The sequence below is a fragment of the Variovorax ginsengisoli genome, from assembly GCF_030486595.1.
GTDB lineage: Bacteria > Pseudomonadota > Gammaproteobacteria > Burkholderiales > Burkholderiaceae_C > Variovorax > Variovorax ginsengisoli_B.
In genome coordinates this window covers 1-56,023 of the sequence record NZ_JAUJZH010000018.1, presented here as the reverse complement: position 1 = coordinate 56,023, position 56,023 = coordinate 1, and the positions used below count along the sequence as shown (strand labels likewise).

At 69.7% G+C, this 56,023-nt stretch carries 53 protein-coding genes and 3 pseudogenes (1 of these 56 cut by a window edge); 30 read left to right on the top strand and 26 right to left on the bottom strand.

The window, feature by feature from the left end; all coding sequences use genetic code 11:
* The 11 genes from QZH52_RS23090 to QZH52_RS23040 form a co-directional block, all read right to left on the bottom strand.
* On the bottom strand, positions 1–126 hold the 5' end (the start) of the coding sequence (locus QZH52_RS23090; protein ID WP_286373634.1) for a 2Fe-2S iron-sulfur cluster binding domain-containing protein. 219 nt of this gene lie to the left of the window's left edge; the window shows 126 of its 345 coding nt (coding positions 1–126); its start codon is at positions 124–126; the stop codon falls past the left edge of the window.
* 1 nt (position 127) lies between these two features.
* Positions 128–1,186 (bottom strand): NADH:ubiquinone reductase (Na(+)-transporting) subunit F, encoded by a 1,059-nt coding sequence (locus QZH52_RS23085; protein WP_301812889.1) that lies wholly within the window; start codon positions 1,184–1,186, stop codon positions 128–130.
* A 19-nt stretch (positions 1,187–1,205) separates the two neighbouring features.
* Positions 1,206–1,568, bottom strand: a complete 363-nt coding sequence (locus QZH52_RS23080) for a phenol hydroxylase subunit P4 (protein WP_301812888.1) — start codon at positions 1,566–1,568, stop codon at positions 1,206–1,208.
* A 30-nt stretch (positions 1,569–1,598) separates the two neighbouring features.
* Complete coding sequence (locus QZH52_RS23075; protein ID WP_301812887.1) at positions 1,599–3,185, bottom strand: aromatic/alkene/methane monooxygenase hydroxylase/oxygenase subunit alpha; 1,587 nt, start codon at positions 3,183–3,185, stop codon at positions 1,599–1,601.
* A gap of 43 nt (positions 3,186–3,228) precedes the next feature.
* Positions 3,229–3,525: an MmoB/DmpM family protein gene (locus QZH52_RS23070; RefSeq protein ID WP_301812886.1), complete on the bottom strand. Its 297-nt coding sequence runs from the start codon at positions 3,523–3,525 to the stop codon at positions 3,229–3,231.
* A gap of 20 nt (positions 3,526–3,545) precedes the next feature.
* On the bottom strand, positions 3,546–4,541 hold the full coding sequence (locus QZH52_RS23065) for an aromatic/alkene monooxygenase hydroxylase subunit beta (RefSeq protein ID WP_301812885.1): 996 nt from the start codon (positions 4,539–4,541) through the stop codon (positions 3,546–3,548).
* A gap of 29 nt (positions 4,542–4,570) precedes the next feature.
* Complete coding sequence (locus tag QZH52_RS23060; RefSeq protein ID WP_301812884.1) at positions 4,571–4,852, bottom strand: phenol hydroxylase subunit; 282 nt, start codon at positions 4,850–4,852, stop codon at positions 4,571–4,573.
* A 217-nt stretch (positions 4,853–5,069) separates the two neighbouring features.
* Positions 5,070–6,722, bottom strand: coding sequence for a sigma-54-dependent Fis family transcriptional regulator (locus QZH52_RS23055; protein WP_286536809.1), 1,653 nt, complete (start codon positions 6,720–6,722; stop codon positions 5,070–5,072).
* Between the two features lie 83 nt (positions 6,723–6,805).
* Positions 6,806–8,437, bottom strand: coding sequence for a long-chain fatty acid--CoA ligase (locus QZH52_RS23050; protein WP_301812883.1), 1,632 nt, complete (start codon positions 8,435–8,437; stop codon positions 6,806–6,808).
* A 73-nt stretch (positions 8,438–8,510) separates the two neighbouring features.
* The gene (locus QZH52_RS23045; protein ID WP_301812882.1) at positions 8,511–9,365 is read right to left on the bottom strand and encodes an alpha/beta hydrolase; all 855 of its coding nucleotides are present in this window, start codon (positions 9,363–9,365) and stop codon (positions 8,511–8,513) included.
* 5 nt (positions 9,366–9,370) lie between these two features.
* Positions 9,371–10,078, bottom strand: coding sequence for a TetR/AcrR family transcriptional regulator (locus QZH52_RS23040; protein WP_286373071.1), 708 nt, complete (start codon positions 10,076–10,078; stop codon positions 9,371–9,373).
* 168 nt (positions 10,079–10,246) lie between these two features.
* Between QZH52_RS23040 and QZH52_RS23035 the strand changes: the two genes are divergently transcribed.
* From QZH52_RS23035 to QZH52_RS22955, 17 genes and pseudogenes are all read left to right on the top strand, one after another.
* Positions 10,247–11,113, top strand: coding sequence for a fumarylacetoacetate hydrolase family protein (locus QZH52_RS23035; RefSeq protein ID WP_301812881.1), 867 nt, complete (start codon positions 10,247–10,249; stop codon positions 11,111–11,113).
* Positions 11,114–11,116: 3 nt separating this feature from the next.
* Positions 11,117–11,917, top strand: a complete 801-nt coding sequence (locus tag QZH52_RS23030; protein ID WP_301812880.1) for an alpha/beta fold hydrolase — start codon at positions 11,117–11,119, stop codon at positions 11,915–11,917.
* A 270-nt stretch (positions 11,918–12,187) separates the two neighbouring features.
* On the top strand, positions 12,188–13,480 hold the full coding sequence (locus QZH52_RS23025; protein ID WP_301812879.1) for a metal-dependent hydrolase family protein: 1,293 nt from the start codon (positions 12,188–12,190) through the stop codon (positions 13,478–13,480).
* A 12-nt stretch (positions 13,481–13,492) separates the two neighbouring features.
* Positions 13,493–14,776, top strand: coding sequence for a metal-dependent hydrolase family protein (locus QZH52_RS23020; RefSeq protein WP_286536803.1), 1,284 nt, complete (start codon positions 13,493–13,495; stop codon positions 14,774–14,776).
* Complete coding sequence (locus QZH52_RS23015) at positions 14,773–15,714, top strand: branched-chain amino acid ABC transporter permease (protein ID WP_301812878.1); 942 nt, start codon at positions 14,773–14,775, stop codon at positions 15,712–15,714. The genes QZH52_RS23020 and QZH52_RS23015 overlap by 4 nt, the downstream gene beginning before the upstream one ends.
* Before the next feature lie 23 nt (positions 15,715–15,737).
* Positions 15,738–16,856 (top strand): branched-chain amino acid ABC transporter permease, encoded by a 1,119-nt coding sequence (locus tag QZH52_RS23010; protein ID WP_301812877.1) that lies wholly within the window; start codon positions 15,738–15,740, stop codon positions 16,854–16,856.
* Between the two features lie 16 nt (positions 16,857–16,872).
* Complete coding sequence (locus QZH52_RS23005) at positions 16,873–18,126, top strand: ABC transporter substrate-binding protein (RefSeq protein WP_301812876.1); 1,254 nt, start codon at positions 16,873–16,875, stop codon at positions 18,124–18,126.
* Between the two features lie 6 nt (positions 18,127–18,132).
* Positions 18,133–18,951, top strand: coding sequence for an ABC transporter ATP-binding protein (locus QZH52_RS23000; protein WP_301812875.1), 819 nt, complete (start codon positions 18,133–18,135; stop codon positions 18,949–18,951).
* Positions 18,951–19,448, top strand: a pseudogene (locus QZH52_RS38645) (ABC transporter ATP-binding protein); the annotation flags it as partial. The gene QZH52_RS23000 and the pseudogene QZH52_RS38645, both read left to right, overlap by 1 nt.
* Positions 19,449–19,940: 492 nt before the next feature.
* Entirely contained in the window at positions 19,941–21,188 is a 1,248-nt protein-coding gene (locus tag QZH52_RS22990; RefSeq protein ID WP_301812974.1) for a Tm-1-like ATP-binding domain-containing protein, read from the top strand.
* A gap of 21 nt (positions 21,189–21,209) precedes the next feature.
* Entirely contained in the window at positions 21,210–22,040 is an 831-nt protein-coding gene (locus QZH52_RS22985; protein WP_301812874.1) for a phosphoenolpyruvate hydrolase family protein, read from the top strand.
* Positions 22,041–22,114: 74 nt separating this feature from the next.
* Positions 22,115–23,803: a flotillin family protein gene (locus QZH52_RS22980; protein WP_301812873.1), complete on the top strand. Its 1,689-nt coding sequence runs from the start codon at positions 22,115–22,117 to the stop codon at positions 23,801–23,803.
* 3 nt (positions 23,804–23,806) lie between these two features.
* On the top strand, positions 23,807–24,244 hold the full coding sequence (locus QZH52_RS22975) for an SRPBCC family protein (RefSeq protein ID WP_301812872.1): 438 nt from the start codon (positions 23,807–23,809) through the stop codon (positions 24,242–24,244).
* A gap of 8 nt (positions 24,245–24,252) precedes the next feature.
* Entirely contained in the window at positions 24,253–25,728 is a 1,476-nt protein-coding gene (locus QZH52_RS22970; protein ID WP_301812871.1) for an SRPBCC family protein, read from the top strand.
* Positions 25,729–25,753: 25 nt separating this feature from the next.
* Complete coding sequence (locus tag QZH52_RS22965) at positions 25,754–26,131, top strand: VOC family protein (RefSeq protein WP_301812870.1); 378 nt, start codon at positions 25,754–25,756, stop codon at positions 26,129–26,131.
* A 21-nt stretch (positions 26,132–26,152) separates the two neighbouring features.
* Positions 26,153–26,359, top strand: coding sequence for a hypothetical protein (locus QZH52_RS22960; RefSeq protein WP_301812869.1), 207 nt, complete (start codon positions 26,153–26,155; stop codon positions 26,357–26,359).
* A gap of 96 nt (positions 26,360–26,455) precedes the next feature.
* Positions 26,456–26,965, top strand: coding sequence for a hypothetical protein (locus tag QZH52_RS22955; protein ID WP_301812868.1), 510 nt, complete (start codon positions 26,456–26,458; stop codon positions 26,963–26,965).
* Here QZH52_RS22955 and QZH52_RS22950 read toward each other — a convergent pair.
* The 3 genes from QZH52_RS22950 to QZH52_RS22940 are packed head-to-tail and all read right to left on the bottom strand — an operon-like array spanning position 26,962 to position 29,082.
* On the bottom strand, positions 26,962–27,972 hold the full coding sequence (locus QZH52_RS22950) for a serine hydrolase domain-containing protein (RefSeq protein WP_301812867.1): 1,011 nt from the start codon (positions 27,970–27,972) through the stop codon (positions 26,962–26,964). The genes QZH52_RS22955 and QZH52_RS22950 overlap by 4 nt on opposite strands.
* Positions 27,969–28,130 carry a type II toxin-antitoxin system antitoxin gene (locus QZH52_RS22945; protein ID WP_301812866.1) on the bottom strand — a complete coding sequence of 54 codons (162 nt, stop codon included), beginning with the start codon at positions 28,128–28,130 and terminating at the stop codon, positions 27,969–27,971. The genes QZH52_RS22950 and QZH52_RS22945 overlap by 4 nt, the downstream gene beginning before the upstream one ends.
* Before the next feature lie 52 nt (positions 28,131–28,182).
* A complete protein-coding gene (locus QZH52_RS22940) occupies positions 28,183–29,082 on the bottom strand; it encodes an SPFH domain-containing protein (RefSeq protein WP_301812865.1) in 900 nt (299 codons plus the stop codon).
* 110 nt (positions 29,083–29,192) lie between these two features.
* Between QZH52_RS22940 and QZH52_RS22935 the strand changes: the two genes are divergently transcribed.
* Together QZH52_RS22935 and QZH52_RS22930 are read left to right on the top strand one after the other, a co-directional pair.
* Positions 29,193–29,540 carry a hypothetical protein gene (locus tag QZH52_RS22935; RefSeq protein ID WP_301812864.1) on the top strand — a complete coding sequence of 116 codons (348 nt, stop codon included), beginning with the start codon at positions 29,193–29,195 and terminating at the stop codon, positions 29,538–29,540.
* Between the two features lie 140 nt (positions 29,541–29,680).
* The gene (locus tag QZH52_RS22930) at positions 29,681–30,208 is read left to right on the top strand and encodes an Rrf2 family transcriptional regulator (RefSeq protein WP_301812863.1); all 528 of its coding nucleotides are present in this window, start codon (positions 29,681–29,683) and stop codon (positions 30,206–30,208) included.
* Positions 30,209–30,241: 33 nt separating this feature from the next.
* On the opposite strand, the gene QZH52_RS22925 is transcribed toward QZH52_RS22930, so the two are convergent.
* The gene (locus QZH52_RS22925) at positions 30,242–30,430 is read right to left on the bottom strand and encodes a DUF2970 domain-containing protein (RefSeq protein ID WP_286536780.1); all 189 of its coding nucleotides are present in this window, start codon (positions 30,428–30,430) and stop codon (positions 30,242–30,244) included.
* 296 nt (positions 30,431–30,726) lie between these two features.
* Between QZH52_RS22925 and kdpF the strand changes: the two genes are divergently transcribed.
* The 9 genes from kdpF to QZH52_RS22880 all read left to right on the top strand — a co-directional run bounded on the left by kdpF (position 30,727) and on the right by QZH52_RS22880 (position 41,311).
* On the top strand, positions 30,727–30,825 hold the full coding sequence (kdpF, locus tag QZH52_RS22920; protein ID WP_286508843.1) for a K(+)-transporting ATPase subunit F: 99 nt from the start codon (positions 30,727–30,729) through the stop codon (positions 30,823–30,825).
* Positions 30,825–32,630, top strand: coding sequence for a potassium-transporting ATPase subunit KdpA (gene kdpA / locus QZH52_RS22915; protein WP_301812862.1), 1,806 nt, complete (start codon positions 30,825–30,827; stop codon positions 32,628–32,630). The genes kdpF and kdpA overlap by 1 nt, the downstream gene beginning before the upstream one ends.
* 10 nt (positions 32,631–32,640) lie before the next feature.
* On the top strand, positions 32,641–34,737 hold the full coding sequence (gene kdpB, locus QZH52_RS22910) for a potassium-transporting ATPase subunit KdpB (protein ID WP_301812861.1): 2,097 nt from the start codon (positions 32,641–32,643) through the stop codon (positions 34,735–34,737).
* A gap of 10 nt (positions 34,738–34,747) precedes the next feature.
* Positions 34,748–35,326: a potassium-transporting ATPase subunit KdpC gene (gene kdpC, locus QZH52_RS22905; RefSeq protein ID WP_301812860.1), complete on the top strand. Its 579-nt coding sequence runs from the start codon at positions 34,748–34,750 to the stop codon at positions 35,324–35,326.
* A 49-nt stretch (positions 35,327–35,375) separates the two neighbouring features.
* Positions 35,376–38,117: a DUF4118 domain-containing protein gene (locus QZH52_RS22900; protein ID WP_301812859.1), complete on the top strand. Its 2,742-nt coding sequence runs from the start codon at positions 35,376–35,378 to the stop codon at positions 38,115–38,117.
* A 3-nt stretch (positions 38,118–38,120) separates the two neighbouring features.
* Complete coding sequence (kdpE, locus tag QZH52_RS22895; protein ID WP_301812858.1) at positions 38,121–38,813, top strand: two-component system response regulator KdpE; 693 nt, start codon at positions 38,121–38,123, stop codon at positions 38,811–38,813.
* 119 nt (positions 38,814–38,932) lie between these two features.
* On the top strand, positions 38,933–40,036 hold the full coding sequence (locus QZH52_RS22890) for a site-specific integrase (protein WP_301812857.1): 1,104 nt from the start codon (positions 38,933–38,935) through the stop codon (positions 40,034–40,036).
* Between the two features lie 430 nt (positions 40,037–40,466).
* Positions 40,467–40,748, top strand: coding sequence for a hypothetical protein (locus QZH52_RS22885; RefSeq protein ID WP_301812856.1), 282 nt, complete (start codon positions 40,467–40,469; stop codon positions 40,746–40,748).
* Between the two features lie 92 nt (positions 40,749–40,840).
* Positions 40,841–41,311 (top strand): septal ring lytic transglycosylase RlpA family protein, encoded by a 471-nt coding sequence (locus tag QZH52_RS22880; RefSeq protein ID WP_301812855.1) that lies wholly within the window; start codon positions 40,841–40,843, stop codon positions 41,309–41,311.
* 15 nt (positions 41,312–41,326) lie between these two features.
* Here QZH52_RS22880 and QZH52_RS22875 read toward each other — a convergent pair whose 3' ends face one another.
* From QZH52_RS22875 to QZH52_RS22830, 10 genes and pseudogenes are all read right to left on the bottom strand, one after another.
* Positions 41,327–42,490 carry a CMD domain-containing protein gene (locus tag QZH52_RS22875; protein ID WP_301812854.1) on the bottom strand — a complete coding sequence of 388 codons (1,164 nt, stop codon included), beginning with the start codon at positions 42,488–42,490 and terminating at the stop codon, positions 41,327–41,329.
* Positions 42,487–43,803, bottom strand: a complete 1,317-nt coding sequence (locus tag QZH52_RS22870) for an acyl-CoA thioesterase/bile acid-CoA:amino acid N-acyltransferase family protein (protein WP_301812853.1) — start codon at positions 43,801–43,803, stop codon at positions 42,487–42,489. Before QZH52_RS22870 ends, QZH52_RS22875 begins: the two co-directional genes overlap by 4 nt.
* 10 nt (positions 43,804–43,813) lie before the next feature.
* A complete protein-coding gene (locus QZH52_RS22865; RefSeq protein WP_301812852.1) occupies positions 43,814–45,379 on the bottom strand; it encodes an ABC transporter substrate-binding protein in 1,566 nt (521 codons plus the stop codon).
* Positions 45,380–45,415: 36 nt separating this feature from the next.
* Positions 45,416–46,408, bottom strand: a complete 993-nt coding sequence (locus QZH52_RS22860; RefSeq protein ID WP_301812973.1) for an ABC transporter ATP-binding protein — start codon at positions 46,406–46,408, stop codon at positions 45,416–45,418.
* A gap of 78 nt (positions 46,409–46,486) precedes the next feature.
* Positions 46,487–47,482: pseudogene (locus QZH52_RS22855) on the bottom strand (ABC transporter ATP-binding protein); the annotation flags it as partial.
* The gene (locus QZH52_RS22850; RefSeq protein ID WP_436411623.1) at positions 47,479–48,387 is read right to left on the bottom strand and encodes an ABC transporter permease; all 909 of its coding nucleotides are present in this window, start codon (positions 48,385–48,387) and stop codon (positions 47,479–47,481) included. The pseudogene QZH52_RS22855 and the gene QZH52_RS22850, both read right to left, overlap by 4 nt.
* Entirely contained in the window at positions 48,384–49,358 is a 975-nt protein-coding gene (locus QZH52_RS22845) for an ABC transporter permease (protein WP_286529266.1), read from the bottom strand. The genes QZH52_RS22850 and QZH52_RS22845 overlap by 4 nt, the downstream gene beginning before the upstream one ends.
* Before the next feature lie 82 nt (positions 49,359–49,440).
* The gene (locus tag QZH52_RS22840; RefSeq protein WP_301812851.1) at positions 49,441–50,946 is read right to left on the bottom strand and encodes a flavin-containing monooxygenase; all 1,506 of its coding nucleotides are present in this window, start codon (positions 50,944–50,946) and stop codon (positions 49,441–49,443) included.
* An 11-nt stretch (positions 50,947–50,957) separates the two neighbouring features.
* Positions 50,958–51,947: a LysR family transcriptional regulator gene (locus QZH52_RS22835; protein WP_301812850.1), complete on the bottom strand. Its 990-nt coding sequence runs from the start codon at positions 51,945–51,947 to the stop codon at positions 50,958–50,960.
* A 159-nt stretch (positions 51,948–52,106) separates the two neighbouring features.
* Positions 52,107–53,063, bottom strand: a complete 957-nt coding sequence (locus QZH52_RS22830; protein WP_301812849.1) for a LysR family transcriptional regulator — start codon at positions 53,061–53,063, stop codon at positions 52,107–52,109.
* Positions 53,064–53,168: 105 nt separating this feature from the next.
* Between QZH52_RS22830 and aptA the strand changes: the two genes are divergently transcribed.
* Positions 53,169–54,527: an omega-aminotransferase AptA gene (gene aptA / locus QZH52_RS22825; protein WP_301812848.1), complete on the top strand. Its 1,359-nt coding sequence runs from the start codon at positions 53,169–53,171 to the stop codon at positions 54,525–54,527.
* 21 nt (positions 54,528–54,548) lie between these two features.
* Here aptA and QZH52_RS22820 read toward each other — a convergent pair whose 3' ends face one another.
* Positions 54,549–55,454 (bottom strand): LysR family transcriptional regulator, encoded by a 906-nt coding sequence (locus QZH52_RS22820; protein WP_301812847.1) that lies wholly within the window; start codon positions 55,452–55,454, stop codon positions 54,549–54,551.
* Between the two features lie 133 nt (positions 55,455–55,587).
* Between QZH52_RS22820 and QZH52_RS22815 the strand changes: the two are divergent.
* A pseudogene (locus QZH52_RS22815) lies at positions 55,588–56,023 on the top strand (amidohydrolase family protein); the annotation flags it as partial.

Sequence of the window (56,023 nt, the reverse complement as noted above, 5' to 3'; positions counted from 1 at the left end):
GCAGCCGACCGGTATGCCCTTGCGGCCGAGCTGCTCCATGCCGCCGAGCAGGGTCTGGTCGCCGCGGCAGGCATAGCGTTCGCTCGTGTTGCCGATGGCGATCGAGAAGCACGGTGTCGCGGTCATCTCAGAGCGCCTTGAAAAGCGGGCTGCGCGGCGCGGCGGTGGCGGCATCGGCGGCGGTGAAGAACTTCTCGGTGTAGATGTCGCGCTCGAACAGCCGGCCCTGCATCAGGGTCGCGATGCAGGCCTCGGTCATCGGCGGCGGTCCGCACAGATAGGCCTTGTGGCCGCGGAAGTCGTTCGCGAAGTGCGCCTTCAGCGCCTCGTGGGCGTAGCCGCGTGCGCCGCTCCAATCGGCTTCCGGTGCCAGGTCGGACAGCACCGGCACGTAGCTGAAGTTCGGATGGCGTTCCGCGAGCGCCTCGAAGACTTCGCTGAAGTACAGCTCTTCGCGGTTGCGCGCGCCCTGGATCAGGGTGATCGGGAGTTCGCAGCCCTCGTTCAGGAGGTCGAGCACCATGGCCTTGGGGCTCGACAGGCCCGAGCCGCCGGCCACGAAGATCATCGGCAGGCGCGCCGACTTGCGAACGAAGAAGCGGCCGTTCGGCGCCGTGAAGCGCAGCGTCTGGCCGACCTGCAACTCGTCGTGCAGCCAGCCCGTGGCGCGGCCCTGAGGCACGCGGCGGATGTGCAGCTCGATCAGGTCCTCATGCGGTGCATTGGCGATCGAAAAAGCCCGCTCGCCCTCGACGCCGGGCACATGCAGCATCAGGTACTGGCCGGCTTGGAACGCAGCAGGCTTGGCGGTGCGCAGCCAGAGCCCGCGGATCGTCGGCGTCAGCATGCGGGCCTCGACCAGCTCGGCGTCGAAGTCCTCGAGCGGCAGGAACTGCGCGTCGGGGTCTTCGTCGATCTCGGCCTCGATCACGAGGTCGGCCTGCGCCGTGGCGCAGCAGGCGAGGATCTTGCCTTCGTCGCGTTCGAAATCCATCAGCGCGAAGTTCGAGGCCTCGCCGTGCTCGCATTCGCCTTCGAGCACCTGCACCTTGCAGGTGCCGCAGACGCCGTGGCCGCAGGCGTGCGGCAGCCAGACGCCGGCGCGCAGGCAGGCGTCCAATACCGTCTGGCCGTCGCGGGCGGCGACGCCTTGTCCGAGCGGCTCGATCATGATCTGGAAGCTCATGGCGTTGGTCCTCGCGGCTTCAGCTGTGCGAGCCCTTGATGCCCTTGAGGCCGGGCACCCGGAAGCGGATCACGGACTTGTGGACCAGGCCGTTGTCGGCCAGCGACTTCGCCGGATCGGGCACGAAGGGCTTGCCCGAGTCGAGCCACTGGGCTTGCCCCCAATCGAGCTTCTCGAAGTCGGGATGGCTGCCGTAGACGCCGGGCAGCACCTCGCTCAGGAGCGCGCCGAAGGGCATGGTCGCGGGCAGCGGCAGGCACACGGGCGAGCAGAACAGCAGGTGGTCGTCCCAGCCGATGTAGAGAAGGCGGTTGCCGTGGAAGCGGTCTTCGCTGTCCGCGACGGTGCCGGTGTAGCCGGGGGCGAGTGCAACAACAGACATGGGTTTCTCCTGTGTCGGGTTCGGTGAGCTTCAGGCGACCTTCGGCTGCGCAGGCTGCGCCGACAGGTCCTGGCCGGTCCAGCGCTCCCAGTTCGCCTTGTCCGGCGAGGTGTTGAATTCGCCGTTGTCCGCGCCGTCGTTGATGTGGTAATACTTCAGCACCGCGGCCAGCGGGTCGAAGCCCGGCACCGTCGGGTCGGTGCCCTCGGGGAAGCAGTTGCCCTGGTAGATCTGGTGCACCGGCAGCCAGGCCTGAACGTATTTCTCGGGCTCGTCGTCGAAGATGTCCTTGCAGCCGTCGGAGCAGAAGTGATGCTTCATGCCGTGGTAGCTGCTCTCGCGGTAGCAGATCTTTGTCGGGTCGTCGGGCTCGGTGAAGAACATCGGCACCTGGCAGGTCTGGCACAGCATCGGCAAGGTGTTGTTGAACCAGCGCTTGCCCTGGCGCTCCTGCTCGGCGAGCCACTCGAAGCGCGGGCGATACATCCGGTCGAAGGTCTCGGGGTACTTCTCCGACAGCCAGTCCATTTCTTCGGGCCGCGGCACCCAGACATTGAAGTCGGCAGCGTGGCCGTAGTTGTTGAAGGTGGCCCACGCCTCGTGCGAGAGGCGGCTCTTCTCCTTCGTCGCGACTTCGTGGTACTTGGGCATGCGGATGCCGTAGCGCGCCAGATCCTGGAACAGCGCACCGCCGTTCTTCTCGAAGTACATCTCCCAGGCCTCGGACCAGCTCATCACGCGCTTGGGCAGCATGTAGTCCATCATCATCGCGACCAGGGTCAGCAGGCGGTAGCCGCGCCAGAACCACTTGTCGACCCACTTCTGCACGATGGGGACGTTGTCCGGGTCCTGCTCCAGGATGAACTTCACCACCTCGAGGCCCAGCGTCATGTGGCGCGACTCGTCGCTCTGGGCCGAGAAGCCGAAGGTCACGGTCGCCATGTCGCCGTTGTAGGCGGCGCCGCTCATGAAGGGCATGAACAGCAGGTTGGTCAGCACGTACTCGAACGAGAACGAGATCGCGGTGATGAACTCGAAGGGCCCGGCGCTCATCGCGTCCTCGAAGTAGCTCTTGGGCACCGAGAGGTACCAGACCCGGTCGTGCATGTGCTGCGGATCGTGCAGCCCGTTGAAGTACTTGTTGAAGTGGCTGATGGTGTGGAACTGCGTCTGCGCATGGCGCAGCTCGTCGATCGACTGCATCTGGCAGGCCACGCGGGCGCCGACGCCGCGCAGCGATCGCCCGGCCATCGCATAGCCGCGGTGGGCCGCGTATTCGAGCGGCGAGACGCCGGTCAGGAACAGCTTCAGCGTGTTCAGGTAGCGCGGGTCGCTGATGTTGAACTGGCCGTTGTTCTGCTGGAAGGCGTCGATGATCGCGTAGAGCTTCTTTTCCTTCTCGCCCTGGAACTTCCAGTAGGCGTCCATCGTGAGGCGGAACGGGTCTTCCCACTGGTCCCAGTCGTGGATCTTGATGCCCTCGAACTTGTCGAAGGGAAAGACATCGTCCATCGACTGGTAGGTGGTGTCCCAGCCTAGGCCGCGGGTCATCATCGCGTAGCGTTCCTTCAGGCCGAGCCGGGCGGCGGGGCGCTTGGTGTTGTCTGCGTGGGTCATGGCGTCTTGTCCTTGATTGCGGTGATGCAGTGATGCGGTGCGCTCAGGCGCCCCAATGGAGGATGAATTCGTCGTCGGTCTCTTCGATGCTTCCGGACAGCGAGATCAGGCTCAGGTGGATCTCCTGCAGGTCCCAGCGGCGGCCGACGCGCTCCTCGACCGAGGCCTGGCGGATCACCAGCCGGCCTGGTGCATCGACCTTCACCATTGCCGGGTAGTCGATGGCGGTGGCGCCGGGGTTGTCGGCGAGGATGGCCTCGACGATGGCGCGTGCGGTCTCGCTGGTCTGCAGCGCGATGAAGACCGGCGGGCGGGCGATTTCTGCGGTGGCTGTGGTCATTCGGGTCTCCTGGTTTGTCATCAAGCAGCGATGCCGAGGCGCGCGGCGCGGGCGTCGAGTTCGGCGGCGACGGCCCGCAGCGCATCGGCGCCGCCGGCGCCCAGCGCCAAGGCCGACAGCGGTCCGAGCGCATCGACGATCTGCTCGCGCCAGGTCCGATACCAGGCTGAGAGCTGCGCCTTGTTGGCCGGCGATTCGTCGGCCGCGGTCTTGACCGTGGCGTCGACCCAGCGCAGGTTCTCGTCGAACCAGTCGTTCTGGAACTCGGTCAGCATCGCCAGCGCATTGCCGGTGGCGGCGCTGCGCTCGTTCACGTAGCGCCTGTAGACCAGCGGATACATGAGACCGTCGAACACCAGGTTCTGCGCCACGAAGACCTCGAACCAGTCGCGCGTGACGAACAGGTTTTCCATCAAGCGGCGGACGCCCTGCCAGGCCGGATGCGCGAGCCAGGCTTCCTTGCCGGCGTCCAGCGCGGCGCCCGAGTTGCCGTCGAGTTGCAGGCCGACGCGCGACAGGTACTGCGCGATGCCCAGCCGGTCCATGGCGGCGAAGATGAAGGGCTGCGTCACCGCGGTGCCGTAGCCGTAGCCGCAGCAGTAGCTGTGGTTCATGTTGGCGCCCCATTCGTAGTGGCGCAGCGGCACCAGCACCTGCTGCAGCGACTCGCGGGTGCCGGCGTCGGCCAGGGCCAGCAGCCGGCGCTTGTCGGCGAACTCGAACTGCCGGTCGGCGCCTTCCTGCTGCCGGGCGCGGGTCATCGTGTAGACGCCGTAGTAGAAGTGGCGCGGGTCCTTGAAGCTGTACCAGTCGGCCATCGCGATCGCGGTGCGGCGCTTGTCGTAGAGCTCGTACTCGGGCTGCCACAGCGGCCGGTAGTGGAAGTTGGCGGTCGGCTGCATGTCCAGCGTGGCTTCCTGGTAGCGCGAGGCCGGCTTGTCGCCGAGCCGCCGCGCGACGTGCGAGAAGGTCTGGCGGATCGGCCGGATGTCGGTGGTCTTGATGTCGACTTGCACGGGGTGTCTCCTCGGGTGGGGTTCAGGGTCTAGTGATCGATGCCGGGCGCGCCGTAGCGCCACTTCATGCGCTCGAAGTCGAGCCGGGCGCCTTCCTCGGTCGTCAGGTGGCGCACCTGGTGGCGCTCGCAGAATTCGCGGAACTGATCGAACTGCATGACCAGCTCGACCGCCAGTTCGGGGTCGCCGATGGCGAACTCGAACTCGACGAAGCGCGCCTCCCGGGTGCCCGTGACGCGCACGAAGCACGGCTGTCCGGTCATCGCGCTGGCACTGCCGTTGTGCCGGTCCGGCGGGGTTGAAAGGGTCACGTATTCAATCCATCAAATCCGGGTCGGCAACAGCGCCGCCCCGACCAATAAGGGCAACGCGCGTGCCAGCGCGGCTAAGTGATTGATTTGTATGGACCCGGCCGGTGACCGGGCCGGGTGATCCGGGTTGTCCCGGATGATGGGGTGATCATTTGCTGCGGTGCAGCGTGATCAAATGGTGAAATCCGCGGGCGCAGGCGCGCAGGGGCCCGCGAACTCAGGACGCCGGCAGTCCTTCCTTCTTCAACCGGTAGGCCAGCTGCGGCCGCGTGATGCCCAGCAGCCGCGCCGCCTGCGACAGGTTGCCCTTGGCCCGCTGCATCGCCATCTGCATCAGCCGCTGCTCGAGCGATGCGATGTCGATGCTTTCCTCGAGGACGCGCTCGCACAGGGCGTCCAGCGTGCCGCCTTCGGATTGCGTGATCTGGCCGCCGGCACCGAGTTGGCCCTCGACTGGCGCGCCCGAAGGCGAACTCCACAGGTACGCGGCCTCGATGTCGCCATGGTCGGGCGCCAGCAGCACCGCGCGCTCGATCACATTCTCGAGTTCGCGGATGTTGCCCGGCCACGCGTGCTTCATGACCTCGCGCATCGCCTTGTCGGTCAGGCCGCGCAGCTTCTTGCCGTACAGCGTGCTGTACTTCTCGACGAAGCGCCCGACCAGCGCCGGGATGTCGGCCGTGCGCTCGCGCAGCGGCGGAATGGTGATCGGGAAGGTGTTGAGGCGGTAGAAGAGATCGCTCCTGAACTTGCCGGCCTGCATCGCCCGCGGCAGGTCGACGTTGGTCGCCGCGACGATGCGGACATCGACCCGCGTCGCCTGGTCGGCGCCGAGGCGCTCGATCTCGCCGGTCTGCAGCACGCGCAGCAGCTTCACCTGGGTCGCCGGCGGCAGGTCGCCCGCCTCATCGAGAAACAGGGTGCCGCCGTGGGCGCGCTCGAAGCGGCCCGCGCGCGCATGGTGGGCGCCGGTGTAGGCGCCCTTCTCGACCCCGAACAGCTCGGCCTCGATCAGCTCCGCCGGGATCGCGGCGCAGTTGACCGCGATGAAGGGCTGCTTGGCGCGCGGCCCGTTGTCGTGCAGCCAGCGCGCGAACAGCTCCTTGCCGACCCCGGTCTCGCCGAGCAGCAGCACGGTGATGGCGCTCCGGGCGGCCGTCCGCAGCAGGTCGAAGGCCGCGCGAAAGCCCGGCGAGACGCCGACCAGCTTCTGGTCGTATTCGCGGCGCGGCTGCAGGGCGCGCAGGTGTTCGAGCCCGAGGTTGAACTCGATCAGCCGCTCCGCGACGTGGTGCTGCCGGAAGTAGTCGAGGTAGCGCTCGTCCTGCCACTCCTCTGCGACGTGGCCGACGATGCGGCAGCGGCTGTCGCCCATGCTGGTGCACTCGACCTCCTTGAAGACCACCAGCCGGCCCATGAAGGCGCTGGTGTAGCCCGACGCATAGCCGATCTGCGACCAGCATTGCGGATCGTCGCCGTATCCGAAGTCGGCCACGTGGGCCTCGCACTCCCAGGAGTTCTCCCAGACGAACTCGCCGAAGAACTGCTTGTTCTCCAAGTCCATCTCGAGCTTGATCATCTCGACGCTGACGATGCCTTCGATCGAGTGCAGGCGCGGGCCGAGCATGAAGGCGTCTTCGGTGCGCAGGCCGGCGCGCCGCTCCTTGACCGCCAGCTCGCCGTCGCGCTGGCCCGACGCGAAGCCCATGCGCACCAGCAGGCCGCGAGCGCGCTCGACGCCCAGCGAATCCAGCAACTCCTTGCGCAGTTCGGCAAAGGCACGCGCATGCAGCAGCAGCATGCGCTGCTCGTCCAGCCAGATGTGGCCGGAGCCCGCGTTGAAGCGCAGGAGAGAAAGAAGTTCTCCCACGTTGTCTCTCCTTGTATGAAAACCGGTTGCCGATGCAACGCGATGCTATCAGCAGCATCGGCCGGCAGGCGGCCGCGGGAGACTCAGTCGGGCGACTGCGAGACCCGGTCGCGGTACATCTCGCGCAGCCGCGTCTTCAGGAACTTGCCGGTCCCGGTCTTGGGGATCGCGTCGACCCATTCGAAGTCGTCGGGCAACTGGAAACGCGCCAGCTTCGGGCGCAGGAATTCGCGCAGCGCCGGTGCATCGACCTCGGCGCCGGGACGCCGCACCGCCACCACCAGCGGCCGCTCGCCCCACTTGGGGTGGGCGATCGCGACCACCGAGGCCTCGGCCACCGCGGGATGGCCCATGACCAGGTTCTCGAGCTCGACCGAGCTGATCCACTCGCCGCCCGACTTGATCATGTCCTTGCTGCGGTCGACCAGGTGCATGTAGCCCTCGGGGTCGATGGTGCCGATGTCGCCGGTGCGCAGCCAGCCGTCGGCGGTGAACTTGCCCGGGTCGTCCGGCGTCGCGTGGTAGCCGCCCGTGACCCACGGCCCGCGCACCTGCACTTCGCCCGACGCCTTGCCGTCCCAGGGCTGCAGGCCCGCGGCCTCGTCGACGATGCGCATCTCGACCAGCGGCGTGGCGATGCCCTGCATGGCGCGCAGCGCATGCCGCGCTTCGTCGGGCAGCGCGAGATGCTTGGGCTTGATGACCGGCACGCTGCCGAGCGGCGAGGTCTCGGTCATGCCCCAGCCCTGCACGATGTGCATGTCGCGCGAAGCGAAGTTGGCGATCATCGACGGCGGCACCGCGGCGCCGCCGACCAGCATCCGCATGCCCTTCACGAGCCGGCGCTCGCGGGTCGAATTCTGCATGGCCTGCCAGATCATCATCCAGATGGTCGGCACGCCGAGCGCCATCGTGACCTGGCCTTCTTCCATCAGGTCGAGCAGGTCTTCGCCTCCCAGATGGGGGCCGGGCAGGACCTGGCCGGCGCCGACCATCATGGCCGAGAACGGCACGGCCCAGGCATTGGCATGAAACATGGGCGTGACCATCATCACCTGGTCGCGCGCCGACAGCGCGAACAGGTCGGGGATGCAGCCGGTGATGGCGTGCAGCACCATCGAGCGGTGCGAGTACACCACGCCCTTCGGCCGGCCCGTGGTGCCCGAGGTGTAGCACATGCCGACCGCCTCGTTCTCGTCCTGCTCGGGGTAGCGGTAGCCGGTGGCGTCGCCTTCGATGAAGTCCTCGTAGCTCTGCAGGCCCGCCGGCAAGGCGGCACCGCTGAACGGCACGACGATCACGCGCGGCTGCTGCCTGAGCAGCGGCGACACGCGCTCCCAGACCGGCAGCAGCACGTCGTCGACGATCAGCACGCGGTCGCCGGCATCGTCCATGATGTAGGCGATGTCCTCGGGTGACAGCCGCAGGTTCAGGGTGTGCAGCACCGCGCCCGCGGCCGGGATGCCGAAGTAGCTCTCGAGGTGCCAGGCGTGGTTCCAGCTCATGGTGGCGACCGGGTCGCCGCGGGCGATGCCGGCCTTGTCGCGCAGGGCCTGGGCGAGCTGCCGAGCCCGGCGCCGGATCTCGCGGTAGCTGCGACGGTAGGTCGACTTGTCGGGCAGCCGGCCCAGCACCTCCTGGTCGCCGAAATAGGTGCCGGCGCGGTCGAGGATCTGGTTGGTGCTGAGCTGCACCGGCATCATGGTGGACTTCATCGTCTGTCTCCGTCGAGGGGCGCGAACGAACCGGGGCCGGGCCGGATGATAGGGCTGGGCGAGCCCGGCGCGTTCAAGGGATTCCGAGCAGTTCCAGCGCGAGCGCGTGGGTGCGCGAATGCGGGTGGGCGATCTCATGCAGCACGTCCATGTGGTTGCGCCCCGCCACCGTTTCGGCGGCGACGACCACCGGCCCCCAGGCGCTCGCGATCAGCGCGGACTGGCGCCGGAACTCCTCGCTCTCGTCGCCGCCGACCACGGTCGCCAGCCTGCCGCGGGCCGGCGCGGGCCACAGTGCCGGGCTGAGGCGCCGTGCCGACGCCGCGCTGAGGCCGATGTCGGCGGCCAGGAAGGGCGCATGCCGCAGCGGCTCCAGTTCGTAGAGGCCCGAGATGGCCAGCGCCGACTTGACCAGATCCGCGGGAAGGTCCGCCGCCACCGCCTGCCAGTCGCAGGCCAGCAGCATCGCCGCCAGATGCCCGCCCGCCGAATGGCCGGCCACCACGATGCGCTCGCGGTCGCCGCCGTGGTCGGCCGCGTGCCGCCAGACCCAGGCCAGCGCCTGCGTGAGCTGCATTGCGATGTGCTCGATGCCGACGGCCGGACACAGGGCGTAGTTGAGCTGCGCGACCATCGCGCCCGCGTCGGCGAAAGGCGGCGCCACGAAGGCCTGGTCACGCTTGTCGAGCGCGCGCCAGTAGCCTCCGTGGATGTAGACGAGCACCGGCGCTCCCGCGGCGCCGGCGGCCGGCAGGATGTCGAGCCGTTCGCTGGCGTCATCGCCATAGGCCAGGTCGAGCACCCAGCCCGATCGGGCCAGCGCACGGGCAGAAGCATCGGCCCAATGCCGGAGGATCGCGGGATGCTCCGGGATGCCGGCCCGGGCGTTGTATTGGGCATCGAACCATGCGGGCGACGGGCGCGGCATGGCGTTCAACCGCCCTTGGCGGCCAGCGCCGTCGCCCGGGCGCCATTGGCCTTGGCCGGGCGGCGGCGAGCCGGCTTCTGCTCGGCATCGCGCAGCGCGGCGTCGATCAGCGCGTCGGCCATCCACAGGGCGGTGCGCTCCACCTCGCGGTCGCCGAGGCCCCAGATGTCCTTCAGGATCACGTAGGGCTCGATGCCGTAGACCACCGACAGCGCATGGTGCAGCCGGTTGCGCACGGCCGGGCTCATCAACGGCGCCAGCGGCTCGATCGCATGCTCGAGGATGCGCACGCGATGGCCGCGGCGGTAGGGCTCCTCCTCCAGCAGGCCGGCCCGCTCCAGCCCCCACTGTTCCAGCGAAAGCTGGGCGGCGGCGCGCAGTTGCGCCTCGAACTCCTTGAAGCGCGGGAAGGTTTGCAGGAACAGCTCGTGCACGCGGTCGCGGCCGTTCGGGTTGGCCGATGCCAGCTTGCGCACCGGCCCGAGCGAGCTGTCGATCACCGCAGTGACCAGTGCGCTGCGGCTCGGGAAATAGCGGTAGGCCGTGGCCCGCGACACCTTCGAGCGGGCCGCGGCCTCGGCCACCGAAGGGATGTGGCCGCTCTCCTGGATGATCGTCATGGCGGTGTCGAGCAGCAGCCGGAAAGTGGCCGCCTTGACCCCGCGCTCGGGGGGGAGCGGGGGTTCGCTCAGCTTGTGTTTCAGTCTCGCCATCGGGTTTGTACGGGGCTTTGGAGGGCTCGGAATCTATTGTGAACAGCGGATGCCGGATCGTATGATGCAGCGATCCCGATTTGAGACGCAAGTCTCAAACATGACTTCCGAGACTTCGAGGCCGCGGCGCACGCCGTTGGACCCCGGGGCAATATGGAGACAAAGTCGATGCGCCTGGCAAGCTGGAATTGGGGTGGACGCGACCACGTGGGAACGATCTCGCCCGACGGGCGGGAGGCCACGCCCCTGGGCGTGCGCGACCCTTCGCTCGGGGCCTTGCCGCTGATCCGGGCGCTGGCAGCCGGCGAACCGCTGCCGCTGCCGTCGGGCACGCGACTGCCGGTCGAGGTCATCACGCTTCGCGCTCCGCTGCCGCGCCCCTTGCGCAGCCTGTTCTGCGTCGGCCGCAACTACCGCGCCCATGCGGCCGAACTGGCCGGCTCCGTGTTCCGTGCCGCGATGCCCGAGACCGACCCCTGGCCGATCGTCTTCGGCAAGCTCGGCGAATGCGTGGTCGGGCCGCACGACGCGGTCCGCCTGCCCTCCCCGGCCGCCTCGATCCAGATCGACTACGAATCCGAACTCGCGGTGGTCATCGGCCGTGGCGGGCGCGACATCCTGCCGGCCCATGCGATGGACCACGTGTTCGGCTACACGGTGGTCAACGACGTCACGGCGCGCGACGTCCAGATGCGACACCAGCAGTGGGACCTCGGCAAGAGCTTCGACACCTTCTGCCCGATGGGCCCGTGGATCGTCACCGCCGACGAACTCGACGGCCGTGCCACCCGGGTGCGCGGCTGGGTCAACGGCGCGCTGCGGCAGGACGGCCAGACGCGCGACATGATCTTCGACATCCCGACCCTGATCGAGACCTGCTCGCGCGGCATCACGCTGTACCCCGGCGACGTCATCGCCACCGGCACGCCCTCGGGCGTGGGCATGGGCCTGAAGCCGCCGCAATGGCTGCGCTCCGGCGACGTGGTGCGCATCGAGATCGATGGCCTCGGCGTCATCGAGAACCGGTTCGAGTAGGCCATGGGCTTCCAGCTGATCGACCGCATCGCGGTGGAAGAAGAAGGCGAGGGCCCGGCCATCGTCTGCGTGCACGGGCTCGGCGGCAGCGGCAACACCTACACGCCCCTGATGCCGGCGATGGCGCGGCACCGGGTCATCCGGATCGACCTGCCGGGCAGCGGCCGGTCGCAACGCGCCGAGGGCGCGCTGTCGATCGAGCGCTATGTCGCGACCCTGCTCGATGTCTGCGATCGCCTCAAGGTGGCGCGAGCCCACTGGGTCGGCCATTCGATGGGGACCATCGTCTGCCAGCACATCGCGGCCCTGCATCCGAAGCGGGTCGCGAGCGTGGCGCTGTTCGGACCGCTGATCGCGCCGCCGGACGCTGCGCGCAACGCGATGACCGCACGGGCCGCCAAGGCGCGCGAAGGCGCGACGGGCATGCAGGAGATCACGCAGGCGCTGCTGCAGGGCGCCATCTCCGCCGACACCCGCCAGCGGCTTCCGGTGGCGGTCGCCTACGTGCGCGAGAGCCTGATGCGCCAGGACGGCGAGGCGTATGCCCGAAGCTGCGAGGCGTTGGCCGGCGCCCAGGCCGCCGCGGTCGAGCAGATCGAGGCACCGGTGCTGCTGGTGACCGGCGACGAGGACGGCGTGGCGCCGCCGCAAGCCGTGCGCGCAATGGCCGAACGGCTGCACCGTGCCGCCAGCAAGCGGGTCGTGGTGCTGCCGCGCTGCGGCCACTGGACCCCGATCGAACGGCCCGAGGAATGCCAGCGTGAGCTGCGCGAGTTTCTCGCGGCGCAGGCCAGGAGCTTCTAGGATGACGCCGAGTATTTGCGGGTCGGGGCGGGCTCATTGCGGTTTCGGGCAGGCTCACGCCGACGGTGTGCTCTGCTCCGCTCATGTCCCCCGGCCTTCGGCCTCCTCCTTTACTTCGCTGCGCAGAGCACACCATCGGCGTGAGCCGTCACGGCCGTCGTTCATCGGCTGGAACGACCTCCTGTTGCCCTCGGCACGCGCCCCGGCAACCGCAAGCGCCCCTGCAACAGCGTGCAAAAGAGCAAGCAACAGCCAGGTAGGAGACTGACCATGGCCGACGTCCTTTTCACCAACGTGCGGATCTTCGACGGCGGCGGCGAGGCGCCTTTCAGCGGCGACGTGCTGGTGCAGGGCAACCGCATCGCGCGGGTCGTCAAGACCGGCTACGGCGCGCGCCCGGCGCCGGTGTCCGGTGCGCAGGTGATCGACGGTGCCGGCGCCTTCCTGATGCCCGGCATGGTCGAGGCCCATACGCATTTTTCGTGGAACGACCAGCCCAGCCTCGATGCCATCCAGCGCATGCCGCCGGAGGAGCACATCCTGTGGTGCGCCGAGGTCGCCAAGCGCTACCTCGACATGGGCTGGACCAGCTGCATCGGCGCCGCCACCGCCAAGCCGCGGCTCGACGTCGTGATCCGCAACGCGATCAACGACGGCACCATCGTCGGCCCGCGCTACCTCGCGGCCAGCCAGGAGATCACCGTGCCCGGCGGCCTGGGCGACACCACGCGGCCGCACTTGCCGCAGCCCGAGTTCGCCTTCGGCGCGATCGTCAGCGGCGCCGAGGAGATGCGCCGCTGCGTGCGCATGTTCGCCAAGTACGGCGTCGACTCCGTGAAGATCAACCTCTCGGGCGAGTCGATCACCGGCATGCCGAGCGAGATGAGCCAGTTCACCGAGGAAGAGATCACGGTCTGCGTGCAGGAGGCCAAGGCCTGGGGCAAGCGCGTCGCCGCGCATGCGCGCTCCACCTGGTCGATCAAGCAGTGCGTCAAGCAAGGCATCGAGGTGATCTACCACGCCAGCTTCACCGACACCGAGGCGCTGGACATGCTCGAGGCCCACAAGACAGAGCACTTCATCGCGCCGGGACTGGCCTGGCTCATCAACACCTCCCATCACGCGAGCCAGTGGGGCCTGACACCCGAGGTGACGAAGAAAATGGGCTACCACCGCGAGCTCGAGGCGGCGGTCGAGAGCATGCGCGCGCTGCGCAAGCGCGGCGTGCGCATCCTGCCCGGCGGCGACTACGGCTTCGCCTGGACACCCCACGGCACCAACGCCAAGGACCTCGAATACTTCGTCAAGTACGTCGGCATGAGCACCATGGAGGCCCTGCTGTCGGCCACCGCCTGGGGCGGTCCGATGATGCGAATGGGCAAGGTGCTCGGCTACATCCGCGAAGGCTACCTGGCCGACATCCTGCTGATCGACGGCGATCCGCTGGCCGACATCACGGTGCTGCAGGACAAGGCCCGCATCCTGGCCGTCATGAAGGACGGCGAGTTCCACCGCGCACCGCCGCTGCGCTCGGCGCGCACCACGCGCTGGGCCACGGCCTGACAGGAGAAGCACATGGCCGATGTCGTCTTCACCAATGTCCGCATCCTCGACGGCACGGGGCAGAACCCCTACACCGGCAGCGTGCTGGTGCGCGGCAACCGCATCCGCCAGGTCGGCCGCAGCACGGCGCCGATCGCGCCCGGCGGCGCCACCGTGATCGACGGCGCCGGCGCCACGCTGATGCCCGGCATGTGCGAGGCCCACACCCACTTCTCGTGGAACGATGCCGCGACGCTGGCCGAAATCCAGACCCTGCCGCTGGAGGAGCACGTGCTGTGGTGCGCCAAGGTCGCCAGGCGCTACCTCGAGGCCGGCTTTACCTCCTGCGTCGGCGCCGCCTGCGCCAAGCCGCGGCTCGACGTCGTGATCCGCAACGCGATCAACGCCGGCCAGATCCCCGGGCCGCGCTATCTCGCCGCCAGCCAGGAGATCACCGTGGTCGGCGGCCTCGGCGACGAGACCCTGCCGCACCTGCCCTTCCCCGAGTTCAGCTTCGGCGTCAACATCTCGGGCCCGGAGGAGATGCGCAAGGCGGTGCGGCTGTTCCTCAAGTACGGTGTCGACTCGGTCAAGCTCAATCTGTCGGGCGACAACTTCACGCCCCAGTCGCCGTCCGAGACCACCTGGATGATGGACGAGGAGGTCGAGGCCGCGATGCGCGAGGTGCGCATCCGCGGCAAGCGCGGCATCGCCCATGCGCGCTCGTCCGAGAGCGTCAAGCAGGCGCTGCGTCACGGCATCGACCTGATCTACCACGCCAGCTTCGTCGACGACGAGGCGATCGACATGCTCGAGGCCGCCAAGGACCGGGTCTTCGTCGCGCCTGGCATTGCGATCCTGTACGCCATGCTGTACGAGGCCGAGCCCTACGGCGTCACGCACGAGATGGCGGTCGGCATGGGCTACGAGACCGAATGGGAAGCCGCGATCGTCTCGCTGGCCAAGATGCACAAGCGCGGCATCCGCGTGCTGCCCGGCGGCGACTACGGCTTCGCCTTCACGCCGCACTGCCAGAACGCGCGCGATCTCGAGTTCTTCGTCAAGTACCTGGGCTTCACGCCGATGGAAGCGATCCGCTCGACCACGCTCTACGGCGGCCAGATCATGATGCGGCCCGACGAACTCGGCTGCATCAAGGACGGCTACCTGGCCGACCTGCTGCTGGTCGACGGCGATCCGTTGGCCAACCTGTCGATCCTGCGCGACCCGAAGCGGATCCTCGCCGTGATGAAGGACGGCGAGTTCGCCAAGGCGCCCGAGATCGCCTCGCGACGGGCCTGGGAGCGTGCTGCGTGAGAAAGAAGAGCGTCGCACTCTGGCTGCTGTTCGGCCTGCCGATCGCGGTCTTCGCGGTCTGGGCGATCTCGGACAACTACACCCTGTTCTTCAAGACCCTGCTCAACGGAATGACCCTGGCGTCGCTCTATTTCCTGGTCGCCAGCGGCTTCACGCTGGTCTTCGGCCTGATGCGCAACGTCAACCTGGCGCACGGCTCGCTCTACCTCTTCGGCGCCTATGTGGGATGGTTCGTCGGCGAACGCACCGGCTCCTGGGTGCTGGCGGTCATCGCCGGCTTCCTCGCCGCGGCGCTGATGGGCCTCTTGATGCAGGTGCTGGTGTTCCGCCACATGCAAGGCCAGGACCTGCGGCAGACCCTGGTCACGATCGGCCTGTCGATCGTGCTGGCCGACTTGATGCTGTGGGTCTGGGGCGCCGAGATCTACACCTTCGATCCGCCCTCGTGGATCTACGGCTCGACCACCCTGCCGCTGGTCGCCAAGTTCCCGACCTATCGCCTCTTCGTGCTGTTCGCCTCGATCGTGATCGGCGTCGGGCTCTGGCTGCTGCTGGCGCGCACACGCATCGGCATGATGATCCGCGCCGGCGTCGACGACCGCGCGATGCTGTCCGCCTCGGGCGTCAACGTGCAGCGGGTCTTCGCGCTCACCTTCGCGATCGGTGCCGGACTGGCCGGGCTGGCAGGCGTGGTCGGCGGCACGGCGCTGTCGATCTCGCCCGGCGAGGACACGCGCTACCTGCTGGCCTCGCTGGTGGTGGTGATCGTGGGCGGCATGGGCAGCGTCGTGGGGGCCGCGATCGGCGCACTGCTGATCGGCCTCGCCGAGCAGTTCGGTCTCGCCTACGCGCCGACCTACAGCGTGGTCTTCACCTTCGTGATCATGGTGGTGGCGCTGGCCTTCAAGCCGCGCGGGCTGATGGGGAGGAGCCAGTGAGCGCGGCACGCTGGCGGCGGGCGATGAACGGGTCGGCCGCGGCGGCTCGCGGCGGCCGCGGCTCGGGGGTGGTACCGGTGCCGTCCCTGCCCCGTGGCGCCGGTGCCGCGGCGCCCGCGCCCGCAGTGGCCTGGTGGCGCCGGGCGCTGTCGGCGATCCGGCTGCGCCACCTTCTAGTGCTGGTGTTCGTGGTCGGCTACCCCTTCGTGGCCACGCCCTTCTTCACCTTCCAGATCGGCGCCCAGTCGCTGGCGCTGGGCCTGATCGCACTGTCGCTGACCTTTCTTGGCGGCTACGGCGGCATGGTGTCGCTGGCCCAGATGACGGTCGCCGGCTTCGCCGCCTACATGCTGGCGATCTTCGGCAGCAGCAGCAACCTGGCGATCAGCCTGGGCTGGCCCTGGTGGCTGGCGCTGGTCGTGGCGGTGGCGCTGGCCACCGTGGTGGCCGCGGGCATCGGCTGGCTGTCGGTGCGCACCGAGGGCATCTACACGATCATGATCACGCTCGCCGTGGGCGTGGCGTTCTTCTATCTCGCGCAGCAGAACTACACGGTCTTCAACGGCTTCCAGGGCTTCAGCCGCATCGGGCCGCCCACGGTATTCGGGCTCGACTTCGGCCAGCCCATGCCCTTCTATTTCCTGGTGCTGGCCTGCGCGCTGGCGGGCTACTTCTTCGTCAAGCACCTGATCCGCGCGCCCTTCGGCATCGCGCTGCAGGGCATCCGCGACAACCCGCGCCGCATGCAGGCGCTGGGCTTCGACGTCACTGCGCACCGGGTGGCGGCCTATGCGGTGGCGGGCTTCCTGGCGGCGGTCGGCGGCGTGCTGATGGTCTGGTACAACGGCCGCATCTCGCCCGGCACCGTGGGTGTCGGCGCGATGATCAACATCCTCATCATCGCCGTGCTCGGCGGCATGAAGCATCCGATCGGCGCCTTCGTCGGCGCGATCGTGTTCGTGCTGCTGCAGAACTTCGCCATCGACCTGGTCGACCGCGAGCGCTTCAATCTCGTGATCGGCGGGGTCTTCCTCGCGATCGTGCTGTTTTCCCCGGACGGTTTGCTGGGCCTCTGGCAAGGCCTGCGCCATCGTCTGGGCGCCTCTTTCACCCCCCGCGGCCGTGGCCGCATTCATCGATGAAAAGAAGGAGCGAGACATGAGCAGAGGCAAGAAAGTGTTCGGGCGCAGCATCGTGGCTGCCGCAGTGATGGTCACGATGGGCGGCCTCGCGCAAGCCCAGGAGACCTTGAAGATCGGGCTGCTGGCTTCGCTGGAGGGGCCGTTCGCGGCGCCCGGCCAGGATGGCATGCGCGGCGCCGACCTGGCGCTGAAGGAAAAGAACGGCATGGCCGGGGGCAAGAAGATCGAGTTCGTCAAGGTGTCGTCCGACGCCACGCCGGACAAGGCGGTCAACTCGACGCGCAAGGCGGTCGAGCAGGACAAGGTCCAGATCATGATCGGCCCGCTGTCGGGCGATGAAGGCATCGCGGTCAAGAACTACGCCAAGACGCAGCCCAACATCACCTTCATCAACGGCTCCTCGGGCGCGCAGGCGGCGACGCTGGGCGACCCGGCGCCCAATTTCTACCGCTTCAACACCGAAGGCGCGCAGTGGATGGTGGGGCTGGGCGAGCATGCGCTCTCCAAGGGCTACAAGAAGACCTTCCTGATCGCCGAGGACTACGGCTTCCCGTACTCGCAGGTGCAGGGCTTCATGGCCAGCTACTGCGCCAAGGGCGGCAAGGTGGTCGACAAGGCCTGGGTGCCGCTGGGCACCAAGGACTACGCCTCGGTGATCGCCAAGATCCCGAAGGACGTCGATGCGCTGGTGGTGGTCCTGGGCGGCTCCGACGCGGTCAACTTCCTCACGCAGTACGAGCAGGCCGGCGGCGACAAGCCGATGGTCGGCGGCTCGATCACGGTCGACCAGACGGTGCTGAACTTCAAGGGCAAGCGGCGCGAATCGCTGCTCGGCACCGCGTCCGCCGGCCCGATGGCCGACTCGATCGACACGCCCGAGTGGAAGAAGTTCGTGGCCGACTACAAGGCCAACTTCAAGGACGGCTTCCCGAGCCCGTCGCTGTTCGCCTACCTGTACTACATCAACACCAAGGCCGCGCTCGACGGCCTCGATGCGGTCAAGGGCGACCTGTCGAACGGCCAGAAGGCCTACCGCGAGGCGCTGCAGAAGACCAACTTCAAGGGCCCGGCCGGCGACGTCAAGATCGATGCCAACCGCAACGGCGTCGGCACCACCTACATCACCGAAGTGACCAAGGCGCCCGACGGCTCGTTCTACAACAAGGTCGTGAAGTCGGTGCCGAACATCACGCAGACGCTGGGCCTGCCCGAGGCGGAGTTCAAGAAGATGGGCCTCGGGACGCGCGACGTGCCGGACTGCAGGACCTGAGCCGGCATGGCCACGATCACCCCGCTCAGGCCGGCCGCATCGCGCGGCGGCGCGGCCGCCGGCGGCGCCGCGCAGCTGCTCTCGGGCGATGCGCTGCGGCTGGACGGGGTGACGCGTGCCTTCGGTGCGCTGCGCGCGGTCGACGACGTGTCGTTGACCGTCGCGGCCGGGCAGAGGTACGCGATCCTCGGCTCCAACGGGGCCGGCAAGACCACGCTCTTCAACGCCGTCACCGGCGACTTCCCGCCGACCGCGGGACGCATCCATTTCTTCGGCGAGGACATCACGGAGCTGGCGCCGCAGGACCGCATCCGCAAGGGGCTGCGGCGCACCTACCAGTCCTCGCTGCTGTTTCGCGACCTGACGGTCCGCGACAACCTGTTCCTGGCGGTGCGCGGCGTGGCCAGCGGCCGCTTCAGCTTCCTGCGGGCGCGCGCCGGCCATGCCTCGACCCGCGCCACCCGCGACCTGCTCGACCGCGCGCGCCTGAGCCACATCGCCGACGAGCGCGTGGCCAACCTGGCCCACGGGCAGCAGCGCCAGCTCGAGATCGGCATGGCACTGGCCGGCGCGCCGCGCCTGATCCTGTTCGACGAGCCGGCGGCCGGGCTGTCGCCGGTCGAGCGGCGCGAACTGGTCGCCCTGCTGGCTTCGCTGCCGGCCCACATGAGCTTCGTGCTGATCGAGCACGACCTCGACATCGCGCTGCGCGTGGTCGACCGGGTCACCGTGATGCACAACGGCCGGGTGCTGCGCACCGGGACGCCGGCCGAGATCGAGAACGATGCGCAGGTGCAGGCGATCTACATGGGGAGCAGGCACTGATGGCATGGTTTCGCAGCGGCCGGGATCCCGGCCCGGCCGGCACCGGGCCGACCCTGGCGATCGACGGCCTCGACGTGTACTACGGCCGCGCCCATGCGCTGCAGGGTGTCGCCTTGACGCTGGAGCGCGGCGTGCTGGGCATCGTCGGGCGCAACGGGATGGGCAAGACCACGCTGTGCAACGCGATCACCGGGCTGGTGCCGGCACGCGGCAGTATCCGCCTGGCCGGCGAGCAGATCCTCGGCCTGGCGCCCAACGAGATCACCAAGCGCGGCATCGCCTACGTGCCGCAGGGGCGCCGGGTGTGGCCGTCGCTGTCGGTCGACGAGACCTTGCGCCTGGTGGCCGGCCGCCGGCGCGAGGTCGACCGCGTCTATGCCATGTTCCCGCGGCTGGCCGAACGGCGCGGCCATGGCGGCGCCCAACTGTCGGGCGGCGAGCAGCAGATGCTGGCGATCGGGCGCGCGCTGCTGCTGAACCCGAAGCTGCTGGTGATGGACGAGCCGACCGAAGGGCTGGCGCCGGTGATCGTCGAGCAGGTGGCGCAGGCCCTGCGCGAGCTGGCGGCCGAGGGCCGCATCGCGGTGCTGCTGATCGAGCAGAACCTCGGCGTCGCCATCTCGGTGGCCGATCGCATCGGCCTGATGGTCAACGGCCGCATCACCAGGGAGATGCCGGCGGCCGAGCTGGCGGCCGACCGCGAACTGCAGGAGCGGCTGCTCGGCGTGCGCTCCGGCGGCGAGGGCGACGACTTCGAAGACCCGCTGGCCGCCCCGGCTGACGACAGTCCCCCGCCGACCCAGGTCTTCACCGTCCGCCGCGCCCACGGTGACGGCGCCCCGTCGCTCGACGACCTGGCGCCCAGCACGGTGCGCGGCTTCACGCGCTGGAACGCCGGCGGCACCGCCGCGCCGGTGGCCGACATCGTGCGCTTGGTGGCGCCCGCGCCGGAACCCGCCCCGCCGCAGCCGGCGGCCACGTCGCCGCGCGTGTTCGAGTTCCCGGTCGCGGCCAGCAGCGAACGCTCGGCCTATGTCGCGGGCACCTTCGACACCAAGGGCCGCGAGCTGTCCTTCCTGCGCCAGTGCATCGAGAAGCTGGGCCTGCGCGTGGTCACGGTCGACCTGTCGACCTCCGGCAAGCCCTCGCCCGCCAGCGTGCATCCGCGCGAGGTGGCGCGACATCATCCGCAGGGCGAATCGGCGGTGTTCAGCAACGACCGGGGCAGCGCCACCGCGGCGATGGCGCTGGCCTTCGAAGCCTTCCTCGCCACCCGCCGCGACCTGGGGGGCATCATCTCGGCCGGCGGTTCCGGCGGCACCTCGATGGCGACCCAGGGCATGCGCGCATTGCCGATCGGCGTGCCGAAGATGATGGTCTCGACCATGGCCAGCGGCGACACCCGTCCCTATGTCGGCCCGAGCGACATCTGCATGATGTATTCGGTCACCGACGTGCAGGGCATCCACCGCATCAGCGAGCGGGTGCTGGCCAATGCGGCCCATGCGCTGGCCGGCATGATCGCGCATCCGCCGGTCGAGTCGACCGTGACCAAGGCGGCGATCGGGCTGACGATGTTCGGCGTCACCACGCCCTGCGTGCAGGCCGTGACCCATCGCCTCGAAGAAGCCTGCGACTGCCTGGTGTTTCACGCCACCGGGGTCGGCGGGCAGTCGATGGAGAAGCTGGCCGAGTCGGGCCTGATCGCCGGCGTGATCGATGTCTCGACCACCGAAATCGCCGACGAGATCGTCGGCGGCGTGCTGTCGGCCGGCCCCACCCGGCTCGACGTCTTCGCGCGCCATGCCCTGCCCTACGTCGGCTCCTGCGGCGCGCTCGACATGGTCAACTTCGGCGCCTGGGACACGGTGCCGGAGCGCTTCAAGGGCCGCCGGCTCTACCGCCACAACCCGACCGTGACCCTGATGCGGACCTCGGCCGACGAATGCCGCGCGATCGGCGAGTTCATCGCCGCCAAGCTCAATGCGATGCGCGGCCCGGTGCGCTTCCTGATCCCCGAGGGCGGCGTGTCGGCGATCGACCGGCCCGGCCAGCCGTTCCACGACCCCGAGGCCGACCAACAGCTGTTCGCGAGCATCGAGCGGGCGTTCCGCAGCGGCCCCGACCGCCAGCTGCAGCGCCTGCCGCTGCACATCAACGACGAGGCCTTCGCCGAGGCCCTGGTGGCGGCCTGGCACGCGGTGTCGCGCACGCCGGCCGACGCCCGGCGCGCCTGAACTCACGAGGAGGAACCGCCCATGCCACGCATCTCCCGCTCGACCCTGCTGGCCGGCCTGCGCGCCAAGATAGAAGCCGGCCGGCCGATCATCGGCGGCGGCGCCGGCACCGGCCTGTCGGCCAAGTGCGAGGAAGCCGGCGGCATCGACCTGATCGTGATCTACAACTCGGGCCGCTACCGCATGGCCGGGCGCGGCTCGCTGGCGGGGCTGCTGGCCTACGGCAACGCCAACGAGATCGTCTGCGAGATGGCGCGCGAGGTGCTGCCGGTGGTCCGGCATACGCCCGTGCTGGCCGGTGTGAACGGCACCGACCCGTTCATGATTCCCGACGAGTTCCTGGCCCGGCTGGTGTCGCTGGGCTTCTCGGGGGTGCAGAACTTCCCGACCGTCGGGCTGATCGACGGCGTCTTCCGGGCCAACCTCGAAGAGACCGGCATGGGCTACGGGCTCGAGGTCGAGTTGATCGCCCGCGCCCGGGCGCTCGACCTGCTGACCACCCCCTACGTGTTCTGCGAGGCCGATGCGCGGGCCATGGCGGCGGCCGGTGCCGACATCGTGGTGTGCCACCTCGGCCTCACGACCGGTGGCGCGATCGGCGCCGGCACCGCGCTCACGCTGGCCGACTGCGTGCCGCGGATCAATGCCTGGGCGACGGCGGCGCAGGCGGTCAACCCCGAAGTGATCGTGTTGTGCCACGGCGGGCCTATCGCCACCCCCGAGGACGCGCAGTACGTGCTCGCGCGCTGCCCGGCTTGCCACGGCTTCTACGGCGCGAGTTCGATGGAGCGGCTGCCGACCGAGGTGGCGCTTACCGAGACCACGCGACGCTTTGTTGCGATAGCCAGATGACTTTGCGGGACAGACCAAGAAACTGCGCAGCAGTTTTTGCTCTGTCCTCAACTGATTAAAAGGAGACCAGGTTTATGTCAGGCGCTCAATTCGGAAGTTTCATCCTCGCGCTGATCGTCGTCGCGATCGTCGTGGCGATCGCGGTCTGGCTGCTGCACTGGCTCTACCTGCGCAGTTCCAAGGAGCGGTCCTTCGTGCGCACCGGCCTTGGCGGCCAGAAGGTGGTGCTGGGCGGCGGCGCCTTCGTGCTGCCGATCGTGCACGACGTGATCCCGGTCAACATGAACACGCTGCGGCTGGAGGTCAGCCGCGGCCGCGACAAGGCGCTGATCACCAAGGACCGCATGCGGGTCGACGTCATGGCCGAGTTCTACGTCCGCGTGGCGACCAGCGAGGAGGCGGTGGCGGCGGCGGCGCAGACGCTCGGCCTGCGCACGCTGGAGCCCGACCAGCTGCGCGAACTGGTCGAAGGCAAGTTCGTCGACGCCCTGCGCACCGCGGCGGCCGAGATGACGATGGAGGAACTGCACGAGCGGCGCGGCGCCTACGTCAAGCGCGTGCGCGATGCGGTCGCCGAGGACCTGACCAAGAACGGCCTCGAGCTCGAGGCCGCCTCGCTGACCCAGCTCGACCAGACCGGCATGGAGTTCTTCAACCCGAGCAATGCCTTCGACGCCGAGGGCCTGACCCGCCTCACCGAGCAGATCGAGCACCGCAAGAAGCAGCGCAACGATGTCGAACAAGACACGCTGATCGCGATCCGCAACAAGAACCTCGAGGCCGAGAAGCTGTCGCTCGACATCGACCGCGAGGGCGAGCATGCGCGCCTGGCGCAGCAGCGCGAGCTGGAGATCGCGCGCGCCCGCCAGCGCGCCGAGGTGTCGGCCGAGCGGGCCCAGCGCGAGCAGGATGCCGAAGCGGCGCAGATCGCGGCCAAGCAGAGCATCGACCAGGCCCGCATCCGCTCCGAGCAGACGCTGGAGGAAGACCGTATCGGCAAGGAGCGCGCGATCCAGGGCGCCGAGATCGAGCGGCGCATGTCGCTCGAACTGGCCGAGCAGCAGCGCGCGATCTCGGTCGCGCGCGAGAGCAAGGCCCAGAGCGAGGCCCAGGCCGAGGCCGAGATCGCCCGTGCGCTGGCGGTGTCGGCCGAGGAGAAGGTGTTCACCGCGCGCGAGGTCGAGATGGCCGAGCGCAAGAAGGCGATCGAGCTGATCGGTGCCCAGCAGATCGCCGAGCGCGATGCGCTGCGCCTGACCTCGGCGGCGCAGGCCGAGAGCGACGCCAGTGCCGCCCGCGGCGCTGCGGTGCGGGCCCAGGCCGAGGCCGATGCAGACGCCGACAAGATCCGCTCGATGGCGATGCGGGTGCGCGCCGAGATCGAGGCCGAGGCGGCGCGCATGATGAACGAGTCGCACAACATGCTGTCGCCCGAGGCGCGGATGTCGGCGCTGCGCATGAAGCTGGTCGAGAAGGCCGAGGCGATCATCCGCGAATCGGTGCGGCCGCTGGAGCGCATCGAGGGCATCAAGATCCTGCATGTCGACGGGCTCGGCGGCTCGGGCGGCGATGGCGGGCGCAATGGCGAAGGCGGCGGCTTCGCCGACGGCCTGGTCAATTCCGCGCTGCGCTTCCGGGCCCAGGCGCCGCTGGTCGACCAGCTGCTGCGCGAGATCGGCATCGAAGGCGGCGACATCCAGCGGCTGGTCGGCGATGCCAGCGGCGCCCACGCCGCCTTGCCCTCGGCCGCGCCGAAGGAATAGCGCATGGTCAACGTCTACGTGTCCAGCGTGATCGATGCCAGCGCCGACAGCGTCTGGACGCGGGTGCGCGACTTCAACGGCCTGCCGCAATGGCACCCGTCGATCGCCGACAGCCGGATCGAGAACGGCCAGCCGGCCGACCGCGTCGGCTGCATCCGGCACTTCCACCTGAAGGACGGCGGCATGATCCGCGAGCGGCTGCTGGCGCTCTCGGACTACGACTACAGCTGCACCTACGAGATCCTCGAAAGCCCGATGGGGGTCGCCAACTACACGGCCACTCTCAAGCTCACGCCGGTGACCGATGGCGGGCGCTGCTTTGCCGAGTGGAGCGCCGAGTTCGACTGCGACCCCGGCCGCGAAGGCGAGCTGGTTCGATCGATCGGCGAAGGCGTGTTCCAGGCCGGCTTCGACGCCCTGAAGCGGCGCTCGCTGCGCTGACACGCCCCATGCTGCAGAAGGTCGTCCGCTCCGCGATCATCGATGCGCCCATCGAGCGCGTCTGGACCGTGCTGCGCGACTTCAACAGCCATGACCAGTGGCACAGCGCGATCGAAACCAGCCACATCGAGGGCGGCGAGCGCAGCGACCAGGTCGGCTGCGTGCGCAATTTCACCTTGAAGGACGGCCACCACATCCGCGAGCAGTTGCTGACCCTGTCCGACCGCGAGCACCAGAGCACCTACTGCATCGTCGAGGCCAGCCTGCCGCTGCAGCGCTATGTCGCGACCGTGACGTTGAAGCCTGTGACCGATGGGAACCGCACCTTCTGGCACTGGATGTCGAGCTTCGCGACGCCGCCGGGCATGGAGCGCGAACTGCACGACACCGTGGCGCAGGGCGTCTACGAGACCGGCTTCGAGGACCTGCGCCGCTACCTGCGGGGCGGCGCGGACCAACGCTCGCGCGGCGCCGGCCCGATGCCGACGGCGCTGCCGGTGCCGACTCGCCGCATCGGGGTCGCGCGCCATGGCGGCCCTGATGTGCTGTGGCCGCAGAACGCCGAGGCCGCTGCGCCCGGCGCCGGCGAAGTGCGCATCCGCCAGCGTGCGGTCGGCGTCAATTTCATCGATGTCTACCTGCGGCGCGGCTGGGTGCCCACGATGTTCCCGGTGTCCGAGGGCGCGCCGGGCGTGCCGGGCATGGAGGCCGCGGGCGGCGTGCTCGATGTCGGCCCGCAGGTCTCCGGCTTCCTGCCCGGGGACCGCGTCGCCTACCTCGGTCCGGTGCCGGGCGCCTACTGCGGCGTGCGCAGCGTGCCGGCCGACTGGGTGGTGCGGCTGCCGCCCGAGATCGAGGACGAGACGGCCGCCGCGCTGCTGCTCAAGGGCATCACGGCGGACTACCTGCTGCACGACCTCGGCCATGTGCAGCGCGGCACCCGGCTGCTGGTGCACGCGGCGGCTGGTGGGGTCGGCCTGCTGGTCTGCGCCTGGGCGCGCCGTCTCGGTGCCGTGGTGATCGGCACGGTGTCGAGCGAGGACAAGGCCCGGGTGGCGCGCGAGCATGGCTGCGAGCATGTGATCGTGACCCGCGACTACCGCTTCGCGGAGGCGGTGCAGCGCGTCTGCGGCGGCGCCGACGTGGTGATCGACGGCCTGGGCGACGCGGCCCGCGACGAGAACCTGGCGGCCCTGGCGCGCCGCGGCCACTGGATCAGCCTCGGCCAGGCCAGCGGGCCGCTGGCGCCGCTCGCGCCGGACGCGCTGGTCGCCAAGTCGCTGAGCTTCTCGCGCCCGGTGGTGTTCGACTATGTCGCGACCCAGGCCCAGCTCGCCGAGCGCGCGCAGCGGGTCTGGCAGGCGCTCGCCGACGGCGCGATCCGCCTGCCGCCGATCGAACGCTTCCCGCTCGACGCGGCGGCCGAGGCGCACGCCCGGCTCGAATCTCGTGCCAGCATCGGCGCGCTGGTGCTGCTGCCCTGAACACCCGAACGAAGGAGTACGCGACATGATCGTCGGCATGAACCACTTCACCGTGACCGCGGAGGACGAGCAGAAGACGCTGGCCTTCTACACCGGCCTGCTCGGGCTGCGCGTCGGCCACCGGCCGGACCTGGGCTTTCCGGGGGCCTGGCTCTATGGCAACGGGCCGCAGGCAGTGCTGCACCTGTACTTCGGCAGGCCGGTGCCGGCCCAGCGCACCGGCGTCATCGACCACATGGCGTTCACGGCGCAGGACCTGCGCGCGGTCAAGGCGCGCTTCGACCAGAGCGGCGTCGCCTACGAACTGCGCCAGCAGGCCGGTGCGGGCACCTGGCAGCTGTTCTGCCATGACCCGAGCGGGGCCAAGGTCGAGCTGGATTTCGATCCATCGGAGACGCCTTAGGCGTGCGCTAAAGTCCGGCTCATGAACCGGCTCCTGCTTCTGACCCTCGCCATCGCGCTCGCAGGCTGCGGCGTACCGTCCAACGAAGTCGTTCGCATGAGGGACGGCGTCCTGCGGGCCACCACCACCGCCGATGCGGCCGCGTACTGCCAGAAGGACCGCACGACCTTGCGGGTCGTCGGCAAGGCGCCGGCGGAAGGCGGCGTGCTGTTCGTCTGCGACCGCTGAGCGCGGCCGCGCCCGCACGCGGGACGAGACAGGGGACTTCAAAACCGGGATGATGCGGGCGGCCCCGTCGCCACCCCATCGAAAGAAGGAGTTTCCATGTTCGGCTTGACCCCGCTCGGCCTCGTCCACACCGCCATCAGCCTGGTGGCCCTCGCAGCCGGCCTCGCTTCCCTGCTGCGCTTCGGAGAGATCGCGGCCAGGCATCCGCTCGGCCGCACCTATGTCTGGGCCACGGTACTGACCTGCCTTACCGGCTTCGGCATCTTCAGGCACGGCGGCTTCGGCGCCCCGCATGCACTGGGCATCCTCACGCTGCTCGTGCTGGCGGTGGCGGCGCTGGCCGGTGGCGGCAAGTTCGGGCGCGCTTCGCGCGCGATCGAGATCGTCGCCTACTCGACGACGCTGTTCTTCCACATGATTCCCGGACTCACCGAAACCTTCACCCGTCTGCCGCAGGGCGCGCCCTGGTTCAGCGGGCCGGACGACCCGAGCCTGCAGAAGGCGGTGGGCGTGTGCTTCGTGCTGCTGGTGATCGGCTGCGTGCTGCAGCTGCGCGGCCTGGCGAAGCGGACGCCGGCGGGCCTGCCCGGCGGGGTGGGCGGCTAGCGCTCGACCGTCGCGTAGCGCTTCTGCGCCGCGGCGAACAGGCGGGTGCGCAGGAGCTGCACCGCCTGGCCCCGGCGCTGGCTCTCGACAGATGCGGTCGCGCTGGTCGCGATCACCAGATCCAGCGGCGGATGGACCCAGATCGTCTGGCCGCCGTAGCCGCTGGCCATGAAAGTGCGCCGCGGCGCCTCGGTCGGCAGCACCCACCACAGGTAGCCATAGGGCATCGACGCCGGCGGGCCGCCCGCGGTCTGCGGCTGGGTGGCGGCCATGACGTAGGACTCGGGAACCAGCGCCCTGCCATTCCATGCGCCCTTCTGCAGGAACAGCTGGCCGAGCCTGGCCATGTCTTCGGTGCGCAGGTGCAGGCCGCGCCGGTACGAAGGCTCCTGCATCGCGAGCGGCGCCACGAGTTCGCGCCTGGCATAGTCGGCCAGCGGCATGCCGGTCGCTTTTTCGAGCAGCGCCGCCAGCACCGGGACCAAGGCGTTGTCGTAGGCGAAGCGCTGGCCGGGGGCGCTGCCGAGCGGGCGGGCCCAGGCGTCCTGCGGCCGGCCGGGTGCCGCGGTGCCTGTCGGGTCGTCGATCGCGAAGCCCGCCGTCATCGTGAGCAAGTGGCGCAGCGTGATCGCGGCAGCGCGCGGGTCGGCGTTCAGCGGCGTCCACTCGGGCATCAGCGCCAGCACCGGCTGGTCGAGGCTCGCGAGACGGCCCTCCGCCAGCGCGATCCCGACCAGTGCCGACAATGCGCTCTTGGCCACCGACTGCGCGTCGTGCAGGGTGTCGGGCTGGCCGTCGCGGTGATAGGCATAGACGACGCGCCCCCTCAGCAGCACGACCGCGGCCTGCACGTCCGGAAGGCGCTCCGAGATGGCCTGGTCCATGCCCTGGAAGGCTTCGGCGTCCAGCGCCTGCTCGGCGGGCGAGGAATCGCGCAACTGGGCGGCGCCCAAGGCCGGCGCGAGCAGGGTCAGCATCGGAATGATCAGGCGTGCGAGGCGCTTCATGGAGTCTCCTTCTTTCTGGGAGCCGCAACGCGGGCCGGCAGCCGCCCCCTTCGCTCCAGTCCCTCGCGCAGCATGAACTCGACCTGCGCATTCGCGCTGCGCAGTTCTTGCGCGGCGAGCCGCTCGATCTCGGCCCACAGCACCGGATCGATGCGCAACGGAAAGGACTTCTTGCCTGGGCTGGCCATCGGACGAACGCGCCGCTGCGGCTCAGGTGTAGAGCGTGCCGGTGTTGATCACGGGTTGGGCGTCGTTGTCCGAGCACAGCACGACCAGCAGGTTCGACACCATCGCCGCCTTGCGCTCGTCGTCCAGGGTCACGAGGTTGCGTTCGGACAGGCCCTTGAGTGCCGCCTCGACCATGCCCACCGCGCCCGCCACGATCTGGTGCCGGGCGCTGACGATGGCCGTGGCCTGCTGGCGCCGCAGCATCACCTGGGCGATCTCGGGCGCGTAGGCCAGGTGCGTGAGCTTGGCGTCGAGCACCTCGACCCCGGCGCTGGCGAAACGCTGGTTGAGTTCGGCCTTCAGGGCATCTGCCACCACGTCGAGTCCGGCCCGCAGCGTGGTCTCGTCGCCTTCGAGGTCCTCGCCGCTGTCGTAGGCATAGAGCGTGGCCAGGTGGCGGATAGCGGCTTCGGCCTGGATGCTCACGAACTTCGTGTAGTCGTCGATCTCGAACACCGCCTGGGCCGTGTCGTGCACGCGCCAGACCACCGCGGCGCCGATCTCCACCGGGTTGCCGCGCTTGTCGTTGACCTTCAGCGGCGGCGTGTTGAGGTTGCGTGCGCGCAGAGAGATCTTCTGGCCGCTCAGCAAGGGGTTGGTCCAGCGCAGGCCCTCGGAGCGGTCGGTGCCCTTGTATTCGCCGAACAGCGTGAAGATGATGCCCTCGTTCGGTTTGAGCATGTAGAAGCCCGGCACCAGCGCGGCGCCGGCCAGCACCAGCGCCACGCCGACCGCCGGGTGGGCCAGGTGGCGGACGAACACCAGGGCGCCGAAGCCGAACAGAAGCAGCGCGGCCAATGCCATGGCATAGCCGCTGATGGACTGGTAGCGGCGTTCGCTGCGGACGATGCGCGCGGGGGCGTGGGGCGCTGTTTCGGTCATCGGGTCTCCTCGCAAAAGTGATATCACTTTAATATCTAGGTAAAGCGAAGTCAACGGTGTCTCACAGTCAGGGGCCGTCCCCCGGACGCGGATTGTTAAAATGCGCTTCCATGCCCCGTTGGCTCGTCTCCGCTGTCCTCGCATTCGTGCTCTGCTGCCTCGGCTTCTCGGCCGCGGCCCAGGGGTACGCGGGAGCGCGCCAGCACGGCTGCGACGCCACGGCCTCGGCACAGGCGTTCGAACAGTTGCTCTCGAAGACCTTCGACGCTGGCGCGCCGAGCGAGCCGGGTGACGAATCCCTCGGCAACGACGAGCAGCGCCACGACTGCAGCGAGATCCTGATCGGTCTCCCCGGTCTCTTCGTCCCGGTGACGATGTCGGAGCCCGCGGCACCACCGCCGCCGGCGCTCGGTGCCTCGGCCTTCCTCGAGCACCCCAAGCGGCCACCCCGCGCCTAGGCCTTTCACGCCCCAGGCCCGCTGCGCGCGGGGAAGCGCCTCGTTCCCTCGCACGCCAGCACTCCGCAGCAAGACGTTTCGCACGTCGGCCTGCACCCCCCCGGCGGCGCCATGGCGCCCCAACTCAGAAAGAATCACCGATGCGTCTCACCACCAAAGGCCGCTTCGCAGTCACCGCCATGATCGACGTGGCGCTCAACGGCCGCACTGGCCCGGTCAACCTGTCCTCCATCCACCAGCGCCAGCGGATTTCGCTGTCCTACCTCGAGCAGCTGTTCGGCAAGCTGCGCCGCCAGGGACTGGTCGAATCGACCCGCGGGCCGGGCGGCGGCTATTCGCTCGGACGCCAGGCGTCGGCCATCAGCGTGGCCGAAATCATCCTGTCGATCGAAGACGAGACCGAACTCAAGAACCGCGCCCAGCGCCCGGACGCGCCGGGTGCCGTGCACCGCTGCACCACCGACGAGCTGTGGGAATCGGTCAACCGCCGCGCGGTCGAGTTCCTGGAGTCGATCACGCTGCAGAGCCTGGTCGACGAGCAGATCAGCAAAGGGGTGCGGGCGGCCCGCAAGACCAGCGTGCCGGTGCTCCCGGGGCGGGTCAAGTCGCCGCCGGTGAATGCGCCGAACTCGGTGTTCGCGATGGGCGCACTGCTGGCCAAGCGCTGAGCCCTGCGCCGCCCGGGGCCGAGGCTTGAAAAATCAGGTCCCGGCGGCGAACCTGGCCAGCGCGATCAGGCCGGCCACCAGCAGCAGCACCAGCACCAGCGCAATGGCGATGGTCGGTATCGCGCCGGCCTGGTCGACCCGTTCGTCGGCGTCGGCCCGCCGGCCGCCCAGGCCGATGAAACCCCACAGGACGGCGCGCAGGTAGCGAAGAAACTTGGACATGGGTCACTGTGACCCATCGCCGCGCCCCGGTAAAGAAGCAGATCGCGACGATTCGACCGTGGCAGATCCGGCGGCGCCGCCGTATCGGCGCTTTCCATTTACGCTTTCTTTACGCCCCCTCGCCCACTCTGTTCCCCGTCTTTACGCCCGTCTCCCGACACTGACCGCCTGTTTTCGCATGCAGGAGAGTGATCGATGGACATCGTTTGGATAGCCGCCCTGGCGGCGATGTGGGCCGCGACCGCGGCCATGGTGTGGGGGCTTGGACGGCTCGAGGCGCCCAGGGGAGAGCGCTCATGATCGGCCTCGAAGTGCTCTACGGCTTTGCCGGGCTGATCGCGATCGCGCTGTTCGCCTACCTGGTCTTCGCCCTCATCTGCGCCGAGGAGTTCTGATGGACACCCCGGCCTGGGGCCTGCTGGCCCTCTTCCTGACCGTGCTCGGCCTGCTGGCCTGGCCGCTCGGCCGCTACCTGGCGCTGTTGTGCAACGGCGCGTTGCCGCGCTGGATGCAGCGCATCGAGACGCCGCTGTTCCGGCTGGCCGGCACCTCGCCCGGCCAACCGATGCACTGGCGCCCCTATGCGCTGGCGCTGCTGGCCTTCAACGCCATCGGCGCGCTGGCGCTCTACGGCCTGCAGCGGCTGCAGGCCGTGCTGCCGCTGGACCCCGCGGGCATGGCGGCGGTGGCGCCGGATTCTTCGTTCAACACCGCGGTCAGCTTCGTCTCGAACACCAACTGGCAAGGTTATGCCGGCGAGTCGACGATGAGCTACCTGACGCAGATGCTCGGCCTCACGGTGCAGAACTTCTTCTCGGCCGCCACCGGCATCGCGGTGGCCTTCGCGCTGGCCCGCGGCTTCGCGGCGCGCAGCACCGACGGCCGCGGCGTGGTCGGCAACTTCTGGGTCGACCTCACGCGCATCACCCTGTGGCTGCTGCTGCCGCTGTCGTTCGTGCTGGCGGTCTTCTTCTCGGCCCAGGGCGTGATCCAGAACTTCGACGCCTACAAGACCGTCGCCACGGTCGAGGCCACCGCCTACCAGACACCGAAGCTCGACGCGGTGGGCCAACCGCTGAAGGACGCAGCGGGCAACCCGGTGCTGGCGGACGCCCGCACGACGACCCAGACGCTGGCGATGGGCCCGGTCGCCTCGCAGGAGGCGATCAAGATGCTCGGCACCAACGGCGGCGGCTTCTTCAACGCCAATTCGGCGCATCCCTACGAGAACCCGACGGCGCTCGCCAACTTCGCCCAGATGCTGGCGATCTTCCTGATCCCGGCGGCGTTGTGCTTCGCCTTCGGGCGGGTGGTGGGCGACCTGCGCCAGGGCTGGGCGGTGCTGGCGGCCATGACCGTGCTGTTCGTCGCGGCGGTGGTCGTGGTGATTCCGGCCGAGCAGGCAGGCAACCCGCTCTTCGGCGCCCTCGGCGTCGATCAGGCCGCCAGCGCGCTGCAGGCCGGCGGCAACATGGAGGGCAAGGAACTGCGCTTCGGCGTCACGGCCTCGGCCCTTTTCGCCGCCGTCACCACGGCGGCCTCGTGCGGCGCGGTGAACGCCATGCACGATGCTTTCACGCCGCTCGGCGGCATGGTGCCGATGGTGCTGATGCAGCTCGGCGAGGTGGTCTTCGGCGGCGTCGGCACCGGGCTCTACAGCATGCTGGTGTTCGCGATCCTGGCGGTCTTCATCGCCGGCCTGATGATCGGCCGCACGCCGGAGTACCTCGGCAAGAAGATCGAGGTGCACGAGATGAAGCTGACCTCGATCGCGATCCTGGTGACGCCGATCCTGGTGCTGGCGGGCACCGCGGTGGCGGTGATCGCCGACGCCGGCAAGGCCGGCATCGCGAACCCGGGCGCCCATGGCTTCTCCGAGATCCTCTATGCGCTGACCTCGGCCGGGAACAACAACGGCAGCGCCTTCGCGGGCCTGTCGGCCAACACGCCCTTCTACAACGCGCTGCTGGCGGTGGCGATGTGGTTCGGCCGCTTCGCGGTGATCGTGCCGGTGCTGGCGATCGCCGGCGCCCTGGCGGCCAAGAAGCGGCTGCCGGTCACGGCCGGAACGATGCCCACGCACGGCCCGCTGTTCGTCACCCTGCTGGTGGGCACCGTGCTGCTGGTGGGACTCCTGAACTATGTGCCGGCGCTGGCCCTCGGGCCGGTGGTCGAGCACCTGATGCTGTGGGCGAAGTGAGGCCCTGACCATGATCAAGACATCCATTCCCGCGTCGATGTTCGACGCCTCGCTGGTCCGTCCCGCCCTGTGGGCCGCCATCACCAAGCTCAGCCCGCGGGTGCAGTGGCGCAATCCGGTGATGTTCATCGTCTACATCGGCAGCATCCTGACCACGCTGCTGTGGCTGCACGCACTCGGCTTCGAGGGCGACGGCGGCATGCCGCCGGGCTTCGTGCTCGCGGTGTCGGTCTGGCTCTGGTTCACCGTGCTGTTCGCCAACTTCGCCGAGGCGCTGGCCGAGGGCCGCAGCAAGGCCCAGGCCGCCTCCCTGCGCGGCCTGCGCAAGGACACCTGGGCCAAGAAGCTGACCCAGCCCTTCCACGGCGCCACCTTCCTGCCCGAGCAGGCGCCCAACCTGCGCCGCGGCGACGTGGTGCTGGTCGAGACCGGCGACGTGATCCCGCTCGACGGCGAGGTGATCGAGGGCGTGGCATCGGTCGACGAGAGCGCGATCACCGGCGAATCGGCGCCGGTGGTGCGCGAGTCGGGCGGCGACTTCTCGGCCGTCACCGGCGGCACCCGGGTGCTGTCGGACTGGCTGGTGGTGCGCATCGCGGTGAACCCGGGCGAGTCCTTCCTCGATCGCATGATCGGCATGGTGGAAGCAGCCAAGCGCCAGAAGACGCCGAACGAGATCGCGCTCACGATCCTGCTGGTGGCGCTGACGCTGGTGTTCCTGGTGGTCACCGCCACCCTGCTGCCTTTCTCGCAGTTCAGCGTCTCGGCGGCGGGTGCCGGCACGGTGGTGTCGCTGACGGCACTGGTGGCGCTGCTGGTGTGCCTGATCCCGACCACCATCGGCGGCCTGCTGTCGGCCGTTGGCGTGGCCGGCATGAGCCGCATGATGCAGGCCAACGTGATCGCCACCTCGGGCCGCGCGGTCGAGGCCGCGGGCGACGTCGACGTGCTGCTGCTCGACAAGACCGGCACCATCACGCACGGCAACCGCCAGGCCAGTGCCTTCCTGACGGCGCCGGGCGTGTCGCAAGCGAAGTTGGCGCGTGCCGCAGTCCTCGCGTCGCTGGCCGACGAGACACCCGAAGGCCGCAGCATCGTCGAGTTGGCCCGTCGGGGCGGCGTCGACGACAAGGGGGTCGAGGGTGCGCACTTCGTGCCTTTCACGGCGCAGACCCGGATGAGCGGCGTCAACCTGCCGCCTGCGCCGAACAGCCTGGACGCCGACGCGATCGTCTTGCGCAAGGGCGCGGTCGATGCGGTGCGCCGGCATGTCGAGGCGCTCGGCGGCACGGTGCCCGGCGCACTGCTGCAGGCCGCCGATCAGGTGGCGCGGCGCGGCAGCACGCCGCTGGCGGTGGCCGAAGGCGCCCGCGTGCTCGGCATCGTCGAGCTCAAGGACATCGTCAAGACCGGCATCAAGGACCGCTTCGCCGAACTGCGCCGCATGGGCATCAAGACCGTGATGATCACCGGCGACAACAAGCTCACGGCGGCGGCGATCGCGGCCGAGGCCGGGGTCGACGACTTCCTGGCCGAGGCCACCCCCGAAGACAAGCTGGCGCTGATCCGCCGCTACCAGGCCGAGGGCCGGCTGGTCGCGATGACCGGCGACGGCACCAACGACGCACCGGCGCTGGCGCAGGCCGATGTCGCGGTGGCGATGGGCAGCGGCACCCAGGCCGCCAAGGAGGCCGGCAACATGGTCGACCTCGACTCCAACCCGACCAAGCTGCTGGAGGTGGTCGAGACCGGCAAGGCGCTCCTGATGACCCGCGGCTCGCTCACCACCTTCTCGATCGCCAACGACGTGGCGAAGTACTTCGCGATCATCCCGGCGATCTTCGTCTCGACCTACCCGCAGCTCGGGGCGCTGAACCTGATGCGGCTGGCGAGCCCGTCGTCGGCGATCCTGTCGGCGGTGATCTTCAATGCGCTGGTGATCGTGTTCCTGATCCCGCTGGCGCTCAAGGGCGTGCGCTACCGGCCGGTCGGCGCGGCCGCCCTGCTGCGCCGCAACCTCGCGATCTACGGCCTCGGCGGCCTGGTCGTTCCCTTCATCGGCATCAAATTCATCGACTGGCTGCTGGTTGCAGCCGGACTGGTCTGAAAGCATCACCATGGCCAACATCCTTCGTCCCGCGCTGGTCCTGTTCGCGCTGCTCGGTGCGCTCACCGGCATCGTCTATCCGCTGGCCGTGACCGGCGTCGCGCAGGCCGTGTTCCCGGCCCAGGCCGGCGGCAGCCTGGTGCTGCGCGACGGCGCGCCGGTCGGCTCGACGCTGATCGGCCAGAACTTCAGCGACCCGGCCCACTTCTGGGGCCGGCCGTCGGCCACGGCGCCGATGCCCTACAACGCGGCCGCCTCGGGCGGCGCCAACCAGGGGCCGCTGAATCCGGCGCTGGTCGACGCCGTCAAGGCACGTGTCGAAGCGCTGCGCGCGGCCGATCCGGGCAACACCGTGCCAGTGCCGGTCGACCTGGTGACGACCTCGGCGAGCGGGCTCGATCCGCACATCAGCCCGGCCGCCGCGCACTACCAGGCGCCGCGCGTGGCAAGGCAGCGGCAGCTGCCGCTCGAAGTTGTCGAGCGACTGATCGACGCCCACACCGAAGCCCCGCAGTGGCGCCTGCTCGGCGAGCCGCGCGTCAACGTGCTGGCGCTCAACCTGGCACTCGACCTGCAACCCGCGCCGTGATGGCGAGCGCAGCGGCCGATGGGATAACCTTCGACGCCCTGCCCGCTCCATGATCGACGACACCCGCCCCGACCCCGATGCCCTGATTGCCCAGTTGCGGGCGGACGAGCAGCGCGCCCAGCGCGGCAGGCTGCGCATCTACTTCGGCGCCAGCGCCGGTGTCGGCAAGACCTGGGCCATGCTGAGCGCGGCGCAGCGCGAACGGGCCGCCGGGCGGGATGTGCTGATCGGGGTGGTCGAGACCCACGGCCGCAGCGAAACCGCGGCCCTGCTGGCGGGGCTCGAATCGCTGCCCTTGCGCGAGGTCGCCTACCGCGGCCGCACGCTCGGCGAGTTCGACCTCGACGCCGCGCTGGCGCGCAAGCCGGCGCTGCTGCTGGTCGACGAACTGGCGCACACCAATGCACCCGGCTCGCGCCATGCCAAGCGCTGGCAGGACGTGCAGGAGCTGCTTGCCGCCGGCGTCGAGGTCTGGTCGGCGCTCAACGTGCAGCACCTGGAGAGCCTGAACGGCACGGTCGGCGCCATCACCGGCGTGCGGGTGCAAGAGACCGTGCCCGACAGCGTGCTCGACGATGCCGACGAGGTGGTGCTGGTCGACGTCACGCCCGACGAGCTGACGTCGCGGCTGGCGGCCGGCAAGGTCTACCTGCCGCAGCAGGCCGAGCGCGCGGCGCAGAACTTCTTCCGCAAGGGCAACCTCATCGCGCTGCGCGAGATCGCCCTGCGGCGCACCGCCGAGCATGTGGAAGACGACGTGCGCGGCTGGCGGGTCGAGCAGTCGGGACCACAGGGGGATGCCGGGCCGCCGGCCTGGAACACCTCGGGCGCCATCCTCGCCTGCGTCGGTCCGCACGAAGGCGCGGGGCAGACCGTGCGCACCGCCGCACGGTTGGCCGGGCAGCTCAATGTGCGCTGGCACGCAGCCTATGTGGAGACACCCCGGCTCCAGCGGCTCGCCGCCGCCGAGCGCGACCGCATCCTGGCCGTGCTCAAGCTGGCCGAGGAGCTCGGCGCGCAGACCGCGGTGCTGACCGGCGTCGACATCGCGCAGGCGCTGGCCGCGCAAGCACAGCGGCTCAACTGCGCCACGCTAGTGGTCGGCCGCGCCGAGCCGGCCCGGGGCTGGGCGCGCTGGTGGCCCAGGGCCATGCTCGTGCGCGAGCTGGCGCGCCACGCCCCGGCCGTCGACATCGTCGAAGTGGCGCCCGCCGACAGTTCGCGCCGACTGGCCAAGCTCCGTCCGGCCCCACGGGGCGACGGCGAGCCGCACGAGGAAGCCGGCTCGGCGCAGGCGCGGTGGCCGGGCTACGCCTGGACGGTAGCGGTCGGTGCCGCCATCACGCTGCTGGCCACGCCGCTGGCCAACGTGCTGGAGCTGAGCAACATCGTCATGCTGTTCCTGCTCGGCGTGGTGGGCGTGGCGATGCGCTTCGGCCGCGGGCCGGCCGCGTTGTCGGCGCTGCTCAACGTGGCGGCCTTCGACTTCTTCTTCGTCTCGCCGCGCCTGTCGCTGGCGGTCAGCGACGTCCAGTACCTCGTGACCTTCGCCGTGATGCTCGTGGTCGGCCTGCTGGTGGGCCAGCTGACCGCCGGTCTGCGCTTCACGGCCGGTGTGTCGACCAGCCGCGAGCGGCGCGCGCGCTCGCTGTTCGAGCTCACGCGCGAACTGTCGGCGGCGCTCGAGAGCACGCAGGTGGTCGCGCTCGGCGCAGCGGCGGTGCAAGGCCATTTCGGTGGCCGGGCGGTGGTGCTGGTGACCGACGCCAACGATCGGCTGCTGATGCCCGTGCCGGCGCCGCCGGGCTTCGATGCCAGCGTCGCGGACTGGTGCTTTCGGCACGGACAACCGGCCGGGCTGGGGACCGCCACGCTGGCCGCCCAGCCCTGGCACTACGTGCCGCTGCAGGCGCCGATGCGGGTGCGCGGCGTGCTCGCGCTGGCACCGGCACAGCCGCGCTGGCTGCTGATTCCCGAGCAGGCCCAGCAGCTCGACACGCTGGCGCGCCAGATCGCGATCGCGCTGGAACGGGTGCACTACGTGGAGGTGGCGCAGCAGGCGGTGGTCGAGATGGAGTCCGAGCGCCTGCGCAATGCGCTGCTGGGGGCGATCTCGCACGACGTTCGCACCCCGCTGACCGCCCTCATCGCGTTGGCCGAATCCCTGCAGGCGTTGCCCGAGGGCGCGGATGCACGGCAGGCGGCGCGTGCGATCGTCGCCCAGGCGCACCAGCTGCACGCGCTGGTCAGCAACCTGCTGGACATGGCGCGGCTCGAAAGCGGCATCGCGGGAGGCGCCGTCAACCTGCGCCGGGACTGGCAGTCGGTCGAGGAAGTGGTCGGATCGGCGATCCGATCGGCGCGGCCGGCGCTGAAGGACATGCCGGTCCGGACCGAGCTCCCGGCGGACCTGCCGCTGGTCGAGTTCGACGCGGTGCTGATCGAGCGCGTGCTGGTCAACCTGCTCGAGAACGCGGCCAAGTATGGCGCACCGCCGATCGTGGTCGGCGCGCAGGCGACCGAGCGGGCGCTGGTGCTGCGGGTGCGCGACCACGGGGCGGGGCTGCCCGCGGGGCTGCGGGGGCGGGAGGCGACGCTGTTCGATAAATTCACGCGCGGCCAGGCCGAATCGGCGACGCCCGGATTCGGGCTCGGGCTGGCGATCTGCAAGGCGGTGGTCAACGCCCACGGCGGCGAGATCGAGGCGGCAAATGCGGTCGGCGGCGGGGCAGAATTCACGGTCACGCTGCCGCGCCGCGAGCCGCCCGAACCGATTGAACTTCCACCCTGAAACATGCCTGTGCCCGTTGCCATCGTGATCGAGGACGAGCCGCAGATCCGCCGCTTCGTGCGCGGCGCGCTCGAGGCCGAGGGCTGGCAGGTGCACGAGGCCGGCACCTTGCGCGATGGGCTGGCGGCCGCCGGCACGCGGCAGCCCGACTTGCTGGTGCTGGACCTCGGGCTGCCGGACGGCGACGGTGTCTCGCTGATCCGCGACGTGCGCGGCTGGTCGGCGGTGCCGATCATCGTGCTCTCGGCGCGCACCGACGAGGCCGACAAGATCGCCGCGCTCGATGCCGGCGCCGACGACTACCTCACCAAGCCCTTCGGCACCGGCGAACTGCTGGCCCGTGTGCGCGCCAACCTGCGCCGGCCACGGGCGGCCGCGGGCGGCGAAGAGCCCGATGCCGTGTTCCGCTTCGGCGAGGTCGAGATCGATCGCAGTGCGCGGCTGGTGCGGCGGGCCGGTTCGGAGGTGCACCTGACACCGACGGAGTACCGCCTGCTGTCGGTGCTGGTGGCCAATGCCGGGCGAGTTCTGACCCAGCGTCAACTGCTGCGCGAAGTGTGGGGGCCGTCGCATGCCGGGCAGAGCCACTACCTCCGGATCTACATGGGGCACCTGCGGCAGAAGCTGGAGCAGGACCCCGCGCAGCCGAAGCACCTGATCACCGAGATCGCGGTGGGGTACAGGCTCGTGGTGTGAAGCGTGCCAGCGCCATGACCACACCGCATTTGACGAGCGCGAAATCGAAGTGGCTGGTTTTCTTGTGATATACCGCACCATGGACAGGCCGCCCGGCACTCGGTATGCTGCCGCTTCACATGCCCCACACCATCGCCGTCTCCCGTGAAGCGCCCCTGCCCTGGCTGAAGAATCCGGCCGACGCCCACCGGCAGTGGCGTTCGACCTTGAGTTGGAAAAAGGACGTCGGCAGCGACGATGCCCCGCTCTACACCGCGCACAGCAACAAGCTCTACCAGTCGTTCTGGGGCAAGTTCTGCCGCTGGCTGGCCGGCCGCTCGCTGCGGCTCGACGAGGTGAGGCAGGCCCATGTCGAATCCTTCCTGGACAGCTTGCGCGGCCGGGCCGATGCGCCTGCCAGCGTGCGCACCATGCGGACCTACCTGGCCGAGATCCATCGCGTGTTCACGCACCTGCAAGCCATCGGCGTGGTGGCGGCGAATCCCGCATCCGTGGTGCTCGAACGCAAGCGGCGCCAGCCCGAGACCCGCTTCACCACCGATCCCCCGTTGCCGCCCGGCCCGAGCTTCCTCGCGGCCTACGAGCGGATGGCCGTGCGCTTGTTCGAGGAGGAATCGGACCAGCTTCCCGATGGCTGGACGCCATCGCGCAACCTGGCCCTGCGCCTGGTGGTGGCGGAGTGCGGCCTGAAGCTGTCCGAAGTCTGCAAGCTGATCCCGCGCAACATCACGCTCCGGCCCGACGGCAGCGTGGTGGTCCGCGCCCCGGGGCACCGCCAGGTCGAGGCCCGCGTGCTGGTCGGCCGCGCCCCGCTGGCGAAAGCACTGCAACGGTGGCTGGCGATCCGAAGCACGCTGCGGGTGGTGCGCACCCGTCGCGAGCGCGAAGAAAACGCGCGCAACTCCAACCGACTGTTCCTCGGGCAGGCCGACATGGTGCAATCGACCGAACTGGTCGGCGGCGGCCTCGGCGCCGCCTGCAGCCCGGTGGCGCCCGACCTGGCCGAGCGGGTCGTGACGAGTTGTGTCAAGCGCACGCTCGAATCGCTGGGCCACCAGGCGGCCTTCCATGGACCGCAGTTGGTGCGCAACGCCTATGCCGCACGGCTGATCGCGAGCGGCATGAGCGATGCGGAGGTCTCCGACCAGCTCGGAATGAAAACGACTTTCACTGCGCGGGCCATCCGCGACAAGGTGGCGCCGGTGCCGGAGTCGGCGTCCTAGGCGCCGACAACGAAGAAGCCCGGCGAGTCGCCCCGCCGGGCCCGGGTTCTCGCAGATGCTGCGTTTGCCTTCGAGAGGCTGCATTGCCTACGTGAGAGGCGCACCCGGAGAACCTGGGTGAAATATGGTGCAGCGCGCGGTGCGTTTCTGTCGGACGCGACCGCGTCTTGGAGACCAGCGCGTTCATTCAAGGCTTGACCCTCGGCGGGTCGCCGCGGGGTGTCTGGTCGGCAGGCTCGGTCGGCTTCGCCGCATCATGGCTGAGGCCGCGGGGCGGGCAGAGGCGCCGGCGTGCGGTAGGCAGCCGCCGACGGGAGTCGGACAGCGCGGCGCCGGGTTGGCGGACTCCTCCTGCCCTCGAAGCTTCGGCGGCGGGGCCACAATTCACTCGTCCACTTGCCAGATTCAAGGATTTCAGAAGGGAGACACCATGCCGATGGAGTTTCTTCGCCAGGTCGCTGAAGAGAAACTGCCGTTCACAGTCTTCGCACCCTCGGACATCGACAAGCTGCGCGTCCTTCGCGCCGCAGGCCTGGTCACCGCTTTCATTCCGCCGGCCGAGGAGCTTCGCTCCGGCGCGGAGATGCAGAAGGCGGCCCAGGTGCTGGCGATCACGGCCAAGGGCATCGCGGCCCTGCAGGGGCGGCTCGACGACGCGGACCTGCTGGCGCCCAGCGGCTCCGAAGACGCGGGCAGCGCCAAGTACCTGTAGCGACCATCGGGCCTGCCCCCATGTCGACGCGCACTCCATCGCAGCGAGTTCCCTCGCAGCGATTCGCGGCCGCGGCCTGCATCGGATGCCTGGTGGCAGGCTGCGCAAGCGCTCCGACCTCGCAAGAGCGGCCTGCACAGCCCGCGGCGCCCGCCGCGCAAGCGACCCAGCCGGCGCCGAAACCAGGCCCCGCCGAAACGAAACCAGGCCTCGACCGCAGCGGCAGCAAGCAGGTCGGCAAGGCGTCCTTCTATGCCGACAAGTTCAGCGGCCGCAAGATGGCGGACGGCAGCCGGATGGACCCGCGCGACGACAACGCCGCCAGCAAGACGCTGCCGCTCGGCACCACCGCGAAGGTGACCAACCTGGAGACCGGTCGCAGCGCGGTGGTCACCATCCAGGATCGCGGCCCCTACGTGAAGGGCCGCATCGTCGACCTCTCCCCGGCCACCGCGCGCGAGATCGGCATCTCGCGGGAAAACGGCGTGGCACAGGTCGAAGTCACACCGCTGTCGATACCACAGCCCGATGGGAAGAAGCCCGCCAGCGACGCCGGCCGATGAGCGCCGCCGCGCCGATCAGCTGTACACCGGCTGGCCGAGGTTGAGCATCAGCCGGTTGGCCCAGGCAAAGATCGCGACCGCGTGGAGGGTGTCGAGGATCTCGAGGTTCGTGAGCCCGGCGGCGCGCACCGCCTGCAGCTGGGTCACGCCGAATCCCGCCGGGTCGCGGGTGAGCGCGATCGCCAGCCGGACGATCGCGCGCTCGCGCGCCGTGGTGCCGGCCGTCTCCGGCTCTTCGAAGACCTGCGCGATGACGTCGTTGCGCCGCGCCAGTTGCTCGAAGCGCTGCGCGTGCACCGAGGCGCAGTAGACGCAGCCGTTGACACGCGAGACCACCGCGCTCGCCAGCTCGCGCTCGGCGCGCGACAGGCCGCCGGGCGCGTACATGATCGCGTTGAACACCGTGGCCCGCTCCTGCAGGATGCGCGGCTGCAGCACCAGCAGCAGGTAGTAGTCGGAGCTGCGCGCCTTCGGATGGCTGCTGTCGAGGACGCGCACCTGCTCGGGCGATGCCTGCGTGAGGTCGAGGGTCGGCAGCCAGGCCTTCCAGCCCAGCGTCTCGCTGGTGTAGCCGTTGATGCGCAGCGGCTCGCCGGGCGGCGGCAGGTTCGCCGGATGCACGAACGGCGCCGGGTCTTCGTCCGCGGCCGGCGCCGCGCTGTCGCCGCCGAGTTCGGCCAGCGCCCGCAGGCCCGCGACCACCCGCACCTGGTAGGCCACGAAGGCGATCAGCTGGGCCAGCGCCACGACCTCCGGCGTCGACAGTCCGGCCGCCGGCAGCTTCAGCAGCGCCTCGCGGTCGCCTTCGACCGGATGATCGGTCAGTGTGCGGGCGAAGCGCAGCACGGCCTGCAGGCGAGGGTCCTGGCCCAGCGCTTCGGGCGCCGCGCCGTCCGCCGCGGCCTGCTGCGCCGGGCTCAGCGGCGCCAGGGCATCGAGCCGCGCGCGGTAGTGCGCGTGCAGCGCATCGCTGCCCGCACTGCGCGCGATGGCGTCGGCGACAAGCAGCCGCTCCACCAGCGGCGAGCCCGAGAGCTCGGTTTCGAACAGGGCCTCGTAGCTGCCTTGCGTTGCGGCCACCACCTTGTGGCGCTGGTGGCGCACCGCATGCGTGGCGCTGCCTGCCGCGAGCGGCACGGAGGCGTCGACCAGGTCGACGGAAGGATTCGAATCGGTCATGGGCTTGTGTCTCCAGGGGATGCGATGCGCGCGGCCACGGCCTGCTGCAGGAAGCGCAGCACGCCCTGCCAGGAAGCCTCGTCCGCATGCGCGTTGTGGGCGGGCGTGCCGCCCGAAGTGCTGCGGCGGCCCGACACCGGGTGGGCATAGCCGAGCTGCGTGGTCGGCACGAAGGGGAACAGGATCGAGTGGCCCGCGCCCTCGAAGTCCAGGTGCGCCACCGCATGCGGGTGCCCGAACTGCGCCAGCCGCTCGGTCACCATGCGGCCGTAGAGGCTGGACGGCCAGGAGCCGTCGTCGGTGGCCGACAGCACCATCACCGGGCCACGGATCTTTTCCACCGGGATGCGCGCGCGTTCTACTGCTTCCGGATCCTGCAGCGCCGTCCGCAGCGCATCGGCATGGCGGCGCGGCTCGGGGCCTTCGTCCCAGGGCGCCCAGGTCGCGGTGCGGTTGTTCTCCCACACATGCGGCAGCGGGCGGCCGCGGAAGATCCAGGCCGGGCCTTCGCGGCCGAGCGCCGGATCGCAGGCGTTCTGCGCGCAGTGCACCACAGCGCCGGGCACATAGCCGATAACGGCCGACACCGACGCCGGGAACAGCGTGCCGAGCAGCAGCACCAGTTCGCCGCCGCGCGACTGGCCGCTGAGGGCGACGAAGCCCTGCAGCGGCTTCAGCGTGCGGTGCATCCAGGCCAGCGCCGTCTCGAAGTACTCGAGCCGGGTGGCCGAGATGTAGTCCGACAGGCCCGGCGCCTTGAAGTAGCCGAGCGCGAAGGCCGCGTAGCCATGCGAGGCATACAGCGCGGCACGCGGCTCGTTGATGCCGCCGCCCGAGCCGTTGAGGATCATCACGGCGGGATGCGGACCGGGCCCGGCGGGCAGGAACAGCGTGCCGACCAGGCCCTCTTCGCGAACCTCGCGGCGCGTCACGCCTGCCGCGGCCAGGCGCTGCACGAAGCCGCCGCGCACCGGTCGGGCGTCGCCGTCGCGCCGCGCGAGGATGTCGGTTGCGAGCGCCGCCGCCGGCTCGGCGTCGAAAAGCTCGCGCGCACCGGCCGTGTCCGGCACCTGGGCCCAGACCAGGCCCATCGCCGACACGCCCTGGTAGCTGCCCGCGACCGGCGCGTCGCGCCAGAGATCGACCGTGCCTTCGGCATCGGCGACGAAACGCGCCGCCGCGCGCCAAGGCACGCCCGCCCCGCGCAGCGTGCAGCTGGCGACCTCGACCTGCTCGCCCGGCGCCAGGCCGTCGAGCGCGATCCGCCGCGGCACGTCGATCAGCGCGTCCCCGGGCGTGATGCTGAGCCTCATGCGCCGGCCTTCACTTGACTTGCGTGACCTGCATCGCGGTGGTTCGGTCGCTCAGCAGCGGCACGACCTTCAGGCCCTTCTTCGCGGCCCAGATGTTCTGGTAGTGGTAGAGCGGGATCTGGCCCACGTCGTCGGTCACCAGCTTGGCGGCATGGCGGAAGATGGCTTCGCGGCGCTTGGCATCGAACTCGACGGTGGCTGCATCCAGCGCCTTGTCGACCGCCTCGTTGCTGTAGCCGCCCCAGTTGTTCGAGCCGCGTCCGCGCTTGGCGTCGGGCGTTGCCAGGGTCTGCAGCAGGCCGTAGCCGGCCTCGCCGGTGCCGTTGCCCCAGGCGATCACGCTGACCGCGTACTCGTTCTTGGTGGCCCGGCTCGAATACACCGACCAGGGCACCACCTCGACCTTGGTCTTCACGCCAATGCGGCTCCAGAACTGCGCCACGGCCTGCACCGTCTCGGGCGCCTGCGGATAGCGGTCGCCCGGCACGTGGATCGCGATCTGGAAGCCCTGCGGGAAGCCCGCCTCGGCCAGCAGCTTCTTGGCCTGCTCGATGTTGTAGGGGATTGCCGGCACCTCGGGGTTGTAGCCGAAGCTGCCCTTGGGCATCCACTGGTTGGCCTCGGTCACGGTGCCCTGCAGGATGCGGTCGACGATCGCCTTGCGGTTGATGGCCAGCGACAGCGCCTGGCGAACCCTGACGTCGAGCAGCGGGTTCTTCTCGAGCGGCTTGCCCGCGTTGTCGGTGATGAATTCGTTCGACCCGGCCTTGAAGTTCGGCTGCAGCAGCAGCACGCGCAGGCCAGGGTAGGTGTAGACGCTGACCTTCGGGTCCTTGCGCAGCTTCTCCACGTCGGTCACCGCGACCTTGTCGATCACGTCGACGTCGCCGGCCAGCAGTGCCGCCGTGCGTGCCGCGCCGTTGCTGATGAAGCGGTAGTTGACCTTCTCCCACAGCGGCTTCGGCCCGTAGTACCCCGGATTGCGCTCGAACACCGTGCGGTCGCCGGGCACGTAGGAGATGAACTTGTAGGGGCCCGAGCCGACCACGGCGCGGCCGGCGTTGTAGTCCTCGGTCCTGGACTTCTCGCCAACATGCTTGCTCACGACGTAGATCGACGCGATGTCCAGCGGCAGCATCGGGTTGGGCGTGTTGGTCTTGACGATCAGCGTGGCCGGGTCCTTGGCAGTGACCGACTCGACCGTGCGCAGCGCGCCCGAATACGAAGCCACGCTGCCCGGCACGCTGCGTGCGCGCTGGAACGAGAACACGATGTCGTCGGCCGTGAAGGGCGACCCGTCCTGCCACTTGATGTCGGTGCGCAGCTTGAATTCCCAGGTCTTGTCGTCGAGCGCCTTCCAGCTCGATGCCAGTGCGGGCTCCAGCTTGCCGCCGTCGCGCGAATTGATGATCGAGTCCCAGAAATGCAACGCCAGCGAACGGTCGCCCGCATGGTTGTTGAGCTCCGGGTCGACCGATGAGATCGGGTCGGCGAAGCCGATGGACAGCGTCTGGGCGGACGCGGCGACGCCGCTGGCGAGCAGCGCGGCGGCAACGATGGGAAGCAGGCGGTTCATGTGGATACCCTCAGGAAGGACAAGTGAAGCAGGGACTCAGTGGGCGTCGTGCAGATGGCACGCGCTCGCGTGATGGATGGCGATGCCGCGCAGCCGCGGCGTCTCGGTGCGGCAGCGCGGCATCGCCTGCGGACAGCGTGGATGGAAGTGGCAGCCCGACGGCGGCGCGATCGGGCTCGGAATCTCGCCGCGGATCGCGCTGAAGCGCGCGCCGCGCGCCTCGATGCTCGGGATCTCGGCCAGCAGCGCCTGAGTGTAGGGATGCGCGGGCCGCGCGAACAGCTCGGCCACCGGCGCGCTCTCGACCACCCGGCCGAGGTACATCACGGCCACGCGGTCGCACAGGTGCTCGATCACGCCAAGATCATGGCTGATGAACAGATAGGCCAGGCCCAGCTGGTCGCGCAGGTCCATGAAGAGGTTCAGGATCTGGGCCTGGATCGACACGTCCAGCGCCGCCACCGCCTCGTCGCTCACCAGCATCGACGGCTGCACCGCCAGCGCGCGGGCGATGCCGATGCGCTGGCGCTGGCCGCCGCTGAACTGATGCGGGTAGCGGTGGCGCAGCGCGGGGTCGAGCCCGGCGCGCTGCAACTGGGCGCAGACGTAGTCGTCCAGCCCGGCGGCGTCGGTCAGGCCATGCAGCAAGGCGGCCTCGCCGACGATGCGCGAGACCCGCAGCCGCGGGTTCAGGCTCGCATACGGGTCCTGGAACACCATCTGGATGCGCAGCCGCGCGGCCAGCTGCTCGGCCGGCGTGAAGTCCGCGGCCGGCGTGCCGCCCACGATCACCTCGCCTTCGGTGGGCCTGAGCAGGCCGGCCGCGATGCGGCCCAGGGTCGACTTGCCGCAGCCGGATTCGCCGACCAGACCGACCACTTCGCCGGGCCGCACCGACAGGTCGACGCCGTCGACCGCATGCGTGACGACCGGCGGCCGGTTCCAGCCGACGCTGCGCAGCGCGCGCCCGACCACACCGGGCGGCGGCGTGGCGCCGAAGCGCTGCGCGACCTGCCGCAGCGCGATCAGCGGTGGCGCCTGGTCGTTGGCCGCCGGCGCCCGCGGCGCCGCTGGCGGGCGCGGCGCTGCCGGCGCCGCCGGCCTGCCCTGCTGCGGATGGAAACAGCGTACCTGGTGCCAGGGTGCCTCGTGGCGCGGCCGCGAGATCTCCGGGCGTGCTTCGCAGGCCGCGTCCGCATGGGGGCAGCGCGGCGCGAAGGCGCAGCCGACCGGCATGTTCAGCAGGCTTGGCGTCATGCCCTGGATCTGCCGCAGCCGCGCGCCGCGCGCGTTGGCGCCGGGCAGGCTGTCGATCAGGCCGCGGGTGTACGGATGGCGGGGATGGTCGAGCACGTCGTCCACCGTGCCGTGTTCGACGATGCGCCCCGCGTACATCACGGCGATCTCGTCGGCCAGCCCCGCCACCACCGACAGGTCGTGGCTGATCCAGATCAGCGAAGTGCCGGTGTCGCGCACCAGCTTCTGCACTTCGGAGAGGATCTGCGCCTGGATCGTCACGTCCAGCGCCGTGGTCGGCTCGTCCGCGATGATCAGGTCGGGGCCGTGCAGCATCGCGATGGCGATCGCCACCCGCTGGCGCATGCCGCCCGAGAGCTGGTGCGGGTAGGCGCGCAGCCGCTCGTCCGGGCTCGGGATGCCCATCCGCCCCAGCGTGTCGCGGGCATGGCGGCGCGCCTCCTCCGCCGAGACCCGCCGGTGCGCCTGCACCGCCTCGATCATCTGCGTGTCGACCCGCAGCACCGGGTTGAGCGTGGCCATCGGGTCCTGGAAGATCATCGCGATGCGGTTGCCCCGCAGCGCGCGCCGTTCGCCAGCCGCCAGCTGGGTCAGGTCGCGGCCCTGGAACAGCACCTGGCCGCCCTCCACCCGGCCCGGCGGATCGACCAGGCCCATGATCGAGAAGCCGGTCACCGACTTGCCGGAGCCCGACTCGCCGACCAGCCCCAGCACCTTGCCGCGGCCCAGCGTGAACGACACGCCGTCGACTACCGGCAGCACGCCGGCGCGGGTGTGGAAGCGCGTCTGCAGGTTGCGCACTTCCAGCGTCGGCAGTTCGAGTTCGGGCGCGAGAACGGCGCTCATTTCTGCAACCTCGGGTTGAGCACGTCGCGCAGCTGGTCGCCGACCAGGTTGATCGCGACGATGGCGGCCAACAGGGCGACGCCGGGAAAGAAGCTGATCCAGTACTCGTTCGACAACAGGTACTGGTAGCCGTTGGAGATCAGCAGGCCGAGCGAGGGCTCGGTGATCGGCACGCCCAGCCCCAGGAACGACAGCGTCGCTTCCAGCGTGATGGCGCGCGCGATCTGCAGCGCGCCGATGACCAGCAGCGGCGGCAGGCAGTTCGGCAGGATGTGGCCGGTGAGGATGCGCCAGCGCGGAATGCCCTGCCCCTGCGCCGCATCGACGTACTCGCGCCGCGCCTCGACCAGGGCCTGGCCCCGTGCGGTGCGCGCGTAGTAGGCCCATTCGAGCAGCACCAGTGTCAGCATGACGTTGCCCACGCCCTTGCCGACGTAGGCCAGGATCATCAGCGCCATCAGGATGGTCGGGAACGACAGCAGCAGGTCGACCAGCCGCATCAGCAGCGCGTCGACCTTGCCGCCCGCGTAGGCGGCCACGAGTCCGACCAGCGTGCCGATCACCGCGGCGATCAGTGCCGAGCCGACGCCGACCGTCAGGCTGATGCGCAGCCCGTAGATGATGGCCGAGTACAGGTCCCTGCCCTGCCCGTCGGTGCCGAGCCAGTAGGTGTAGCCGCCCTCGCTGCTGCGCGAACCGGGCGGCAGGCGGGCGTCGAGCACGTCCAGCTGCAGCAGGTCGTAGGGGTTCTGCGGCGTGATCCAGGGCGCCAGCAGCGCGGCCAGCACCACGATGCCCAGCACCACCAGGCCGCCCACCGCGATCCGCGAATGCAGGAAGTCGGCGGCGACCCGCCACCAGATCGAGCGCTCGTCGTAGGTCTTTGCCATGCTCACGCCGCTCATCGGGCGCCTTCCAGCCGCACCCGCGGATCGAGCAGCTTGTAGAGCAGGTCCACGATCAGGTTGAGCGTCACGAAGATCACGACCACCACCATCAGGTAGGCCACCACCACCGGCCGGTCGAGCGAGTTGATGCTGTCGAGGATCAGCTTGCCGGCCCCCGGCCAGGCGAAGATGGTCTCGGTGACCACCGCGTAGGCGATGGTCGCGCCCAGCTCCAGCCCGAGCACCGTGACCAGCGGGATCATGGTGTTGCGCATGACGTGCATCAGCATCACGCGGGTCGGCGACAGGCCCTTGGCGCGCGCGAACTTGACGAAATCCTGCGGCAGCACCTCGCGCACGCCGGCGCGCGTGAGCCGCAGCACCAGCGAGATCTTGAACAGCGCGAGATTGAAGGCCGGCAGCAGCAGGTGCTGCAGCCCGTCGAGCGTGAGCCAGGACCACTGGACGCCGAACAGTGCACGGGTCTCGCCGCGCCCGCTGGCCGGCAACCAGCCCAGCTGCACGCTGAACACCATGATCAGCATCAGCGCCACCCAGAAGGCCGGCAGCGAGAAGCCGACGATGCTGGTGGCCATCAGCGTGCGCGACACCGGGTGCTCCGGCTTCATGCCCGCGAACAGCCCCAGCGGCACGCCGACCACGATCGCCATCAGCAGCGCCGCGAAGGCCAACTCCATGGTCGCGGGCAGGCGCTGCAGGATCAGGCGCACCGCGTCCTCCTGGTAGACGAAGCTGCGACCCAGGCTGCCGTGCAGCGCGCCGTCCACGAAGGCCAGGTACTGGCGCCACAGCGGCTGGTCGAGCCCGAGCCGCGCGATGGCGGCGAGCCGTTCCTGCTGGTTCATGTCCTCGCCGATCAGGATGTCGATCGGGTTGCCGATGGCGTGCAGGCCGATGAAGACGATCAGCGTCATCGCCACCACCACGAGCAGCGCCTGCAGCAGCCGGCGCAGCAGCCAGCCGGTCATTTCGACCCCCACGCTCGGCACTGCGTGTCCTCGCTGCCCCCCGAGGGGGCGCGAGCTTGCTTGGGGCGGCCCGGCGCGGCGCTCACTGCGCGACCTCGGGGTCGGCGGCTTCGATATACGGCGGCAAGCTCGAGGGCGTCCACTCGTCGCCGTCGAGTTCGGGCTCCGCATAGCGCTGCATGGCGGCGAAGTGCAGCTCGGCGTCCTCGCTCAGCAACTGGGCCGCGAGGCCGCGCGCCAGCCGCTGGGCGCCGTCGGTGATCTGCGGGATGTCGCCGGCCGCGGCGCCGTGCGAGAGCGAGGCGGCGTAGTTGAAGCAGTGCACGCGCTCCAGCCCCGGGCAGGCGCCCGGCGTCTTCGGCTGGAACTCGAACAGCGGGCCGAGGTCGGGCGACTCGGCCAGTTCGGTGTCGGCCGTGCCCTCCGGCGGCGCGAAGCGGTCCTGCCAGACCCGCACCTGCGGCGCGAAGGCGGCGAACTCGGGACGCAGCGCCCAGTCGGTGCGGAAGCCGGTGCTGAAGACCACGAAGTCGACCGCCAGCGGGCCCCGGCTGGTGTCGAGCCGCAGCGCGCCGTCGGCCCGCCGGACGGCGCCGAGCACCGAGGTGCCGAGCTGGAAATGGGCCGCGGCATGGCGCGACACGCGCAGCGTGCTGCCGTGCGGCGGGGGCACCTGCTGGACGTTGATGTAGTGGCGCATGCGCCATTTCCACTCGTCCGGCAGCTGCCAGAAGCCATGCACCATCCCCGGGCTGCCCGCGCCCTTGCCCTTGTTGACCCGCGGCAGGTCGGCGCGCCGGATCAGCAGGTCGACCCGCCCGGCACCGGCTTCGAGCGCCGAGGCGGCGGCGTCCATCGCCGAGGCGCCGCCGCCGACGACCGCGACGCGCCGGCCCCGCAGGCTTTCGGCGTCCCAGAGATCGGACGAATGGGCCCATCGATCGCGCGGCAGCGCGGCCGCCCAGCCGGGCACCCAGGCGCCGCCCAGGCCATCGCGGCCGGTGGCGAGCACCACGTGGCGAGCCCGGACGGTGTAGGCCCTGCCATCGGCCGTGCCGTCCAGCAGGTCGAGCTGCACCACGCCGTCGGCGCGCGGCAGCACCGCCCGCACCTGCTGTTCGTTGCGCACGTCGAGGCCCAGCACGCTGCGATACCAGCGCAGGTACTCGGCCCACTGCAGGCGCGGGATCTTGTCGAGCGCGTCCCAGGCCGCCAGCCCGAACTGGGCCTCGAACCAAGCGCGGAAGGTCAGCGCCGGCAGGCCCAGTGCAGGGCCGGTGAGTTCCTTGGGCGAACGCAGCGTCTCCATCCGCGCGGTCGTGGCCCAGGGGCCTTCGAAGCCGGCCGGCGAACGGTCGTAGATGCGGGCGCGCACGCCCAGGTGCGTGAGCGTCGCCAGCAGGGCCAGGCCCGCCATGCCGCCGCCGACGATGGCCACGTCCAGCGGCGCCTCGCCCGGCCCGTCCTTCACGGGCACCCAGGGCTTGGCGGGCAGGCCGAGCCAGGCCAGGTCCTGGCGCAGGCGTGCCTCGAGCGCCGCCAGCCCGGCGGGCGCTTCGGCGATCGGTGGTGGGAACTTGGCCTTCATCGCGGATGCTTTCAGAGAGAGGTGTCGTCGCCGGACGGCCGCGCAGCGTCGCCATAGACGCTCTGCAACAGGGCCGCATGGGCGGAGGGGTCGTGGCGCACGAAATGCGGCAGGGCGCTGGCGGCTTCGAGCAGCGCGTCGATCAACGCCCGCACGGGCGGCGTGACCGGCCGGGCCTGGGGCGTGACCACGCCGAAGATGAAAGGGATGTCGGTGTCCAGCGGCCGCACCGCCAGGCCTTCCAGCGGGGCGCCGCGGGCGGTCAGCGGCTCCAGCACCGCCACGCCGAGGCCGGCCCGCGCGAGTGCTTGGGCGTTGACCGAGGAGTTGGTCTCGATCAGCGCGGACTGCTGCGTCGGCGGGTGGCCGGCGCGCGCCAGAGTGGCGTCGAGCCGACGCCGCAGACGAAAGGGATTGCTCATCGTGATGAGCCGGCGCTGCGCCAGCGCCGCCAGCGGCACCACCGCGTGGGCGGCCAGCGGATCGTCGTGCGGCAGCACGGCCACGCAGGGCATCTCGCCGATCCAGTGCACGTCGAGGCCGCGATGCTCCAGCGGCAGGCTACTGGCGCCCAGCTGGACCGCGCCGCTGAGCACCGCATGGACGACCTGTTCGGGCGAGGCGCTGCGCAGCTGGATCGGCGCGGCGCCGGCCTGCGCTTCCAGCCGCTGCAAGGCCTGCGGCAGCAGTCCGACCGCCAGCGCGGAGGTGGCGGCCAGCACCAGGGGCTGCGCATTGCCGCGCGCGATCTCGGCCGCGCGCAGATGGATCTGCTGGAGGCCGCCCAGTGCGCGCTCCACGTCTTCATAGAGCAGGAAGCCCTGCTCGCTGGGCGTCACGCGGGGACCATGGCGGGTGAACAAGGCATAGCCGATCTCGGCTTCGAGTTCCTGCACCAGCCTGGACACCGCCGGCTGCGAGCGCGCCAGCAGCCGGGCGGCGCCAGTGACGCTGCCGGTCGACATGACGGCGGCAAAAGCCTCAAGCTGGCGCAGTTCCATGGGTTTGACTATCCATATTGATAATCATCAGGCATTTATCATGCCATTTACAAATACTTCCTTTCCATAAGCTTAGAGGGGAACTGTCTTAGTTACGTTTAATATCGAAAAGTGTCGAAAATCCGCCATTCCGCGAAGGCTTTCGGCTCAGCGCCGTCCTCAACCGACAGCTGCGCGCCCCCGCGCATGCGATTCGACCAGGCACTGCTCGAAGAGCTGCGCGGCCCGTGACGGCTGCGGTGCGCGGCGCACGATCGCCACGAACCTGCAGTCGTAGCGGAAGCGGTCCGGCCGCACGGCCCGCAGCTGCCCGCGGCGCTCGAAGGCCTCGGCGTAGTGGTCGGGGAGGAAGCCCAGGAAGCGCCCCGAGAGGATCAGCGTGGCGATCGCCTCCTGGTCGAATCCGGTCGCCGTACGGACCAGCCGTGCTTGGTGGCTCAGTTCCATGTTGGGCGAGTGGTAGCCGAGGCCGGCGAAGGCATGCCCCTTGAGGCGCGCCCAGGTGAGCCCGCCGTGGGCACCATCGAACAGCGGATGCCCGGCGCCGCAGTAGAGCAGCATCTTCTCGCCGAACAGGTCGGTGTAGGACAGGCTGGCCGAGCTGCGGTGCGCCGGGATCACGCCGACGTGGAAGCCGCCGTCGATGATGCCGCGCTCGATCGCATTGATGGTCGCCACGTGCATGCTCAGGCTCACGTCCGGCGCGCCGTCGTTGAAGCGCGCAATGGCATCGCCGATGCGCGCCTCGGGGTTGGTGGCGGTCTTGTCGAACACCGCGACCTCGAGCCGGCCGCCCATGCGCTGGTGGATGTCGTCGATGCTCTCGCGAAAGACATCGACCGACGCCAGCAGGCGCAGCGTCTCGCGGTAGACGCGCTCACCTTCGGGCGACACCGCGAAGCCGCCGCGCCCGCGCCGGCACAGCACGACGCCCAGCCGCGTTTCGAGATCCTTGACGTGGCGGCTGACCGTCGAGGTGCCGATGTTGAGCTCGAGCTCGGCGGCGGCCATGCCGCCGCACTCGACGACGCTCTTGAAGACCCGCAGCAGGCGCAGGTCCATGTCGCTGAGATGGCCCAGCACGGCCTTCGATCTGGAAGCCTTCGTTACTTTCATGATTCGTCAAGTGAACATTGATATTGCTGCCTTTGACGAAGTATGAAGGCTGCCAAGAATGATCGCCTCCACCACCATCCGCCGCCCTCCAAGCGGAAAGATCCCATGCCCGTCCTCACCTCCCCCTCGCCTTCGCTCGCGCCCGTGGTGCGCACCGACGCCGCCTGGCTCGACGCCCACTGGATGCCCTTCACCGCCAACCGGCAGTTCAAGGCCGACCCGCGGATGATCGTGGAGGCCCGCGGCGCCTACTTCACCGACGCCGACGGCCGCAAGATCTTCGACGGCCTGTCGGGCCTTTGGTGCTCGGGGCTGGGCCACGGCCGCCCCGAGATCACCGAAGCAGTGAGCCGGCAGATCGCCAGGCTCGACTACGCGCCGGCCTTCCAGCACGGCCATCCGCTCTCCTTCGAGCTGGCCAACAAGCTCAAGGAACTGACGCCCGAAGGCCTCGACTACGTCTTCTTCACCGGCTCGGGCTCGGAAGCCGCCGACACCTCGCTCAAGATGGCGCGCGCCTACTGGCGGGCCAGGGGCCAGGCGAGCAAGACGCGCCTGATCGGCCGCGAGAAGGGCTACCACGGCGTCAACTACGGCGGCATCTCGGTCGGCGGCATCGGCGCCAACCGCAAGCTGTTCGGGCAAAGCATCGAAGCCGACCACCTGCCGCACACGCAGCTCGCCGACAACGCGTTCAGCCGCGGCATGCCGGACCACGGCGCGGCACTGGCCGAGCGCCTGCTCGACCTGATTGCGCTGCATGACGCGTCGAACATCGCGGCGGTGATCGTCGAGCCTTTCTCCGGCTCCGCTGGCGTCGTGGTGCCGCCGCAGGGCTACCTGCAGCGCCTGCGCGAGATCTGCACGGCCCATGACATCCTGCTGATCTTCGACGAGGTCATCACCGGCTTCGGCCGCTGCGGCGCCATGACCGGCGCCGACGCCTTCGGGGTCGTGCCCGACATCATGAACGTCGCCAAGCAGGTCACCAACGGGGCCCAGCCGCTCGGCGCCGTGATCGCCAGCAGGGCCATCTACGACACCTTCATGGCAGTTGGCGGGGCTGACTACATGCTCGAGTTCCCGCATGGCTACACCTACTCGGCCCACCCCGTGGCCTGTGCCGCGGGCATCGCCGCCCTCGACGTCCTGCAGAAGGAGGGTCTGGTCGAACGGGTCGCTGCGCTGGCGCCGTTCTTCGAGGCGGCGGTGCACAGCCTGAAGGGATGCCGCCACGTCGTCGACATCCGCAACTACGGCCTGGCCGCGGGCCTCACGCTGGCGGCGCTGCCGGGCGAGCCGGCGCGCCGGCCCTTCGAGGTGGCCATGGCGTGCTGGCGCAAGGGCTTCTACGTGCGCTATGGCGGCGACACGATCCAGCTCGCCCCGCCCTTCATCGTCGAGAAGGCGGAGATCGAACGGCTGGTCGGCGCGCTGGGCGAGGCATTGGCCGAGACCGCCTGAGCCCGTCCGCAGCCGCGGGGCTCAAGCCTCGTTCGAGAAACCCAGGCGCCACTGGCTGTCGACTGCGAAGCTGCGCGCCAGGAAATCCACGAACTCCCGCACTTTCGGCGACGGGTGGCGAGGCTGCGGAAACACGGCGTACAAGGTGCGTGACTCCGGCGTCCAGCCCGGCAGCACCACGCACAGGTCGCCGGCGGCAATGTCGTCGGCGACCAGGAATGTCGGCAGCAGGCCGATGCCCGCGCCTTCGAGCAGCGATTCACGCAGCACCTGGCTGTTGTTGCAGCGGCAGTCGCCGGTGACGCGCACGGTGCGGTCGCCGCCGGGCCCGATCAGGTGCCACTCGTCAGGCACCTGGCCCCGGTTGTAGACCAGGCAGTTGTGCCGTTTCAGGTCCGGCACGGCCGCCGGCTCGCCGTGCCGGGCCAGATACGACGGCGCCGCCACCACGGCGCGTGCCATGCGGCCGATCGGCCGCGCACCGCGCATCGGCTCGCGATCGTTGGCAGCGATGGCGATCGCGACGTCGAAACCCTGCTCGGCCGGGTCGACGAAGAAATCGTTCATCGTGAGTTCGAGCTTGACCTCGGGAAAGCGCGCGAGGAAATCGGCGATGGTGCGGCCCAGGTGCGCCGAGCCCAGCGAGATCGGTGCCCGCACCTTCAAGAGCCCGCGCGGCGTCGGGTGCAGCTGGCCGGTGGATTTCTCGGCCTCCTCGATGTCGTCGAGGATGCGCACGCACTTGGCGTAGTAGGTGCCGCCCGCCTCGGTCAGGCTGATGCGCCGGGTGGTGCGCGCCAGCAGCGGCGTGCCGATATGGGTCTCGAGCGCGGCCACGTACTTGCTCACCGAACCGGCCGACATCGTGAGTTCCGCGGCCGCGTCGCTGAAGCTGTTGCGCTCGACGACCTTGCGAAAAACCGCCATGCAGGTGAGTCGGTCCACATTCTTTCCAATCAAGAAATCAATTCTTCTCAGAAGGCTTATTTATATCCCAATGAGAAACGTTCAGTATGCGCCCTGCCCCCTGTGAAACGACGATGACAACAAGAGGAGCTCCATGAAGCGGATCCTGATCCAGCACGCGAACATCCTGTCGATGGACCCCGGGGTCGGCGACTTCGACGATGCCGACATCCTGATCGAGGACGACAAGATCCTCGCGGTTGGCCCGAACATCGAGGCCGGCGACACCGAGGTGGTCGACGGCCGCGGCCGCATCGTCACGCCAGGCCTGGTCAACGCCCACATCCACACCTGGGAGTACCAGCTGCGCGGCATCGGCAGCGACTGGGTGGGTTTTCGCGACTACGTGGCCAACATGCACGGCAACCTCGCCACGCGCTACGGCGTGCGCGACGTCTACCTGGGCAACCTGCTGGGTTCGCTGAACCAGTTGCGCAACGGCACCACCACCATCGTCGACTGGTGCCACATCCTGCGCGATGCCGAGATGACCGACACCGCCATCGATGCCCTCGAGGCGTCCGGCATCC

Bases quoted from the DNA above. Each gene is read 5' to 3' on its own strand.
- QZH52_RS23085 (WP_301812889.1), bottom strand. From the start codon at position 1,186: ATGAGCTTCCAGATCATGATCGAGCCGCTCGGACAAGGCGTCGCCGCC.
- QZH52_RS23080 (WP_301812888.1), bottom strand. From the start codon at position 1,568: ATGTCTGTTGTTGCACTCGCCCCCGGCTACACCGGCACCGTCGCGGAC.
- QZH52_RS23075 (WP_301812887.1), bottom strand. From the start codon at position 3,185: ATGACCCACGCAGACAACACCAAGCGCCCCGCCGCCCGGCTCGGCCTG.
- QZH52_RS23070 (WP_301812886.1), bottom strand. From the start codon at position 3,525: ATGACCACAGCCACCGCAGAAATCGCCCGCCCGCCGGTCTTCATCGCG.
- QZH52_RS23050 (WP_301812883.1), bottom strand. From the start codon at position 8,437: ATGAAGTCCACCATGATGCCGGTGCAGCTCAGCACCAACCAGATCCTC.
- QZH52_RS23045 (WP_301812882.1), bottom strand. From the start codon at position 9,365: ATGCCGCGCCCGTCGCCCGCATGGTTCGATGCCCAATACAACGCCCGG.
- QZH52_RS23040 (WP_286373071.1), bottom strand. From the start codon at position 10,078: ATGGCGAGACTGAAACACAAGCTGAGCGAACCCCCGCTCCCCCCCGAG.
- QZH52_RS23035 (WP_301812881.1), top strand. From the start codon at position 10,247: ATGCGCCTGGCAAGCTGGAATTGGGGTGGACGCGACCACGTGGGAACG.
- QZH52_RS23030 (WP_301812880.1), top strand. From the start codon at position 11,117: ATGGGCTTCCAGCTGATCGACCGCATCGCGGTGGAAGAAGAAGGCGAG.
- QZH52_RS23025 (WP_301812879.1), top strand. From the start codon at position 12,188: ATGGCCGACGTCCTTTTCACCAACGTGCGGATCTTCGACGGCGGCGGC.
- QZH52_RS23020 (WP_286536803.1), top strand. From the start codon at position 13,493: ATGGCCGATGTCGTCTTCACCAATGTCCGCATCCTCGACGGCACGGGG.
- QZH52_RS23010 (WP_301812877.1), top strand. From the start codon at position 15,738: ATGAACGGGTCGGCCGCGGCGGCTCGCGGCGGCCGCGGCTCGGGGGTG.
- QZH52_RS23005 (WP_301812876.1), top strand. From the start codon at position 16,873: ATGAGCAGAGGCAAGAAAGTGTTCGGGCGCAGCATCGTGGCTGCCGCA.
- QZH52_RS23000 (WP_301812875.1), top strand. From the start codon at position 18,133: ATGGCCACGATCACCCCGCTCAGGCCGGCCGCATCGCGCGGCGGCGCG.
- QZH52_RS22985 (WP_301812874.1), top strand. From the start codon at position 21,210: ATGCCACGCATCTCCCGCTCGACCCTGCTGGCCGGCCTGCGCGCCAAG.
- QZH52_RS22980 (WP_301812873.1), top strand. From the start codon at position 22,115: ATGTCAGGCGCTCAATTCGGAAGTTTCATCCTCGCGCTGATCGTCGTC.
- QZH52_RS22975 (WP_301812872.1), top strand. From the start codon at position 23,807: ATGGTCAACGTCTACGTGTCCAGCGTGATCGATGCCAGCGCCGACAGC.
- QZH52_RS22970 (WP_301812871.1), top strand. From the start codon at position 24,253: ATGCTGCAGAAGGTCGTCCGCTCCGCGATCATCGATGCGCCCATCGAG.
- QZH52_RS22965 (WP_301812870.1), top strand. From the start codon at position 25,754: ATGATCGTCGGCATGAACCACTTCACCGTGACCGCGGAGGACGAGCAG.
- QZH52_RS22960 (WP_301812869.1), top strand. From the start codon at position 26,153: ATGAACCGGCTCCTGCTTCTGACCCTCGCCATCGCGCTCGCAGGCTGC.
- QZH52_RS22955 (WP_301812868.1), top strand. From the start codon at position 26,456: ATGTTCGGCTTGACCCCGCTCGGCCTCGTCCACACCGCCATCAGCCTG.
- QZH52_RS22950 (WP_301812867.1), bottom strand. From the start codon at position 27,972: ATGAAGCGCCTCGCACGCCTGATCATTCCGATGCTGACCCTGCTCGCG.
- QZH52_RS22940 (WP_301812865.1), bottom strand. From the start codon at position 29,082: ATGACCGAAACAGCGCCCCACGCCCCCGCGCGCATCGTCCGCAGCGAA.
- QZH52_RS22935 (WP_301812864.1), top strand. From the start codon at position 29,193: ATGCCCCGTTGGCTCGTCTCCGCTGTCCTCGCATTCGTGCTCTGCTGC.
- QZH52_RS22930 (WP_301812863.1), top strand. From the start codon at position 29,681: ATGCGTCTCACCACCAAAGGCCGCTTCGCAGTCACCGCCATGATCGAC.
- QZH52_RS22925 (WP_286536780.1), bottom strand. From the start codon at position 30,430: ATGTCCAAGTTTCTTCGCTACCTGCGCGCCGTCCTGTGGGGTTTCATC.
- kdpF (WP_286508843.1), top strand. From the start codon at position 30,727: ATGATCGGCCTCGAAGTGCTCTACGGCTTTGCCGGGCTGATCGCGATC.
- kdpA (WP_301812862.1), top strand. From the start codon at position 30,825: ATGGACACCCCGGCCTGGGGCCTGCTGGCCCTCTTCCTGACCGTGCTC.
- kdpB (WP_301812861.1), top strand. From the start codon at position 32,641: ATGATCAAGACATCCATTCCCGCGTCGATGTTCGACGCCTCGCTGGTC.
- kdpC (WP_301812860.1), top strand. From the start codon at position 34,748: ATGGCCAACATCCTTCGTCCCGCGCTGGTCCTGTTCGCGCTGCTCGGT.
- QZH52_RS22900 (WP_301812859.1), top strand. From the start codon at position 35,376: ATGATCGACGACACCCGCCCCGACCCCGATGCCCTGATTGCCCAGTTG.
- kdpE (WP_301812858.1), top strand. From the start codon at position 38,121: ATGCCTGTGCCCGTTGCCATCGTGATCGAGGACGAGCCGCAGATCCGC.
- QZH52_RS22890 (WP_301812857.1), top strand. From the start codon at position 38,933: ATGCCCCACACCATCGCCGTCTCCCGTGAAGCGCCCCTGCCCTGGCTG.
- QZH52_RS22885 (WP_301812856.1), top strand. From the start codon at position 40,467: ATGCCGATGGAGTTTCTTCGCCAGGTCGCTGAAGAGAAACTGCCGTTC.
- QZH52_RS22875 (WP_301812854.1), bottom strand. From the start codon at position 42,490: ATGACCGATTCGAATCCTTCCGTCGACCTGGTCGACGCCTCCGTGCCG.
- QZH52_RS22870 (WP_301812853.1), bottom strand. From the start codon at position 43,803: ATGAGGCTCAGCATCACGCCCGGGGACGCGCTGATCGACGTGCCGCGG.
- QZH52_RS22865 (WP_301812852.1), bottom strand. From the start codon at position 45,379: ATGAACCGCCTGCTTCCCATCGTTGCCGCCGCGCTGCTCGCCAGCGGC.
- QZH52_RS22850 (WP_436411623.1), bottom strand. From the start codon at position 48,387: ATGAGCGGCGTGAGCATGGCAAAGACCTACGACGAGCGCTCGATCTGG.
- QZH52_RS22845 (WP_286529266.1), bottom strand. From the start codon at position 49,358: ATGACCGGCTGGCTGCTGCGCCGGCTGCTGCAGGCGCTGCTCGTGGTG.
- QZH52_RS22840 (WP_301812851.1), bottom strand. From the start codon at position 50,946: ATGAAGGCCAAGTTCCCACCACCGATCGCCGAAGCGCCCGCCGGGCTG.
- QZH52_RS22835 (WP_301812850.1), bottom strand. From the start codon at position 51,947: ATGGAACTGCGCCAGCTTGAGGCTTTTGCCGCCGTCATGTCGACCGGC.
- QZH52_RS22830 (WP_301812849.1), bottom strand. From the start codon at position 53,063: ATGAAAGTAACGAAGGCTTCCAGATCGAAGGCCGTGCTGGGCCATCTC.
- aptA (WP_301812848.1), top strand. From the start codon at position 53,169: ATGCCCGTCCTCACCTCCCCCTCGCCTTCGCTCGCGCCCGTGGTGCGC.
- QZH52_RS22820 (WP_301812847.1), bottom strand. From the start codon at position 55,454: ATGGCGGTTTTTCGCAAGGTCGTCGAGCGCAACAGCTTCAGCGACGCG.